General features: G+C 64.5%; 57 protein-coding genes and 2 pseudogenes (2 of these 59 cut by a window edge). 32 read left to right on the forward strand and 27 right to left on the reverse strand.

All coding sequences use genetic code 11. The features are described from left to right. On the reverse strand, positions 1 to 1,813 hold the 5' portion of the coding sequence (locus GGC64_RS30165; RefSeq protein WP_192726254.1) for an acryloyl-CoA reductase. It extends 83 nt beyond the left edge of the window; the window shows 1,813 of its 1,896 coding nt (coding positions 1-1,813); its start codon is at positions 1,811 to 1,813; the stop codon falls past the left edge of the window. 222 nt (positions 1,814 to 2,035) lie between these two features. On the opposite strand from GGC64_RS30165, the gene GGC64_RS30170 reads away from it, so the two are divergent. Genes GGC64_RS30170 through GGC64_RS30190 form a run of 5 tightly spaced genes read left to right on the forward strand, consistent with a single transcriptional unit; the run spans position 2,036 to position 5,935 of the window. Further along, positions 2,036 to 2,377, forward strand: a complete 342-nt coding sequence (locus GGC64_RS30170; RefSeq protein WP_192726255.1) for a hypothetical protein — start codon at positions 2,036 to 2,038, stop codon at positions 2,375 to 2,377. Positions 2,378 to 2,418: 41 nt separating this feature from the next. Continuing rightward, positions 2,419 to 3,450 carry an acyl-CoA dehydrogenase family protein gene (locus GGC64_RS30175; protein ID WP_192726256.1) on the forward strand — a complete coding sequence of 344 codons (1,032 nt, stop codon included), beginning with the start codon at positions 2,419 to 2,421 and terminating at the stop codon, positions 3,448 to 3,450. After that, positions 3,447 to 4,592, forward strand: a complete 1,146-nt coding sequence (locus tag GGC64_RS30180) for an acetyl-CoA acetyltransferase (RefSeq protein ID WP_192726257.1) — start codon at positions 3,447 to 3,449, stop codon at positions 4,590 to 4,592. Before GGC64_RS30175 ends, GGC64_RS30180 begins: the two co-directional genes overlap by 4 nt. Positions 4,593 to 4,631: 39 nt before the next feature. Then, on the forward strand, positions 4,632 to 5,411 hold the full coding sequence (locus GGC64_RS30185; protein WP_225952644.1) for an SDR family NAD(P)-dependent oxidoreductase: 780 nt from the start codon (positions 4,632 to 4,634) through the stop codon (positions 5,409 to 5,411). A gap of 59 nt (positions 5,412 to 5,470) precedes the next feature. Then, entirely contained in the window at positions 5,471 to 5,935 is a 465-nt protein-coding gene (locus GGC64_RS30190) for a MaoC family dehydratase (protein ID WP_192726259.1), read from the forward strand. Here the strand turns inward: GGC64_RS30190 and GGC64_RS30195 are convergent. The 4 genes from GGC64_RS30195 to GGC64_RS30210 are packed head-to-tail and all read right to left on the reverse strand — an operon-like array spanning position 5,926 to position 10,871. After that, on the reverse strand, positions 5,926 to 7,458 hold the full coding sequence (locus GGC64_RS30195; protein WP_370582415.1) for a class I adenylate-forming enzyme family protein: 1,533 nt from the start codon (positions 7,456 to 7,458) through the stop codon (positions 5,926 to 5,928). The genes GGC64_RS30190 and GGC64_RS30195 overlap by 10 nt on opposite strands. Then, complete coding sequence (locus GGC64_RS30200; RefSeq protein WP_192726260.1) at positions 7,455 to 9,092, reverse strand: FAD-dependent monooxygenase; 1,638 nt, start codon at positions 9,090 to 9,092, stop codon at positions 7,455 to 7,457. The genes GGC64_RS30195 and GGC64_RS30200 overlap by 4 nt, the downstream gene beginning before the upstream one ends. Beyond that, positions 9,089 to 10,012, reverse strand: coding sequence for an SDR family NAD(P)-dependent oxidoreductase (locus GGC64_RS30205; protein ID WP_192726261.1), 924 nt, complete (start codon positions 10,010 to 10,012; stop codon positions 9,089 to 9,091). The genes GGC64_RS30200 and GGC64_RS30205 overlap by 4 nt, the downstream gene beginning before the upstream one ends. Before the next feature lie 55 nt (positions 10,013 to 10,067). Beyond that, on the reverse strand, positions 10,068 to 10,871 hold the full coding sequence (locus GGC64_RS30210) for an enoyl-CoA hydratase-related protein (RefSeq protein WP_192726262.1): 804 nt from the start codon (positions 10,869 to 10,871) through the stop codon (positions 10,068 to 10,070). A 264-nt stretch (positions 10,872 to 11,135) separates the two neighbouring features. On the opposite strand from GGC64_RS30210, the gene GGC64_RS30215 reads away from it, so the two are divergent. The 5 genes from GGC64_RS30215 to GGC64_RS30235 all read left to right on the forward strand — a co-directional run bounded on the left by GGC64_RS30215 (position 11,136) and on the right by GGC64_RS30235 (position 15,401). Beyond that, positions 11,136 to 12,701 carry a class I adenylate-forming enzyme family protein gene (locus tag GGC64_RS30215; protein ID WP_370582417.1) on the forward strand — a complete coding sequence of 522 codons (1,566 nt, stop codon included), beginning with the start codon at positions 11,136 to 11,138 and terminating at the stop codon, positions 12,699 to 12,701. Next, positions 12,698 to 13,498, forward strand: a complete 801-nt coding sequence (locus tag GGC64_RS30220; RefSeq protein WP_192726263.1) for an enoyl-CoA hydratase/isomerase family protein — start codon at positions 12,698 to 12,700, stop codon at positions 13,496 to 13,498. Before GGC64_RS30215 ends, GGC64_RS30220 begins: the two co-directional genes overlap by 4 nt. 90 nt (positions 13,499 to 13,588) lie before the next feature. Further along, positions 13,589 to 14,011, forward strand: a complete 423-nt coding sequence (locus GGC64_RS30225) for a Zn-ribbon domain-containing OB-fold protein (RefSeq protein WP_192726264.1) — start codon at positions 13,589 to 13,591, stop codon at positions 14,009 to 14,011. A 13-nt stretch (positions 14,012 to 14,024) separates the two neighbouring features. Continuing rightward, a complete protein-coding gene (locus GGC64_RS30230; protein ID WP_192726265.1) occupies positions 14,025 to 14,900 on the forward strand; it encodes an oxidoreductase in 876 nt (291 codons plus the stop codon). A gap of 27 nt (positions 14,901 to 14,927) precedes the next feature. Then, positions 14,928 to 15,401 (forward strand): hypothetical protein, encoded by a 474-nt coding sequence (locus tag GGC64_RS30235; RefSeq protein WP_192726266.1) that lies wholly within the window; start codon positions 14,928 to 14,930, stop codon positions 15,399 to 15,401. A gap of 590 nt (positions 15,402 to 15,991) precedes the next feature. Here GGC64_RS30235 and GGC64_RS30245 read toward each other — a convergent pair. From GGC64_RS30245 to GGC64_RS30270, 6 genes are all read right to left on the reverse strand, one after another. Beyond that, positions 15,992 to 16,993 (reverse strand): LLM class flavin-dependent oxidoreductase, encoded by a 1,002-nt coding sequence (locus tag GGC64_RS30245; protein WP_225952645.1) that lies wholly within the window; start codon positions 16,991 to 16,993, stop codon positions 15,992 to 15,994. Between the two features lie 533 nt (positions 16,994 to 17,526). Next, on the reverse strand, positions 17,527 to 18,750 hold the full coding sequence (locus tag GGC64_RS35395; RefSeq protein WP_192726267.1) for a cytochrome P450: 1,224 nt from the start codon (positions 18,748 to 18,750) through the stop codon (positions 17,527 to 17,529). Continuing rightward, complete coding sequence (locus tag GGC64_RS30255) at positions 18,750 to 18,959, reverse strand: ferredoxin (RefSeq protein WP_192726268.1); 210 nt, start codon at positions 18,957 to 18,959, stop codon at positions 18,750 to 18,752. Before GGC64_RS30255 ends, GGC64_RS35395 begins: the two co-directional genes overlap by 1 nt. An 85-nt stretch (positions 18,960 to 19,044) precedes the next feature. Beyond that, positions 19,045 to 19,926, reverse strand: coding sequence for an LLM class F420-dependent oxidoreductase (locus GGC64_RS30260; protein WP_192726269.1), 882 nt, complete (start codon positions 19,924 to 19,926; stop codon positions 19,045 to 19,047). Then, positions 19,923 to 20,432 (reverse strand): nuclear transport factor 2 family protein, encoded by a 510-nt coding sequence (locus GGC64_RS30265; protein WP_192726270.1) that lies wholly within the window; start codon positions 20,430 to 20,432, stop codon positions 19,923 to 19,925. Before GGC64_RS30265 ends, GGC64_RS30260 begins: the two co-directional genes overlap by 4 nt. Before the next feature lie 53 nt (positions 20,433 to 20,485). Beyond that, positions 20,486 to 20,995, reverse strand: coding sequence for a carboxymuconolactone decarboxylase family protein (locus GGC64_RS30270; RefSeq protein WP_192726271.1), 510 nt, complete (start codon positions 20,993 to 20,995; stop codon positions 20,486 to 20,488). Between the two features lie 125 nt (positions 20,996 to 21,120). Between GGC64_RS30270 and GGC64_RS30275 the strand changes: the two genes are divergently transcribed. Further along, positions 21,121 to 21,543 carry a nuclear transport factor 2 family protein gene (locus GGC64_RS30275; RefSeq protein WP_192726272.1) on the forward strand — a complete coding sequence of 141 codons (423 nt, stop codon included), beginning with the start codon at positions 21,121 to 21,123 and terminating at the stop codon, positions 21,541 to 21,543. 60 nt (positions 21,544 to 21,603) lie between these two features. Here the strand turns inward: GGC64_RS30275 and GGC64_RS30280 are convergent, their stop codons facing one another. Further along, positions 21,604 to 22,239 carry a TetR/AcrR family transcriptional regulator gene (locus GGC64_RS30280; RefSeq protein ID WP_192726273.1) on the reverse strand — a complete coding sequence of 212 codons (636 nt, stop codon included), beginning with the start codon at positions 22,237 to 22,239 and terminating at the stop codon, positions 21,604 to 21,606. 245 nt (positions 22,240 to 22,484) lie between these two features. On the opposite strand from GGC64_RS30280, the gene GGC64_RS30285 reads away from it, so the two are divergent. The 3 genes and pseudogenes from GGC64_RS30285 (at position 22,485) to GGC64_RS30295 (ending at position 24,915) form a co-directional block, all read left to right on the forward strand. Beyond that, positions 22,485 to 23,237, forward strand: coding sequence for an SDR family NAD(P)-dependent oxidoreductase (locus GGC64_RS30285; RefSeq protein WP_192726274.1), 753 nt, complete (start codon positions 22,485 to 22,487; stop codon positions 23,235 to 23,237). Positions 23,238 to 23,292: 55 nt separating this feature from the next. After that, positions 23,293 to 23,724, forward strand: a complete 432-nt coding sequence (locus tag GGC64_RS30290) for an OB-fold domain-containing protein (RefSeq protein ID WP_192726481.1) — start codon at positions 23,293 to 23,295, stop codon at positions 23,722 to 23,724. Continuing rightward, a pseudogene (locus GGC64_RS30295) lies at positions 23,721 to 24,915 on the forward strand (thiolase family protein). Before GGC64_RS30290 ends, GGC64_RS30295 begins: the two are co-directional and overlap by 4 nt. Here GGC64_RS30295 and GGC64_RS30300 read toward each other — a convergent pair. The 4 genes from GGC64_RS30300 to GGC64_RS30315 form a co-directional block, all read right to left on the reverse strand. Further along, on the reverse strand, positions 24,902 to 25,846 hold the full coding sequence (locus GGC64_RS30300; RefSeq protein WP_192726275.1) for a TIGR03619 family F420-dependent LLM class oxidoreductase: 945 nt from the start codon (positions 25,844 to 25,846) through the stop codon (positions 24,902 to 24,904). The pseudogene GGC64_RS30295 and the gene GGC64_RS30300 sit on opposite strands and share 14 nt — an antisense overlap. Before the next feature lie 841 nt (positions 25,847 to 26,687). Then, a complete protein-coding gene (locus GGC64_RS30305; RefSeq protein WP_192726276.1) occupies positions 26,688 to 27,485 on the reverse strand; it encodes an SDR family oxidoreductase in 798 nt (265 codons plus the stop codon). Between the two features lies 1 nt (position 27,486). Further along, positions 27,487 to 28,359: an SDR family NAD(P)-dependent oxidoreductase gene (locus tag GGC64_RS30310; protein ID WP_192726277.1), complete on the reverse strand. Its 873-nt coding sequence runs from the start codon at positions 28,357 to 28,359 to the stop codon at positions 27,487 to 27,489. A 33-nt stretch (positions 28,360 to 28,392) separates the two neighbouring features. After that, positions 28,393 to 29,043 carry a TetR/AcrR family transcriptional regulator gene (locus GGC64_RS30315; RefSeq protein WP_192726278.1) on the reverse strand — a complete coding sequence of 217 codons (651 nt, stop codon included), beginning with the start codon at positions 29,041 to 29,043 and terminating at the stop codon, positions 28,393 to 28,395. Between the two features lie 82 nt (positions 29,044 to 29,125). Between GGC64_RS30315 and GGC64_RS30320 the strand changes: the two genes are divergently transcribed. From GGC64_RS30320 to GGC64_RS30330, 3 genes are read left to right on the forward strand one after another with little or no spacing between them, the layout of a single operon-like run. After that, positions 29,126 to 30,094, forward strand: coding sequence for a VOC family protein (locus tag GGC64_RS30320; RefSeq protein ID WP_192726279.1), 969 nt, complete (start codon positions 29,126 to 29,128; stop codon positions 30,092 to 30,094). 12 nt (positions 30,095 to 30,106) lie between these two features. Next, complete coding sequence (locus tag GGC64_RS30325; RefSeq protein ID WP_192726280.1) at positions 30,107 to 30,880, forward strand: SDR family NAD(P)-dependent oxidoreductase; 774 nt, start codon at positions 30,107 to 30,109, stop codon at positions 30,878 to 30,880. A gap of 7 nt (positions 30,881 to 30,887) precedes the next feature. After that, complete coding sequence (locus GGC64_RS30330; protein WP_192726281.1) at positions 30,888 to 31,535, forward strand: isochorismatase family cysteine hydrolase; 648 nt, start codon at positions 30,888 to 30,890, stop codon at positions 31,533 to 31,535. 303 nt (positions 31,536 to 31,838) lie between these two features. On the opposite strand, the gene GGC64_RS30335 is transcribed toward GGC64_RS30330, so the two are convergent. Continuing rightward, complete coding sequence (locus GGC64_RS30335) at positions 31,839 to 33,137, reverse strand: TetR/AcrR family transcriptional regulator (protein ID WP_192726282.1); 1,299 nt, start codon at positions 33,135 to 33,137, stop codon at positions 31,839 to 31,841. Beyond that, positions 33,134 to 33,430 (reverse strand): acyl-CoA synthetase, encoded by a 297-nt coding sequence (locus tag GGC64_RS30340; RefSeq protein WP_192726283.1) that lies wholly within the window; start codon positions 33,428 to 33,430, stop codon positions 33,134 to 33,136. Before GGC64_RS30340 ends, GGC64_RS30335 begins: the two co-directional genes overlap by 4 nt. 101 nt (positions 33,431 to 33,531) lie before the next feature. On the opposite strand from GGC64_RS30340, the gene GGC64_RS30345 reads away from it, so the two are divergent. Beyond that, entirely contained in the window at positions 33,532 to 34,731 is a 1,200-nt protein-coding gene (locus GGC64_RS30345; protein WP_192726284.1) for an amidohydrolase family protein, read from the forward strand. A gap of 401 nt (positions 34,732 to 35,132) precedes the next feature. On the opposite strand, the gene GGC64_RS30350 is transcribed toward GGC64_RS30345, so the two are convergent. Further along, positions 35,133 to 35,558 (reverse strand): Zn-ribbon domain-containing OB-fold protein, encoded by a 426-nt coding sequence (locus GGC64_RS30350; protein ID WP_192726285.1) that lies wholly within the window; start codon positions 35,556 to 35,558, stop codon positions 35,133 to 35,135. 1 nt (position 35,559) lies between these two features. Continuing rightward, positions 35,560 to 36,747, reverse strand: a complete 1,188-nt coding sequence (locus GGC64_RS30355; protein WP_192726286.1) for a thiolase family protein — start codon at positions 36,745 to 36,747, stop codon at positions 35,560 to 35,562. Between the two features lie 92 nt (positions 36,748 to 36,839). On the opposite strand from GGC64_RS30355, the gene GGC64_RS30360 reads away from it, so the two are divergent. From GGC64_RS30360 to GGC64_RS30370, 3 genes are read left to right on the forward strand one after another with little or no spacing between them, the layout of a single operon-like run. After that, positions 36,840 to 37,298, forward strand: a complete 459-nt coding sequence (locus tag GGC64_RS30360) for a MaoC family dehydratase (protein WP_192726287.1) — start codon at positions 36,840 to 36,842, stop codon at positions 37,296 to 37,298. Continuing rightward, complete coding sequence (locus GGC64_RS30365; RefSeq protein WP_192726288.1) at positions 37,298 to 38,509, forward strand: thiolase family protein; 1,212 nt, start codon at positions 37,298 to 37,300, stop codon at positions 38,507 to 38,509. The genes GGC64_RS30360 and GGC64_RS30365 overlap by 1 nt, the downstream gene beginning before the upstream one ends. A gap of 2 nt (positions 38,510 to 38,511) precedes the next feature. After that, entirely contained in the window at positions 38,512 to 40,032 is a 1,521-nt protein-coding gene (locus tag GGC64_RS30370; RefSeq protein ID WP_192726289.1) for a class I adenylate-forming enzyme family protein, read from the forward strand. On the opposite strand, the gene GGC64_RS30375 is transcribed toward GGC64_RS30370, so the two are convergent. Further along, entirely contained in the window at positions 40,029 to 40,517 is a 489-nt protein-coding gene (locus GGC64_RS30375) for a CAP domain-containing protein (protein WP_192726290.1), read from the reverse strand. The two genes, GGC64_RS30370 and GGC64_RS30375, sit on opposite strands and share 4 nt — an antisense overlap. Before the next feature lie 65 nt (positions 40,518 to 40,582). On the opposite strand from GGC64_RS30375, the gene GGC64_RS30380 reads away from it, so the two are divergent. Further along, positions 40,583 to 40,924 carry a DUF732 domain-containing protein gene (locus GGC64_RS30380; RefSeq protein WP_370582449.1) on the forward strand — a complete coding sequence of 114 codons (342 nt, stop codon included), beginning with the start codon at positions 40,583 to 40,585 and terminating at the stop codon, positions 40,922 to 40,924. On the opposite strand, the pseudogene GGC64_RS30385 reads toward GGC64_RS30380, so the two are convergent. Then, a pseudogene (locus GGC64_RS30385) lies at positions 40,921 to 41,034 on the reverse strand (CAP domain-containing protein); the annotation flags it as partial. The gene GGC64_RS30380 and the pseudogene GGC64_RS30385 sit on opposite strands and share 4 nt — an antisense overlap. A 79-nt stretch (positions 41,035 to 41,113) precedes the next feature. On the opposite strand from GGC64_RS30385, the gene GGC64_RS30390 reads away from it, so the two are divergent. The 4 genes from GGC64_RS30390 to GGC64_RS30405 all read left to right on the forward strand — a co-directional run bounded on the left by GGC64_RS30390 (position 41,114) and on the right by GGC64_RS30405 (position 45,318). Further along, the gene (locus GGC64_RS30390) at positions 41,114 to 41,548 is read left to right on the forward strand and encodes a lipoprotein LpqH (protein WP_192726482.1); all 435 of its coding nucleotides are present in this window, start codon (positions 41,114 to 41,116) and stop codon (positions 41,546 to 41,548) included. Positions 41,549 to 41,570: 22 nt separating this feature from the next. Continuing rightward, positions 41,571 to 41,765, forward strand: a complete 195-nt coding sequence (locus tag GGC64_RS30395; protein ID WP_192726292.1) for a ferredoxin — start codon at positions 41,571 to 41,573, stop codon at positions 41,763 to 41,765. A gap of 79 nt (positions 41,766 to 41,844) precedes the next feature. Then, the gene (locus GGC64_RS30400) at positions 41,845 to 44,112 is read left to right on the forward strand and encodes an acyl-CoA dehydrogenase family protein (RefSeq protein ID WP_192726293.1); all 2,268 of its coding nucleotides are present in this window, start codon (positions 41,845 to 41,847) and stop codon (positions 44,110 to 44,112) included. Positions 44,113 to 44,136: 24 nt separating this feature from the next. Beyond that, entirely contained in the window at positions 44,137 to 45,318 is a 1,182-nt protein-coding gene (locus tag GGC64_RS30405; protein WP_192726483.1) for an acyl-CoA dehydrogenase family protein, read from the forward strand. Here GGC64_RS30405 and GGC64_RS30410 read toward each other — a convergent pair. After that, a complete protein-coding gene (locus GGC64_RS30410; RefSeq protein WP_192726294.1) occupies positions 45,315 to 46,292 on the reverse strand; it encodes an acyl-CoA dehydrogenase in 978 nt (325 codons plus the stop codon). The two genes, GGC64_RS30405 and GGC64_RS30410, sit on opposite strands and share 4 nt — an antisense overlap. A 93-nt stretch (positions 46,293 to 46,385) precedes the next feature. Between GGC64_RS30410 and GGC64_RS30415 the strand changes: the two genes are divergently transcribed. From GGC64_RS30415 to GGC64_RS30440, 6 genes are all read left to right on the forward strand, one after another. Continuing rightward, a complete protein-coding gene (locus GGC64_RS30415) occupies positions 46,386 to 47,894 on the forward strand; it encodes a class I adenylate-forming enzyme family protein (RefSeq protein ID WP_192726295.1) in 1,509 nt (502 codons plus the stop codon). 11 nt (positions 47,895 to 47,905) lie between these two features. Continuing rightward, on the forward strand, positions 47,906 to 48,763 hold the full coding sequence (locus GGC64_RS30420; RefSeq protein ID WP_192726296.1) for a mycofactocin-coupled SDR family oxidoreductase: 858 nt from the start codon (positions 47,906 to 47,908) through the stop codon (positions 48,761 to 48,763). Between the two features lie 9 nt (positions 48,764 to 48,772). Beyond that, positions 48,773 to 50,065, forward strand: a complete 1,293-nt coding sequence (locus GGC64_RS30425) for a MaoC family dehydratase N-terminal domain-containing protein (protein WP_192726297.1) — start codon at positions 48,773 to 48,775, stop codon at positions 50,063 to 50,065. Positions 50,066 to 50,069: 4 nt separating this feature from the next. Further along, positions 50,070 to 51,212, forward strand: a complete 1,143-nt coding sequence (locus GGC64_RS30430) for an acyl-CoA dehydrogenase family protein (protein ID WP_192726298.1) — start codon at positions 50,070 to 50,072, stop codon at positions 51,210 to 51,212. 10 nt (positions 51,213 to 51,222) lie between these two features. Then, positions 51,223 to 51,978, forward strand: a complete 756-nt coding sequence (locus tag GGC64_RS30435) for an enoyl-CoA hydratase-related protein (RefSeq protein WP_192726299.1) — start codon at positions 51,223 to 51,225, stop codon at positions 51,976 to 51,978. Positions 51,979 to 52,097: 119 nt separating this feature from the next. After that, the gene (locus GGC64_RS30440; protein ID WP_192726300.1) at positions 52,098 to 53,327 is read left to right on the forward strand and encodes a CaiB/BaiF CoA-transferase family protein; all 1,230 of its coding nucleotides are present in this window, start codon (positions 52,098 to 52,100) and stop codon (positions 53,325 to 53,327) included. A gap of 6 nt (positions 53,328 to 53,333) precedes the next feature. Here the strand turns inward: GGC64_RS30440 and GGC64_RS30445 are convergent, their stop codons facing one another. The 4 genes from GGC64_RS30445 to GGC64_RS30460 all read right to left on the reverse strand — a co-directional run. Next, the gene (locus GGC64_RS30445) at positions 53,334 to 54,071 is read right to left on the reverse strand and encodes an alpha/beta fold hydrolase (protein WP_192726301.1); all 738 of its coding nucleotides are present in this window, start codon (positions 54,069 to 54,071) and stop codon (positions 53,334 to 53,336) included. Between the two features lie 22 nt (positions 54,072 to 54,093). Then, positions 54,094 to 54,876 (reverse strand): enoyl-CoA hydratase/isomerase family protein, encoded by a 783-nt coding sequence (locus tag GGC64_RS30450; protein ID WP_192726302.1) that lies wholly within the window; start codon positions 54,874 to 54,876, stop codon positions 54,094 to 54,096. Between the two features lie 135 nt (positions 54,877 to 55,011). After that, positions 55,012 to 55,827 (reverse strand): mycofactocin-coupled SDR family oxidoreductase, encoded by an 816-nt coding sequence (locus GGC64_RS30455; RefSeq protein WP_192726303.1) that lies wholly within the window; start codon positions 55,825 to 55,827, stop codon positions 55,012 to 55,014. Positions 55,828 to 55,842: 15 nt separating this feature from the next. Beyond that, on the reverse strand, positions 55,843 to 56,042 hold the 3' portion of the coding sequence (locus tag GGC64_RS30460; protein ID WP_192726304.1) for a hypothetical protein. Its footprint extends 13 nt past the window's final position; 200 of the gene's 213 nt are visible here — the last part of the coding sequence; its start codon lies off the right edge, out of view; its stop codon occupies positions 55,843 to 55,845.

A 56,042-nucleotide genomic window follows, 5' to 3' on the forward strand; every position in this document is an offset into this window, starting at 1 on the left:
GCTCGACGGTGGTGATGGTGGCCAGAACGTCAGGACGTAGGTCCTTGGCCAAGCGATCCCATGCTGCCTCGCGCAGAGCTACGGGGGCCATCACTGAATCGACACCGACCAGGGACACGCCACGCAGAATGTAGGGCAGCACGGTGGCTCCGGGCATGTCGTTTCCGCCGGCCAGGCCGCACGCCGCCACTGCTCCGCCGTAGTGGATCTGCGATAGGACGTTGACCAGCGTTTGGCCGCCCACGGTGTCGATCGCGGAAGCCCACCGCTCTTTCTGCAGCGGCCGCCCGGGGGAGAGCAACTCGTCGCGGCTGATGATCTCGGATGCGCCCAACCCGGCGAGGTAGTCGTGCGTCGAGGCGCGACCTGTGGAGGCTGCGACGGTCACGCCTGCAGCCGCCAACAGTGCCACGGCCACCGAGCCGACGCCACCGGCCGCGCCGGTGACCAACACGGGCCCATCACCCACGGAGCCCCTGCCGGCGAGGGCATCCACGCAGAGCGCGGACGTATAGCCGGCCGTGCCGATCGCCATCGCCTGTTCCGTGCTGAAAGTATCGGGTATCCGTACCAGCCATTCGCTGCGGACCCGCTGATAACGGGTGTAGCCACCGGCTTCGGTCTCCGACATCCCCCAGCCGTTGACGACCACCCGCGTGCCGGGCGCCCAGCGCGGGTTTCGGCTCTCGACGACGGTGCCGGCCAGGTCGGCGCCGCCGATCAGCGGTGGCCGGCGCGCGATCTTTTGACGCCCGGACACGGCCAGGCCGTCCTTGTAGTTCAGCGATGAGAACTCGACCTGCACCAGAGTGTCGTAATCGGGTAGATCGGCCTGCGTCAGTCCCCGAAAGCCTGCGACGGGTTTGCCGTCGACGTCATCGATGACCAGTGCAGTGAACGTTTCATTCATGTCGGTTCCATTCGGTAGCGCAGTGGTTGCGGTGATAGACGTTTGTCGGGGATCGTCGAAAGTGTTCAGCTGCCGGGAGAGCCACGTGTCACTGAACTGTGCGTTGCGGGCCCGTTTCAGGCCGGCCATGCCCTCCTGCCGGATGATGTCGGCAAATCGACGACCGTCGGGCGCTGTCGCCCATTTCGCGTGTGCCTTGGTGGTGACGTCGTATGCGCGGCCGGCCAGGCGGCCGGCCTGGCGCCCCATCGCGTCGTCGACGGCGTCCACCGCGGCCTTGTTCATGATGGCCGCCTCACGGGGTACCGCAGCGATCCGGTGCGCCAGTTCTGTTGTGCGCTCCTGCAATTCGTCGTTTGCCACAACTGTTAAGACGAGGCCGATACGTTCAGCCCGCCTGGCATCGATGAGTTCGCCGGTGAGGATGAGGAACTTCGCCCAGGCGCCACCGATGATCGGCACCAGTTCGGTGGCTCCTGGCTGACCGATCCGCCCTTCGATGAGCCCAAAACGGGCATCGTCGGCGGCGACGACGAGATCGCATTGCGCGATCAACCCCATGCCGGCGCCTAGACACAACCCGTTGACGGCGGCGACGATCGGTTTTCTGACCTGGCGTACCGAGGTGTAGAAATCGTCGAGCTGGCGGACGAAGCTGAAGTCGTCGTAAGGGGTTACCGATTCGGGCGCGCCGGACAGGTCGCCGCCGGCACAGAAGTTGGGCCCGACGGCGCTGAGCAGAATGCAGCCACTGGTGGAGTCCTTGTCGGCGGTGTGCATGGCGTCGGCGATCTCGTCACGGCTGGATCCGCGGCCCAGCCCTAGGGCGTTCATCCGCTCGGGTCGGTTGAGCCGGATGTGAGCGACTCCGTCGTTGAAGCCCAGGGTGATGTGCGAATACACGTTGCCTCCCGGGATTGGACTCGCCGATGTCGGCTTGGACGGTTAGCTCACGTCGGCCCTCGGCAGTCGGATGTCGGCCGATCATGGCATGAAAGGGCCACTGGCGACAATGGATTCGGCCTGTGCGGCCGAACCGACATGCTGGCGACAGTTTCCGCGATCGAGATGAGTCCAATCCTGTTCGACATCATGGTGAAACGTTGCGACGGCTACCGTCCGCTTATGGCTGTCTCGAGTTCTGAGCGCGCGAGCACCCTGCGCGCCGGTGTGCGGCTGAAGAGCCGTGTCGACACGACCGAGGTGCTGGTGGTGCGTGCACCGGCAGTGCCGTCGATCGTGTGCTGCGGTGGCGAGCCGATGTATGCCGTTGCCGACTCATCGCCAAGCGAGCCCACCGATAGCGCTACCGGCGTGCGACCCGGCCAGTGGCTGCGTCCAGAAGGATCCGTCGAGTTTGAAGTTCTTGTGCTGCGGGGCGGATCGCATTCGCTCTCGATCGACGATCATCAACTCAGGGTGCGCGACGAGCGCTACGGATCCAACACGTCGGAGTCGAGCCAGTGACACCGTGGGGCGACGTCGTCAAACAAGGCGGGGATTTCTGAGTGGACCTTTTGCCTTCGCCGGATCAACTCGAACTGACCGGCGCCGCAGCGGCTTTCTGCGCACAGGTCGACACGACACGGCTGATCCGGCGGTGTCGCTATGAGCCGACTGCCTTGCCTGCCGAAAACTGGTTGGCAGCAGCTGAACTCGGATTGCTCGGTGTATCTGTGCCGGCGTCCGTGGGCGGTCTGGATATGCGCCTGGCTGATGAGGCGTTGGTGTTTCGTGAACTTGGGCGTGCGCTGATGCCGGGCCCGTTCTTGCCGACCGTGTTGGCGGCTCGCGTCGCAACGCTCTGTGGTGACTCAGAACTGGCCGCGCAGTTCGTTTCCGGCGAGGTTCTTTGTGGTCTTGCCATCGTGAGCGGGGCGCGCCTGTCACCCGATCGGATATCTGGGCGGGTGCACTTGGTAGATGCGGCCGGCGCCGACTATGCCGTCGTCGCCGACCCGGCCGGTGCCGGTCTGCTGTCAACGGCACCCTCCGATAGCTTCGATTGCATACCCGTGAACTGCTTGGATCCCGGATCACGGTTGGCGGTCGGTGACGTCAACGGGGCCGAGTTGTGCTGCTTTGTGCCGGCCGAGCGGGATCCGATGTGGCTGCGAGGCCTTGTGCTGGCCGCCGCCATGCAGGTCGGCGTCGCTGAAGCGTGCCGCGATATGTCAGTCGAACATGCCAAGAACCGCATCCAATTCGGGCGCCCTATCGGTGTGAACCAGGCTGTCAAGCATCGCTGTGCCGATATGGCGGTTGCCGCAGAGGCCGCACTGCAGCAGATGGTGTACGCGGCGTTGTCGCTGCAGGAGGGCAACGGCGACGCGGAATTACACGCGCTGGCGGCCAGAATTGTGGCCGCCAAGGCGGCGTTGTCCAACGCCTCGGAGGCCCTTCAAGTCCACGGCGGCATGGGCTTCACCTTCGAGCACGATGTGCACCTGTACCTCAAGCGGGCCCATGTCTTGGATCAGCTCTTCGGGTCGCGCGCAACGCATCTCGATGAGTTGCTGGGACTGGGAGCGGCGAGTTGACGCGGCGGACAGCGATCGTCGGGGTTGGCCTGGCCGACATCGCTCAAGGGCCGACCAGCCCGTACGACCTCATCGCGAGCGCGGCACAGCGTGCGCTCAACGAAGCGGGGCTTTCGCCACACCAGGTTGACGGTCTGGCCTCAACAGGCCTCGGGATGATGCCCCCGGTGGAGGTGGCCGAGTACCTCGGCCTGCGCCCGCGGTGGATCGACTCGACGTCGTTCGGCGGTGCCTCGTGGGAGGCGATGGTGGCACACGCCGCAGATGCCATCGCCGCCGGACACGCCGACGTGGTCTTGGTGACCTACGGCTCCACCGCGAAATCGGATCTGCGCCAAGGCCTGCGGACGGCCAATCTCGACTGGGGGTCGCGCGGAGCGCTGCAATGGGAGGTGCCATACGGGCACACGCTGATCGGCAAATACGCGATGGCGGCGCGTCGTCATATGCACGAATACGGCACGACGATCGAACAATTGGCCGAAGTGGCGGTGTCTGCCCGCGCAAACGCAAAAGACAATCCGCAGGCCGCCTATCGCGACCCGATCAGCGTCAGCGACGTGGTTTCCGGCCGAATGATCGCCGATCCCTTCACCAAACTGCATTGCTGCATCCGCTCCGACGGCGCAGCGGCGGTGGTGCTCGTCGCCGAGGATCGCATCCCGGACATCCCCGGCCGGCCGGTCTGGGTGCTGGGCAGCGGCGAGGCACTGTCGCACATGTCGACGAGTCAGTGGCCGGACCTGACCATCGGACCGTCGGCGGTGTCGGGGCCGTTGGCCTTTCAACGAGCCGGAGTCACGCCCGCCGACATCGACGTGTGCCAGATCTATGACGCCTTTACCTACATGATCGTGGTCGCGATGGAGGATTTGGGTTTCTGCGCCAAGGGCGAGGGCGGTGCGTTCGTCAGCGGCGGCCGCCTGGACATCGGCGGAGCATTGCCGACCAACACCGACGGCGGCGGGCTGTCGGCCTGTCACCCGGGACAACGCGGACTGTTCCTGATCGTGGAGGCCGTCCGGCAGCTGCGCGGTGAGTGCGGGACCCGGCAGGTCACCGACGCCGAACTGGCGTGTGTGTCCGGTACCGGCGGATGGTTTTGTTCCAGCGCAACGCTGATTCTCGGGGCCGGCGACTGACGCTGTCCGCGCACGCCTACGAAAGGGAATGACATGAGAATGCAAGGCAAAGTTGCCTACGTGTCCGGGTCGACGAGGGGAATCGGGCGCACAATCGCTGAGCTGTTCGCCCGCGAGGGGGCCAAAGTCGCCGTAACCGGGCGTACGGTCGCCAAGGGCGAAAAGGTGGTCAAGGGCATCCGTGAGGCGGGCGGCGAGGCCGAATTCTTCCGCCTCGACGTCACCGACGAAGACAGCGTGCGCAGCGTCATAGACGGGGTCGTCGAGCGCTTCGGCAAGCTCGACACTCTGGTCAACAACGCGGCGCCCACCGACGCCATCAGCACGACCGTAAAGCCCCTCACGCAATACACCAACGCAGAGTGGGACCACATCCTGCGTGGCACCTTGACCGGCAACGTTTTTTGGCCGTGGAAGTACGGAGTGCCCCACCTCAAGGAGGCGGGGGGAGGCAACGTCATAAACATCTCGTCGGGGCACGCGGTCGTCGGTATCGGTGGCTTCGCCGCCTACGCCGCGGCCAAGGGAGGCATGAACGCCATCACCCGCGTGCTCGCCGTCGAAGGGTCGCCCTACAACATCAAGGTCAACACCATCAGCGTCGGGCGCGTCATCTCCCACTCCGCGGACACGGGCGTCGCTGCCGTCGGAGGAAACCTCACAGCGCGGCTCGGCGTTCCACATGACATCGCCTACAGCGCGCTGTGGCTGGCCTCGGACGAAAACGGTTACGCCACAGGATCTCTCGTCACAGTAGATGGCGGCTTGAGCATCAACGGGAGCGCGATACTCGGACTCCCACCCGAGGGTCCCTCCTAGCTCACCAAGCCCGCAGTCTGCCGAGTCCGGTTGACGACTACGTTCGCAAGGAGTGAGAAGTGCAGGAGATTCGGTTCGACGACATCGAGTCGTTGACGGCGGCAGTTTCCGATGAATACGGCGACTTCGGTGCCGAAGTCGAGGTGACGCAGGAGGACATCGACGCTTTCGCCGAGCTCACCGGCGATCACCAGTGGATCCACGTCGATGTCAAGCGGGCTATACGGGAGAGCCCGTTCGGTGGCCCAATCGCCCACGGCTTCCTGACCCTCTCACTACTGCCGAAAGTCGCGACGCGGCCGCCGGTCAAAGTCATCGGTCACACCGCCGGGGTCAACTACGGCGCCGACAAGCTGCGCTTTCTGTCCCCCGTACCTGCCGGGTCGCGCCTGCACGGCCGCGCGCGCCTCGCGAACGTCGTCGCCAAGAGCGGAGGCACGTTGGTGACCAACGAGTGGGACATCCGGGTCGTCGGGGCCGAGAAGCCCTCTGTGCTCTACGGGATGCAAATCCTCTACCGCTGAGCAACATCGGGCGTGAATCGGGCGCGTAAATCACTCTTGATCACCTTGCCCATGCTGTTGCGGGGTAACGCGTTGAGCACTTCGAGCTGCTCGGGAAGCTTGCGCGTCGACAGGCCGAGGCCACGCAGATGCGCGCCGAGGTCTGCGAGGTTCGGTGGGTTTCGGTGATCGGCCGCGACGATCACCGCGCACACCCGCTCACCGCAGCTTTGGTCAGGAATGCCCACCACTGCGACGTCGGCGACCGCGGGATGGGTGGACAACAGCTCTTCGACCTCCTGGGCGGAGACGTTCTCCATCTTGCGGATGATGATGTCCTTGAGGCGCCCGGTGATTCGGACTACCCCGCTCGGCTCGACCACTCCGAGGTCACCGGTGCGGAAGCGGCCGCGGTCGTCGAACGCGTCGCCGCCCAACGCCGGATCGGTATAGCCCAACATCATCTGCGGGCTCTTGACCCTCAGCTCACCTTCCTGGCCAGGCGATGCAGGCGTTCCGTCCGGCCGCACTGCCTCCACGGTGGACCCCGCCGCGGGCCTGCCCTCTGCTGCTCCGTCGTCTTCGGCCCGCCCGATGGTCAAGAACGGGCACTCCGTCAGCCCCCAGCCCGACACCACCCCCGCACCGCCCAACTCACGTTTGACCGTGTGCCGCAGTGATGGCGGGCAGGGCGCGCCGCCCGACAACGCGGCGCGCAGGTGCGGAAACAGCGGACCCTGAAGATGGGCACGTTGTCGCTTCAGATAAGCGTGGAAGAACGGCACTCCTGAACCGAGGAGCGTCACGCGTTGAGCAGCGAAGAAGTCGATTGCCGCGTCGTCGAAGGCTGCACAGGTCAATATGCTGGCGCCGGCCATCAGGACCGACAGCACATGAAGTATGCCTCCGACGTGGGCCAGCGGAACCGGCGCCGCCAGTTGGTCATTGGGCCCCAGACCAATGGTGTCGCACAGGTGGGCGGCTGCAGCGATCAAGCTTTGGTCGCAGTGCCGAACACCTTTCGGCGTTGACGTGGTGCCGGAGGTGTAGAAGAGCCAACGACACTCGGCGTCCATCGAGATTTGACTTCGGGGTTGGTCGGCGACACCTGAGGGCAGCTCACCGTCGAGGGCATGAACCCGAAGGCCGCTCGCCCGACCTCCTATGGACTGCGCAGCCGCCGTGTCGTCCGTCATATCGGATCGGCTCCGAACCACCAGGTGGTTGGTGCGGGCCTGCTCGCATATGAAGGTGACCTCGCGACGACCAAGCGTGGTGATCAGCGGATTCTGAACCGCGGATAACCGGCGCAGCGCCAGCATCAGCACCACCGTCGAGCAGCCGTTGGGCAGCTGCCAGGAGACCACGTCGCCGGGGTTCACACCCCAATGCGCCATGCCCGCTGCTGTGCGCTCGACCGCCTCGGCAAGTTCACCGAATGTCATTGTGGCGCCGCTGGAATCGGCCATGAACAGCGCATCGGGGGTGCGCTCGGCGCGCTGCGCCACCACCTCGGGGATGGTGACCGGCAGCCGCTGGATCACGACTGCCGACCGGCGCCGCGCACCCTATCCACTAAGCCATCGATGTCTTCGGGTAATTGGTCGCCACGCCACGCGACCATCCCATCGGGACGCACCAGTACCAGGCGGCGCTCGTAGAGTTCGACGATTCGTGGATCATCGATCGCCTCAACCTTCAGAGGCATACCGACACTGTCCGCCGCCTTGGCCAGGGTGCTGACATCGGTGGGCTCCGTTCCGAACACCAGCAGCGTGAATCCTTCACCGAATAGATCGATTACCGATAGGCCCGGCGCCAACCAAGCGTGCGGCGCGCGGTGACCGGGACGGGCCGTTTGGACATAGATGCCTGGCTCGTCGGGAGGGGCCGGCGTGCCGTCGGAGACGATGATGGGCGAATCCGAGTAGCTGTAGCCCATGGTGACTCCGAAGGACTGCCATTCCTGTTTGAGTAGGGCGCTCATACGCGCGCCCAACGCCTCGCGCTGTTGTCGGCCCACGTCGGTGTCCTCGAGGATGTGTTCGCGCCCTTCGTTTTCCACCCACACCTTGTAGTTCCGGGTGGACAGGGAGCTGTTACGGATGGCCACGGGGCGACGTTCGGCGGTGTACGCGGCCAGCAGGCCCTCCCCGCCCCACCCCTGCAACAGCGCGGGCAGCATCCATCCCAGATCGCTGCAGTCGCCCAAACTGGTATTGAGGCCGTGCCCGCCGGTAGGTGACGTCGTATGTGCGGCGTCGCCCGCCAAAACGACACGCCCGCTGTGGAACACGCTTGCTGCGCACTGGCTGCGCCGCCATGGCATCACATTGACGACATGCCATGGTATGTCGATCGTGTCGTCGCCGATGGCGCGTCGAAGTAGGGCACCGACATCAAGCTTGTCGGGGGCGATGCGGTCGGGGGATCCGATGATGGTGAACCGGTACAGGCCGCGGCCATCAACGGTGGTGATGTTCCCCCAGGTGCCCTCTGGAGCCATGAACATCCACCGTTCGCATCGGCCGTACGGCTGATAGCGCTCAAAGTCGGCGCAATAAATCATCAGGCTGACCGAATAGTCGAGTTGTTGTCCGTCGAACGGGATAGCGAGGGCCTGTCGCACCGTGCTACCCGCGCCGTCGCAGCCGACAACGTAGTCGGCGTGCACGGTTACCTCGTCGCCGTCGCCTGTCTCGAGGGTCGCCATGACGCCGTCCTCGTGCTCGGTCAGACCGCTGAGGCGGTGGTTGTAGCGCACATCGGTGAGCCCGCGCTCCAGCACCGCGTCGGCCAGGAGCGGGTCGAAGACGTACTGCGGACACCGGCGCAACATCTCGGGCGTCTCAGGCGCCAGAGGCCGCTCGGCGGTGGAAGGCAGCGGATCGCGCCCGATCGGAAACCCGTGCAGCGCAGTGCAGTACACCGTGTCGCGTGGATAGTCTTCGGGAAACCCGACCGCAGCGACTTTCTCTGCGATGCCGAGCCGGCGGCAGTACTCCATGCTGCGCTCATAAAGCGTGCCCGCCTTGGCCAGCAGACGCAGAGCCGTCCCGGCGTCGCGTTCCACCAGCGTGCTTGCTGTACCACGGTGGGCAAGGTCGAGTGCCAGCGCAAAACCGACCGGTCCACCCCCGACGATCAGCACGGGGGTGCGCACTGTGGCCTGCGTCATGAGCCCAGCCTCAACCCGGGCGCGCGGACCTTGAACACCTCGGTGGCGAGTCGTTGGCCCAGGGTGTTGGCATCCCAGCGAGTCGCCCCATTGGAGATGGTCACGGCCTTCGACCAGCCCGACATGAGATCGATCGTTTCACCGATTGCACGGACGACTTGCCCGCTCACGTATCCGGCCTCTGAGCTGGCCAACCAGGCCACGACGGGGCTGCACAACGAGGGGTCCATCGGATCGAACGAATCGGGGTCACGGTGATCCGGTTCAGGTGTGTCCGCCACCGCACTGACGCCAGCAGACAACCGCGTGTGGCCACCGGGGCTGATCACATTGGCGGTCACGCCGATCCCCGCCAACTCCAGGCTCAATGTCTGGGTCAGGCCGACGATCGCCGCCTTTGCGGCGCTGTAGTTCGTCTGGCCGAAGTTTCCAAGCAGACCCGCACCTGAGGTGGTGTTGATGATGCGGCCAAAGACCTTGCCGTCGCCGGCCTTGGCCGCGGCACGCCAGCGTACGGCCGCGGCGCGGCTGGTGAGCCAACTGCCGCGGACGTGCACCCGCATCACCAGGTCGAAATCTGCGGCAGACATGTTCCAGATCGCTCGGTCACGCACGATGCCTGCGTTGTTGACGACGACGTCGAGCTTGCCGAACTCGTCGTGGGCACGCTGCACCATCGCCTCGGCGTGCTGTTCGTCGCCGACGTCCCCGTAGTCGGCTAGCGCCGACCCACCGGCAGCGCGAATGATGTCGACGACGTCGTCGGCGTCTCGGCCTTGGCCTTCACCGGCCACCGACGACCCCAGGTCGTTGACCACCACCGTGGCGCCTTGTCGTGCGAGTTCCAGCGCGTGACCACGGCCGATGCCATGTCCAGCGCCGGTCACGAGTGCGACCTTGCCGGTCAGCAGGGCGCTCATTCGGCACCGCCCGTCGGTGCCGGTTGAATAGGGGTACTCACTGAATCTCCTTGTGTCATCGGCCGAGAAAATTGGTTGGGCGGCGTTCGACGAACGCGCGTACGCCCTCGCCGGAATCGTGGGCGTGCGACTGAAGTTCCTGCGCCATCGCCTCCGCGAGAAAGGCTGCCGTGCGATCGGTGTCCAGTGCGGAGTTGAACAATCGCTTGGTCAGGGCAATGGCGCTGGTCGGCGAAGCGGCCAGCCGCTCAGCGAGGTTCTCCGCGCATGCAGCCAAGTCCTCCAGGGCGACAACCTCGTTGACCAGACCAAGGCCAAGCGCCTGCTCGGCAGAAATCGCATCGCCGAAGAACGCCATGTGCTTGGCCCTCTGCAATCCGATTCGGCGGCTGAGCAGGTAGGCGCCTCCGCCGTCGACCACGATTCCCCGTTTGACGAACGATTCGGCGAAGCTCGCGTTCTCGCTGGCCACCACGAGGTCGGCCGCGAACGCTAGGTGGGCGCCGACGCCGGCGGCAGCGCCCTGCACCACGGCGATCACCGGTTTGCCGCAGTCCAGCACGCTGCTGATGAGCCGCTGGGCCCCCGTCATGATCGTGCGCATGGCATCGCCGACATGCATCTGTGTCTGGATTTTGTGGGCGAGCGCTTTGACGTCCGCACCGGCGCAAAAGTGTCTGCCGGAAGCCGAGATCACCACGACACGAACCTCGGGGTCATTGTCTGCTGCCGCTAACGCCTCGATGACGGCGTCGCGATCCTGCGGGCGCAGAGCGTTCGCCGCGTCCGGCCGGCTCAGCACGATCCGTTTGATTGCCCCGTCATCGACGACGATGACGCCGCCGCCTTCCTCGCTCACCGCTGGCCACCAATCACGGCGGTGCTGAAGGGGCTGTGTCGTATCACGGTGGGTCCCTCTCGCGTTGACACGTCCGCGCCGAGATTGAGCGCAGCGTACCGTCGATGTCTGCCAATTTCTGACACGACGTGTACTATTGATGGGTACAGTAAACTAGCTGTCAGGTCAACATTCGGCGAATATTTACGACGGATAGATGGAATTTCTGACTATGCGGATCTATCGCCGCAAGTCGGGCATACCGCCGAGGGAAGGTGCGCCGGAGTGAAGGGCCCTGCGTCAGACCCTGCAATGACCGAGTGCCCCACGTTGGGCGGTGTGATGGATCGAGCAGCGCTGGCCTTCCGGGATCGGGAGGCATATGTCGACGGAGTTGCGCGAATGACTTTCGCGCAATGGGCTTCGAGGTCCCACGAGCTTGCCGCCGAATTGTCGTCGCACGGCATCGGTCCCGGCGACGTCGTCGCGCTGATGCTTGGTTCGGGGATCGACTACGCGGTGGCCTACGTCGCGACGTTGCGGCTGGGCGCCGTGGTTACTGGCCTGAATACCCGCCTCGGCCGTCTCGAGGTCGACCGCATCCTTGCGCAATGCGCGCCGGCGTTGGTGATCTATGACCCATCAACTGGCCTGCCAGCGCCCGTGGATTTTCCTGTGGTCTACCCCAATGAGCTGACGGACGCCTGCGCTGGCGCGCAGCCGCCCGCGCACTGGTCGGGAACCGCAGATGCTCCGGCCGTCATCATTTGGACGAGCGGGACGACGGGCCGTCCGAAGGGCGCATGGTTCGACCATGCCGGGCTTGCAGCGGCGGTCGCCTCCGCCGGCGCGGTGGGCGGACACGAGCAACGACGGCTGGTAGCAACGCCGTTCGCCCATGCCGGCTACATGGCCAAGGTCTGGGAGCAATTGGCCACGGGCACCACATTGGTACTCGCACCGCAGCCGTGGACCGCAGAGTCGATGGCGCGGGTGTTGGTCGAGGAGCAGATCACCGTCGCGGGTGCCGTTCCGACCCAGTGGGAAAAGCTGCTCGAGCGCTCGAGCCTGACACCTTCGCAGGTGCCGCATCTGCGCATCGGTGTAGCGGCGACGGCAGCGGCGTCGCCCGCGCTCATCAACGCCGTCCGGCGCAAGCTCGGATGCCCGTTGGTGGTTCGTTATGCGATGACCGAATCGCCCAGTATCACCGGGACCGAGCCAGATGATCCCATCGATTTGCAAGGCGGCACCGTGGGTCGCCCGCAGCGCGGCATGTCGGTCCGCATCGTCGACGCCGACGGCCGGCCGGTTGCCGCAGGAGGTACTGGTGAGGTGCAGGTCCGCGGAACTTGCGTGATGCGCGGCTACTGGAACGATCCGGACGCGACCGCGTCGGCATTCGATGGGGGATGGTTGCGTACAGGCGATGTGGGTCGGCTCGACGAACACGAGAACCTCGTGCTGGCCGGCCGCTCACGAGACATGTACATCCGGGGCGGCTACAACGTCTACCCGCTAGAGGTCGAGAACGTGCTGGCCACACATCCCGCGGTGGCCCAGATCAGCGTCGTCGGCATGCCGGCCACGGTGATCGGCGAAATCGGCGCTGCCTTCGTCGTTCCGACCGATCCGGCGGCGCCCCCAACTCTGAGTGATCTGCGCGGTTTCGTCCGCCAGCACCTGGCCGACTACAAGTGCCCCGACGAACTCGTCCTGGTCGATGAACTTCCACTCACCCCGATGATGAAGGTCAACAAGGATGATCTGCGGCGCCGGTTCGGCGATGTCGTCACTGATCGATCAGGCGCCCGCGGCGGGCGGCGGAACGCGGCGGGCAAGCTCTCATGAGCGACGACATCAAGCGAGTTGAACAGGACAACGTCCTGACCGTCGTGTTCAACCGAGATTCAAAGCTGAATGCACTTACCGACAACATGATTGACGAGCTGCGCCGGGCAGCGGCCGACCTCGGCGATCGGCGCGACTTGTCGATCATGGTGATCCGCGGCACCGGCCGGTACTTCACGGCCGGGATGGACATCGGCAGCCTCGCCGCCAGCGTTGGTGAGGCGGACGGGTCAGGCAGTGCGATGCGACGGTCCTACCGCCGACTGCATCTGTTGTTCGACGAGCTCGAATCAATCGAAAAGCCAATCGTTCTCGCGGCACACGGGCCCTGTTTCGGCGTCGGCGTCGAACTCGGCGCCTCCTGCGACTTCAGAATCGCCTCTGATACAGCCACATTCGCCCTACCCGAAGTGCCCAACTTGGCTGTCATACCGGGCTCAGGCGGCATCAGCCGTGTGACCCGGCTCATCGGACCTCACTGGGCCAAGTGGCTCGTCATGGCAGGCCACACTGTCGACGCGGCGTCGGCGCTGCAGATCGGCCTTGTACACGCGGTTCACTCCCAAGATTCATTCGACGAGGAGGTCGACAAATTCGTCCAGCACCTCGCTCGGCTGCCGCACGAGGCGGTCGGCATCGCCAAACTGGCAATCGATGCGACGGCATCGATGGACCGCGGCACGGCCCGCGACTTTGAGCGGCTTGCCAATTCGACCCTGGTGCTGTCAGACGAGCACCGCGCGCTGGTACGTCAGTTCGGAGAACGAGGCCAGTCGCGTCGGCAGACCGGGCGGTAACGAGCCCGGCAGAAGGAAGGGACACCATGGCAGGACTGAAGATGAGGCAATCCGCGTCCGATGAGGGCCCGACGGAACGGGGCGGTGCACATGCCTGGCGCTGACCGTCCGACCATCGACGCGACCAGCGCCCCGTACTGGGAGGCCGCGCGCGAGGGACGACTGCTGATCGCCGCCTGCGGAGCCTGCGGCAGAAACCATCATTACCCCAGGCCGATGTGTCCGTTCTGCTGGAGTGACCAAGTCCAGCCCGTCGAAGCCAGCGGCCAGGGGACGCTGCACACGTACTCGGTCATCCATGCCAACGACTTGCCGCCCTTCCGGGACCGCCTGCCCTACATCGCGGCGTTGGTTGAGCTGGCCGAAGGCCCACGACTCGTGACGACGATCGAAGGAGCCACAGCTGACGAGCTGGCGCTGGACATGGCCGTCACCGCCGTGTTTCGGCCCCTTGATCCTGACGAACCGGACGGCGTTCACCTAACGGTGTTCACTCCGACCCGGACTCTGTGAAGGCGGCATTCAAATGCAAACGTTCCCGCTCGGCTCATTCCACGTCGGCCGCGTCGGCTTCGGCGCCATGCAGCTCCCCGGGCCGGGAGTGTTCGGGCCGCCGCGCGATCACGACCAGGCGATCGCGGTGTTGCGCCGTGCAATTGAGTTGGGTGTCAACCACATCGACACCTCTCAGTATTACGGTCCGAACGTCTCCAACGAACTCATCCGCGAGGCGCTTCATCCCTACGCCGCCGATCTCGCTCTGGTCAGCAAGGTGGGGGCGCGCCGTGACGACGCTGGAGGGTGGCTGCCCGCGCAGGAGCCCGACGAGTTGCGGGCCGGCATCGAAGAGAACCTGCGCACGCTGGATATCGACCGCCTCGCCGCGGTCAATCTGCGCAGCATCGACACCGATGATCCGACTTCAGTCGGCCCGGTCGACCGTGACCGTTTCGACCGGCAGCTGTCCGCGATGATCAAAGCGCGCGACGAAGGACTGATCGCCGGAATCGGGCTGAGCAGCATCAGCCTCGACCATCTGCAGATCGCGCTCGACCGCACCGAGATCGCCTGCGTGCAGAACGCCTACAACTTGGTCGACCGCACATCGCAGCCGGTGCTCGACGCCTGCATGGAACACGGCATCGCTTTCGTGCCGTTCTTCCCGCTCGGCTCAGGCTTCACTGCGGACAATCCGGTCCTCGGCCACCCAGCCATACAGCGCGAAGCGTCGAAGCTCGGACGCACGCCGGCGCAGATTGTGCTCGCATGGACGCTGTCCGTCGCGCCGAACGTCTTGCTGATTCCTGGCACCTCGTCGGTGGCACACCTCGAGGAGAACTCCGCTGTCGCCGACATCGAACTGGATGACGAGACGCTTCAGCAACTCAACGCCGCGGCCTGACTACACGAGAGATCGGGTACCACACTGATGCCTGACGACCCGCAACGCCTCGTAAAGTTCTTCGCACGAGCCAACACGGTTATGCGGCCGCTGTTGAAGTCGCCGCTGCACGCCCTACTGAGCAGACGTCTGATGCTGTTGAGCTACGTCGGTGGCAAGACCGGCCGCAAATATGTCTTCGCCGTTGGCTATTTCCCCTGGGACGACGGAGATGTGCTCATGTTGAGTTCGGCTGACTGGCCCAAGACGATCAACCACGCCAACGACATCCAAGTGCTCATTAAGCGCCGCTGGTTGCATGCCAAACCAACCGTCATAAGGCAAGACGACCAGAAAGCCGACATCCTTGGTGAGTTCGCCCAACGCAACGGGCCAAAAGCCGCGAAAGGGCTGATGCTCGGATTGCCGGGAGATCGCCACCCGAACCGACAAGAGTTGCTCGCCGCCGCCGCAAAGACGACGCTCGTCCGCTTTGCCCTGGGACAGTCATCGGCCCTGTAACAAGCAGAGGCCGTCGAGACTGCAACGTCACAGAAATAGTTCGAGCGAGCACCTGCCGGAATACCGTTTCGGCGCAGATCATTTCGGCGCTTCGCCGGACATCGCTGTCAGTCTTCGAAGAACACCTCGACCGGCAGGCCGACGCGGATGTCGTCAATCGACACATCGACGACATTCGTGATGAGCCTGACATCTGGCTCATCGGCGCGCCGCACCATCGCCACGATCTACGGAGGGTCGAGCCCGGGGATCCATGGCTGGCGATTGACGGTGTAGGCGGCGACGATCCCTTGCCGGAGACTGGCTCCGGTGCGGCGTCAATATCTCGCTGGCTCTGCGTAATTCGGCGCCTCCTTGCGCAATTGCCGCCAACGCCGAGGCCGAGCCGACACCGTCCCTCGCCGCGGCGGTTGTTTCGCTCATGACCAACTCGTCATTTCTCGTAGTGATACCGAAACAGTGGGGTTGCCGACACCCCGAACTCACTGGCAAGCCTGCGCATCGAGAGCGGCGCGTGGCCGGAACGGAGCAACGCCGCAGTGATCGTCGCTCCCAAGCAGTCGACACCGACCCTAATGATCTGACTGTATTCACTCGGTGTCGGCGAGCAAGGGCGCCAGGCGCGTGCAGATGGTCTGCACGTTGCGAGCCACGTCCGCTTCGGCCATGCCCCCGATCGAGGCCCATAGGAACACGGTCTGCACCGGGGCCCCTGCGGTGTAGTCACGGATCTGGTCGGCCACCACCTCCGGTGTCCCGTACATGAACGAGCCAAGCGGCCCCTCGCGCCCAGACTTCACCAGCCGCTCCACGTCGACGGGTTTGGGCGGCCGTGCGTCGGTGCCCTCCACCATGTGTCGCCGGTATGAATCGAGTTGGTGCGCAAGGTGTTCGCTGACCATGGGCCAGTCCCGTTCGGGATCGTCGGATGCCCAGGCCTGGATTCCGCCTGCCATGACGCCGGCCGACGGGGGGTGCCCGGCTTCCGCCAATCCCGCGGCATACGGCTCCCACTGTCCACCATGTGCCGAAAGCAGGGGTGCTCCCAACAAACCCGCCCGCCGCGCGCCCTGCGGCCCCTGGTAGCCCAACCACACTGGGACGGGGTCCTGCACCGGGCGGGGCCGCACTCCGTCCGGGCCCCACAGCTCACGCAATCGACGCACCGTGTCGTCTGTCTGCTTGTACCGCGCTATGGGTGAGGCGTCGAAGAGTTCGAATTCGGGGACCCGGTAGCCGGTGCCAAGGCCGAGGTCCAGCCGTCCGTCGGAGAGGATGTCCACCACGACGCTCTGCTCGGCGATTTCGGCTGGATGGTGAAGTGGGGCGATCAGGATCGCGGTGCCGAGCCGGATCCGGCGCGTGCGTGCCGCGGCCGCAGCGGCCATGGTAAGGGTACTGGTGAGATAACCGTCCTCGAACAGGTGATGCTCGGAGAACCACGCGGATGATGCGCCGAGGCGTTCGGCCTCTTCGCACATCTCGAGGGTGAATCCGTACAACCTCGACGGGTTTTGCGCCCACCGCGCTGGATTGCGCAGGTCGAAGTGGAGGCCGACGTCGATCGGGTGACGGTCCGTCAGTGGTGTCATGCGGTCTCACTACGTCTGGGCACGGTCGCCTCTCGTCGCGGGCAGCCATTGATTGTTGACTGAGTTTACACCGTAAAAGTTAGAGCTATGGATGCAATTCGCCAACTGGCTCCGCGGAGCGGGCAGCCGCGATCTGGACGGGGAAGCGAGCACCACCAAGCGAGCCGTCGTCATCGTGATCGCAACCGCCGCAGTGCGTTCCGGCTGCGCCGCGCCACTTCGAGCCCAGCGGTGACGACTCTTGCCCGCTCGCGATGGCGTTTGGGTCCAACAATCGCCGAAGTGCCATCTCGTGGAGACCACACGATCCAGCGGCGGGCGACTGAGGGTGTCGCGACGGCCGCGTCGAACGCTTCCTCCGCTGTGGCGAATATGGTCCACCGCGCTCTGGACGTCGGCCCGCGTGCGGGCTACCACTGCAACCGGGCAACTTTCGGCCGCAAGCATTTTCGCAACCTCAAGGTCCATGCCTTTGCTGCCGCCGACTACCATGGCCACGCGGCCCTTGATTCCGTAATCCATTGTATTTTCGCCTAGGTGGTGGTTGTGGTGGTGCGACGGCCAGGAGTGAAGCTGATGCGTAGATGGCGTGGCGCATAGACGTCGCCAGCGTCGCGGTAGCGCTCAATTTCTCCGCTGATGGAGTAGTCGGGCAGACGGCTGAGCACTTCGGAGACCATCACCGAGAACATCACCCGAGCGTGGTTGGAACCCAGGCAGCGATGTGGCCCGGCTCCGAATGCCAAGTGCCGGTTAGGTGTTCGTGAGAAGTCGATGTGGTCGGGATTGTTGAACACCTTGGGGTCGCGGTTGGCCGACGCATAGGCGAGCAAGACGCGGTCGCCGGCATGCAACTGCTGGCCCTTGATGACGCAGTCCCGGGTTACAAGTCGTGTCAGCGCGTGAACGGGGGTGTCGTGGCGGAGGAACTCCTCGGTGGCCTTGGGCATCAGCGAGGGGTCATCGATCAACTGTGCGCGCAGGTCGCGATGGTCGTGCAGCGCGATCAGAGCGTTGCCGGTCAGCCCGCTGGTGGTGTCCATGCCCCCCAGCAGCATGAGAAACGCATAGCCGATGATCAATTCGTCGCGCATCGGTTGGCCGTCGACGCAGCCTTGCATGATCATGCTGAGCAAGTCGTCGCCGAAACCGCCGTCGCGGCGCCTCGCCATCTCGGTCGTGATTCCGCCGTAGATATTGAGCACCGCTTCCATGGCCTTCTCGGGGTGTGACGCCCGGTCGTGCACCACCGAGTGCATCCACTCGACCCAGTCCGGCCAGCGGCTGTCGTCGAACCCGAGCGAGCGAAGGATCCAGCGGGCGGGAAGGGGCGTGGTGAGCTGCTGGATGATGTCTGCCTCGCCGGACTCGATGAAGTCGTCGATCAACTCGGTGGCCATCAGCCGAAAGGTGGGTTCGAGATTCTTTGCGGCCGACGGCGAGAAGAAGGGCAGCGTGATCTTGCGGTACTGCTGTAGTTGGGGCGGATCGGTGTCGATGGGCGGAAACGGGTCGGGCGCTTCGGTTTTGGGAACCTGCTTGTCCTTGAGGGAGCTGAACAGCTCTGTGTTCTGCTCGGCCTCATAGACGTCGTCGTAGTCGACGAATATCCAAAATCCATCCCAGGCGGTGGAGTGGGTGACCGGGCATCGTTTCCGCAACGATTCATAGATTTCCCAGCAGTGTTCCCGGAAATAGTCGCCGTGGTGGTCGAGGGCGTCAAAGATGTGGGCGGCGGCTTCGTCAGGAGCGCTCACTAGTTACCTCCCGCGTGTTCGTGAAGTGTGATGGCTTGCTCTGGACACTCGGCGACGGCCTCTTCGAGGGCGGTGTGGCCAACGAGTCCAGCGGCGCCAGGCACTGCGACGGCTCGGTCCTCGGTGTCGACAAATTCGAACGCTTCCGGGGCGATCGTGAGGCACCGAGCGTGGCCCCTGCATCGATCCGGGTCTACCCGTACTTGCATGTGACCCTCCTCATTCGGCTGCGGGGTGCTCGGCAGCGGATCTGGCAGGGAACGACGCCGACCCCACAGAACATCAAGTCGCTGATCACAAGTGACCGGTTCTGCCGACCAGCTCGTCACCGAGGCGAGCCACCTCTTCGCGCATCTCGGGGATGGTCGACGCCCGGACGGCCACCGTAAGGCGGTGAATCCCAAAGTCGGCGTAGCGCTTCGCCTCTTCGACGGTCCGCGCCCCACCGCCGGTGAATTCGATCGCGTCTGGGTCACGGCCAGTCGCCGCGGCTTCAGCGCGAACCATTCCCAGCAGGCGCGGAAGCTCGACTTCGGGATCTTGGTCAGGGAAGACGAAGGGGAAATAGCCGTCACCGCGTTGACCAGCTCGGCGGATGGCCGCTCGTGACGAACCTCCTATCAGGAGAGGGATCCTTCGGCGTACGGGCCACGGTCGGCACTCGACGCGGTCGAAGGCGACATGGGCGCCGGCGAATGTCGCGATGTCGTCACGCCACAGCACTCGCATCGCATCGATGTACTCATCCATGCGGCGACCACGATCACCGAAATTCATTCCGACAGCGGCGTATTCCTCCGGCAGTTCACCTACCCCGACGCCGAGCATCAGCCGGCCGCCGCAGAGATGGTCGAGGGTGGCCGCCGACTTCGCCATGACGACGGGTTGATGTTCGGGCAGGATCAAGACGCTGGTGCCGAACCGGATTCGGCTGGTTGCTGATGCCACGAAGGCGAACCAGATCAGTGGATCGGGGATGCCGCCGCGTCGACTCAATCGACCCATGGTGCCGTCCGGTGACGCGCGATACGGTGTGGCGTCCGGGGCTCTCGACATTACGACGTGCTCGGGTGCCCACAGCGATTCGAAACCGGCCTCCTCGGCGGCCACTGCAAGTGCGACCGCCGCCTCAGGATCGGGAAAGCCGGTGCTGGAGAATACAATTCCCCATTTCATTGGCTGCCCTGGTAAGCCGGGTCGGTGGCGTCGCGCCGTGGCAACGGCGCTCCGAGCGCGGTGAGTCGTTGTCGGTCGGCCTCCCAAGGGGTGACCCATTCAATGGCGGTGATGCGCTTGGCTATACGCCAACGACCCTCGCGGCGTTCAAAGCGATCCACGTAGCGAAAGCCGGCAATGTAATTCCAGCGGATGTCGCCTGGTGGTTCGCCTGAGTGGTAACCGACGGCGTAAGTCTCTGCGTAAGCGGTGTTTTCGCTTGTCGCGTCGAAGTCGATGAGTATGTTGCCGACGTGGTGCATCGTCATGGTGTGCCTCGGCAGCAGCGTAGTCAGATAGGCGACGTACTCATCGCGCGTTCCGGCGAAAGGTCCGTGATGATCGACGGCGTCAGGCCAGTAGCAGTCGCGGATGAGCTCCAGATCGACGCGGTCGACGCCGCGGCAGTACCGTAGCAATACGCGGCGGATTGCCCGCTCATCATCCTGGTCGGGGTTTCCCTTCATTGTGTTCTGTCCTTCATCGAAAAGCGCTCGGCTATCCGGCCATCTGCATGCTGCTATCGGGTGACGTTGAGGACGTGCATGAAACGGTGACCGCCGACGTATTGCCAGCTCACGTACCCTAGTTCGACGATCTGTTCGTTGGTGAAGTGTTGCCGCAGCTCATCAAAGGTCGCGTCGTCGATGGCGTGGTGGTCGGTGGCGAACTGGTCGAGGAAGTGCAGCGCCGCGATTTCTCGTTTGGTGTACTGCGTCTCGGTAGGGGCCACGAGGCACGCCACATCGTCCGCGGTGACGTTGTCGTCCTTGAGTGACTGGCCGCACGGTGCACAGTCATTGAGCTGCGCGCTGCGTAGACGCAACAACTCGAGCAGCCGGGAGCCTAATGCCCCGCGCTGGAAAAAGACCGCGTAGGAGTCCAAAGTGCCCTGCAGCGCTACCGGGCTGTGGGCAACGACCTGCAGGGGCCGCGTCGTGGTGACCATTCCCGCCGCGATGGCCTTTTCGATGTGGGCTCGTCCCACGGCGGGAATGTCTCCGAGCGGAATCTCGGGCAATCGCGGCATCATTGACCCTTCGGATGTCGATGTGCTCTACCCCCGCAGCCTGGCACATAGTTGACATTTTCGTCAACTATGTTCCAAGATGCTGTCAGTCCGATCCGGGCTGTGGCGGTGTACGAAGGAGTGACATGGCGCAGGACAACATGCGAGACGCGGTGGTAGCACTAGCGTTTGCGCCTTGGAAGTTGATCACAGCAGGCCGTTTGGAAGCGGGCCTGGCCATGTTCGATGACGCCGGTACATGGTGGAGCAACTCGAGCCGCGAAACAACCTCCATCGCTGAGATCAAGCCAGTGCTCAGCGCGGTTTTCGGACTGATCAACCCGTCATTCACCCTCATCGACGCGATCGTCGAAGCCGACCGCGTCGCACTGGTCGCCGACGGCCGCGCTGAGCTGTCTGGCGGCGTGAAGTTCCACAACGCATGCACATTCATCACCCACGTCGACCTTGCGCGCAATCTTGTTGTCGAGATTCGCGAGTACGTCGATACGCTTCACTCTGCGCAGACATTGAAGCCGGCCATGGCGGCGGCTGGACTGTTCGGGTGAGCCTTTCGGTCTGTAGCGCGATCGACGTCGGGCACCTGTCGCACATGGGTGCGCGGCAGTTCAGCGTTCCAGGATGGCCATGATGTAGTCGGCGATCGCGCCCACTATTTCTTCATCGCCGATTGCCAGCTGCCGGTGGTGGCAGTGATACCAGCTGCGGTCCAGCATGGCCGTGGCGGCCAGGCCCAGGGCGGCCGGATTGCCAGTAGAAGTTTTCTTGCGGCTGGCCAGCACGGCTCCCAGGAGACGGGCGACCCGCAGCTGCATCTTGTTACTCGCGAGCCGGACGGCCTCGTCAGCGGGGCCTGACTGGGCAGAGACGGTCAAAGCGCCATGCCGGTCCATGAAACTGAAGTATGACTGGACCCAGCGCACCACGTCGGAGCGATTGCACGGAGAGGGTATGTCGGCCCATTCGCCGACGACGTCGAGCAGATCGTGGTACGTGTCCTGGCCGAGGCCGTTAAAGACATCTCGTTTGTCGCGGAAGTATGTGTAAAAGCTTGCGCGCGAAACTCCGCACGCCTCGGTGATGTCGTTGATGCGGGTGCCGCCGTATCCGCGGTCGAGGAACAGCTGTTGGGCCGCGGCCAAGATCGCCTGACGTGTCCGCTCAGCCCGCCAACCGGGCTGACGTCCGTACTCGAGGTCGTCGTCGGCGACGCCCCCATTTGTCGCTGAGTCGGAAGCCGGCATCGGTCCACCATACGTGGCGTTGCCTCGACAAGAGTAGGGTTGCTGCGCCATAGTTGACATTTCTGTCAACTATGGAGTAGCGTCGCGCCCAGCAGGCATCCCGGGCATGGCCATTGAGGCATTCACGATGCGAAGGGGGCCTTCGTGGTTCAGCATTTCGCAATCCGCACGAAGAACCGGCGCCGGTGTCGGCTTGACAGGCGGTCACGGCGAGGACGGCCACACTCGTAGACAAGGACCGCGCAATGTCATTCGGGGGCAAAGTCGCCATCGTCACCGGAGGGGCATCGGGTATCGGTGAAGCCACCGCCAAGAGACTGGCGGCTGACGGAGCCAGCGTCGTGATCGCCGACATCGACGAGAGCGGCGGTAAACGTGTAGTCAACGAGATCGCCGAGGAGGGCGGGCACGCCGCCTTCATACCTACCGACGTCTCCCGCGAAGACGACGTCAACAATCTCGTGGACTTCGCTGTGAATACGTATGGCGGACTACATGTCGCACACAACAACGCCGCGATCGGGCACATGCCCGGGCCGCTTCATGAACTCGATACGGCTACGTTCGACACCGTCACCGGGATCGGTCTACGCGGAACGTTCTTCTGCCTGCGCGCCGAGATTGCTCACATGGTGGACCATGGCGGCGGCGCGATCGTCAATACCGCATCCGGGGCCGGCCTCAAGGCCGCGACAGGTCTGCACGCCTACGTGGCCACCAAACACGCGGTCGTCGGTCTAACCCGAAACGCCGCGCTCGACTACGCCCGGACCGGAGTCAGGATCAACGCAGTGGCGCCCGCGATCATTTCCACCCCACAGTTCGCCAGCTACCCGGAGGAGCTGAAAAACCGATGGGCGCAGATGATTCCGATGGGGCGCGTAGGCACTCCTGAAGAGGTCGCCGCCATCGTTGCCTTCTTGCTCTCCGATCAGGCCGGCTTCATCACCGGTACCGTCGTTCCGATCGACGGCGCCTATTTGCAGTCCAGCAGTTGAGGCTGCGACGCAAGGATCCTCTCGCAACCGACCGTGGAGTAACCGTAAGGCGGACATCGTGACCGATTATCAACGTCCCGAGCAGCGGCTATTGCCCAGTCCGACCACTGTTTCCCAGCCATTCTGGACTGGCGGGCATGATGGGCAACTGCTGATATACCAATGCGCCAGTTGCCGGCGCTACTTCCACCCGCCTGCCCCGGCCTGCTGGCGGTGCCGAAGTCGCGACGTCGCACCGCAGCCGGTCACCGGGCGGGGAAAGGTCGCTGCGTTCACCATCAACCAACAGCTTTGGATTCCCGGGTTGCCCCCGCCCTACGTCGTGGCGATCATCGAACTCGACGACGAGCCAGACGTGCGTCTGACGAGCAACGTCGTGGACATCGCTGCGACAGATGTCGAAGTGGGGCTGCCCGTTACGGTCTTCTTCGAAAACTGGGATGACGTGTGGATTCCGCTGTTTCGTCGAGCAGAAGCAAGTCGATGACGGCGCGGGGAACCTTTGGCGGCGCGGCTGTTCTCACCGGAGTTGGCAAGTCCAAAGTGGGGCGTCGGCTCGGGGTTAGTGGACTGAGCCTGACGGTGGACGCGGTGCTCGACGCCATCGAAGATGCCGGGCTGACGCCCGACGACATCGACGGCGTAGCGAGCTATCCCGGTCCGGGCACTCCCGACCCGGGATTCTCCGGCGCCTCCACCCACGAACTGAGAAACGCTTTGGGGCTGCGCACCCGATGGTTCGTATCCAGCATGGAAACCGGCGGTCAGCTCGGGCCCGTCATCGAGGCGTGCATGGCAGTCACGCTGGGTTTGGCCAATCACGTGGTGGTGTTCCGCTCGGTGTGGGAGTCGACGGCCCAAGCCGGAAAGGGCCGTGCCTCAGTGCTTTTCGGTGGCGGAAACAGGGTCAATGAGTGGCTGGAGTATCAGGCGCCATTCGGGGGCGCTGTCAGCAGCGAACTGGGTGGCGATGCCCACGCAGCGGTATATGGCGCAGTTCGGTCTGACCCGTGAGCAACTCGGCTGGATCGCGCTCAACGCGCGCGCGAACGCGGCTCGTAACCCGGACGCCATCTACACCGATCCCATGTCGATGGAGGACTACCTGCAGTCCCGCATCATTTCCTGGCCGCTCTGCCTCTTCGACTGCGACGTGCCGTGCGACGGTGCCACGGCGGTTATCGTCTCCCGACGCGACTGTTCCGCCGGTCTGCGGCGCCACCCGCTGACCGTGGAGTCGGTCGGGTCGGCGATGTATGAGCGAGCGACGTGGGATCAGCGCGCCGACTTAACCACCATGGCGGCGCACGACGTAGGCGCTGCGTTGTGGGACAACACCATACTGACACCCGCGGACGTCGACGTGGCGCAACTATACGACGGATTCTCCTTCCTAACCGTCATGTGGCTTGAGGCACTGGGCTTTTGCGAGCACGGTCAGGTCGGCCCCTTCATCGATGGTGGTGCCGGCATTGCCCTCGACGGTGCACTGCCCCTCAACACCAACGGCGGTCAACTGTCGGGCGGGCGCCTGCACGGCATGGGATTCCTGCACGAGGCATGCCTTCAGTTATGGGGTGATGCGGGCGAGCGCCAAGTATCCGATGGCCCCGAGGTCGCGGCGGTCGGCGCAGGAGGGGGCCCGGTAGCCGGAGCCGTGTTACTCAGCAATCGATAGTTGCGGGCACCGTCACTGCTGCGGGTTGGATGAATGTCTCGCCAAGGGCCGCAATGTAATCCATCGACGCTTCGGGAGTGGTCGCGTCCACATGGGCGATAGCCCAGGTCGCTCCGTACTCGGCCATCTCCGCGAGGTCCTCCTCGGCGCGCCGCACGGCTGATGGATCGTCGAAGTCCACCAGGTGGAACTCCACCTGGATCGCGACTGTAGCCGGATCGCGTCCTGCGGCCTGCAATCGCTCCTTCAGCTCGTTGACTGCGACACCGAATTGACGCGCGTCCTCGATCGCCGGAGTGCGCAGAGACGACGCAACGGCACGCGGAGCGATCAGCGGTGACCAGCCTTGGCCGTGTTCCACGACACGCCTACGCGCCGCCGAGCTGTTGCCGCCGATCCAAATCGGGGGATGCGGCTGCTGCACGGGAAGGTGCAACCACATTGTTCCGTGCGCGACGAACCCGTCGCCGCCCACGGGTTCGTCGGGACGGGTCCAGATCTTGCGGACCAAGGTCAGGGCCTCGTCGAACAACGGCGCCCGCTTGGCGAAATCGGCGCCCACCGCGGAAAACTCCGACCTCAGATAACCCGGTCCGACACCGGCGATGACGCGTCCACTGGATAAGATGTCCAGGCTGGCCAGCGCCTTCGCGGCGAGATAGGGATTCCGATAGGTCAGGATGTAGAGGTTGGACATCAGTTTGATGTCTGAAGTCACGCCGGCAATGAAAGCCAGCGCTGCGATGAGGTCAAGCGTGTCGTGGCCTCCGCCCTGCCGCCATTTCAGCGATGGCGCCGGGTGCTCACTGAGGGCCACCGCGGCGAATCCGGCGTCCTCAGCGCACCGCACGATGTCGCTCAGCACGGCGGGCTGCAGGAACTCTGGGCCCGCGGTCGGCATGTCGCTGGGATACTCCAACGTGAACTTCAACTAGCGACCCCTTCCGCTCGGTGTGCCGGCCGCATTTGCGCGACACGTCGGGCCGCACTGGCCGCAGGCCGCGACAGCTTTCCCTGACAGCTATTGCCGAACCGGTGGATGCGGGGCCACACCCGTCACCGGCGGGTAGACCCTGTACTGCAGGCGGCTGCGTGACCCAGCCTCCCAATTAGTTGACGGTTTTGTCAAGTATTGACTTGACTTCGTTGCGATCAGCGGTGAAGAGGGGAAGGCATGGGTTGCCGATGAAATTCGAGCGTGAAAACGCGAGCGTGACCCGGGCTCGGTAGGTCGCGAACGACACTCTGTCAGAGGCGAATGAGGCCGCAATGATGCGCGTTCGCGGGTTGGGGGAGATGGTGACGCAAGTTGACCTGTCTCGACGAGGCGCCGCGTCTATGACGTCAGGTGGTTATTGTCAAGGGTGCCGGCAACGCGTCTGCGCTGGCCATGTCATGGCGGTCGACCCCGAACTGGTTGATTCCCAGCGTATTTGGGCAGCAGCTACCTCGGGGGAAAGGACTATTCCCGTGGCCCGCGCTGCGCTTCGGGGAGTTCCCGAAGCCGACGATCACGCAAGTTCACGGGTATGCGATCGGAGGCGGAACATTTGGGAGCTGCCGCCGGAGATCGCGATGAAACCATGATGGAGCCTTGGTTTTTCATGAATTACCAGCGGACGGCCGAGTACCTGTATACGCCGCACACTGTCGGCGCATGAAGCATCGTCCATGGGGCTGGTGAATCGGGTGGTTGATGAGTTGGGATCTGAGACCGAGGCAATGGCTGCCCGCTTCGCTAAGCGCCGGGCACGAGACAGACGCCGCGATCCTCAGAAGGCGGCGCGGTGCAGTCCGCCGTCAACGGTGATGTAGTGCCCGGTGATGTAGCCGGCCGACTCCGAGCACAGGTATGCGATCGTCGAGGCGATTTCGTCAGGCTTGCCGAGGCGGCCGGATGGAACTCCGGCGCGCTCGATCAAAAAGGCGCGACGTTGCTCGTCGGTACTCAGGCCCTCGTGCTTTTTCAGGTACCACTCGGTGGTGTCGGTAGCGATCCAGCCGGGCGCCACCGTATTGATCGTGATGCCGAACCGGGCGTATTCGTCGGCCACGCTCTTGAGGAGCCCGATTGTCGACGGCCGCGTGGCATTGGCCACGGTGTGCGGTGGCGTCGACTGTGGTTCCTTGGCCGTACCCGACCCGATGTGCACGAAGCGGCCCCACGCGGCGTCCTTCATCGCGGGCAGTACTGCGCGCAGGAGGAACACCTGGCTCAATGTGAAGGTGCGGTAGGCGTCAACGTAATCCTCGGCGCGGGTGACCTCTTCGAAGGTTCCGCGGACGTGGGAGTCGGCCTGTGTAACCGCAATCAATGGAGGGCCGAACTGCTCACCGATGGCCGTGATCGCCGCGGCGATGCCGGCTTCGGTGCTCATGTCTGCCGCAACCCCGATGGCTGTCCCGCCGGAGTCGGCGATGGCGCTGACCGCCCTGTCGATGGGCTCTTGAGTGCGCGCGACGACCGCGACCTTGGCGCCCTCGATGGCCAGCATCTTCGCGACCTCCAGGCCCATGCCTCGGCTACCGCCGACGACCAATGCGGTCTTTCCGCTAATCCGCAGATCCATGTCAGATCCGTAAATCGGAGGGGGCGACGCGCGGACGGATCTGCCCACTGGCCCTGAGCTCGGGCAACAGGTCGAACTGGCTGAGTATGTGGCCGGTGTAGTCGGTCGACTGCGCGGCGATCCACGCGACGGCCTGAGCGGGCCCCTCGGGGAGCTCATTGGCCGAATGGTCGGAATCGGGCGTGTTCTTCAGCACCGCCTGCGTCACTGCACTCACCTCCAATGCGTTGACAGCGATCCCGGCGTCGGCGAACTCTGCGGCCAGCCCAACAGTGAGGCGGTTGAGCGCTGCCTTGGAGGTTCCATACGCGGTGCGGCTCAACTCGAACGGTCGCGCGGAAGCACCGAATGTGGCCGTGGTCGAGTCGTAGCCGATCATCGAGGCGATCTCGACGGCTGAATCCAGGTCTAGGCGACCGTCGGCAGAGGAGATGTTGATGATGTGTCCACTGCCCCGTTCGATCATGTTGGGCAGGAACGCCCGGCTCATCAGCATGGGACCTCGCACGTTGACGGCCATGACCACATCCCAGCGTTTCACCGACAGGTCCAGGAACGGCGCGAGATAGGACGTCGCAGCGTTGTTGACCACGATGTCGCAGCGGCCGAATCGCGTGAGTGTGGCGTCGCGGGCGGCGGCTACGTCGTCTTCCCGGGAAACGTCCCCCTGGACCGTGAGCACTTTTCTGCCCTGCCGTTCGATGGCGGCGGCAACGTCGTCGAGGGTGCCTTCGAAGTTCTTGCTCGGCGCGTCGGCGGTGCTCCGCGCCATCAGCGCGACATCGGCGCCGGCGCCGGCGAGTTCGATGGCGATGGCCTCGCCAATGCCTCTGCTTGCACCCGTGACGATGGCGACTTTGCCGGACAGATCCATTGTTTGCCTCCTGGTATTAGGTGGTCCGGTGATTCACAAAACGGTGTCGGTGCTCAAAGCCCGCAAGGCGAAGTCGGCGATGGCGCGGCGCTCCTGTGCCGAACATGTTGTGCCCTCCAACACATGCGACTGCATGAGCGACAGGGTTAAGAAGAAGATCGCCCGCGCATCGGAGGGGTTGTCGGCGCTGTGTAACGTCCCGTCGGCCGCGCCCGCCGAGATGGATGCAGTCAGCGGCGCGAGCATCGCGTGGCCGACTGCGCGATAGGCCTCGGGGAAAAGCTTATTGAGGCGTGCGGCGTGCACGAGCAAAGGTCGGCCCAGCTCAGCAACGGCCGGTTCGGCCTGATCGAGAACACCATTGATCCAGGCGATAACCCTGTCGCGCGGAGTACCGGCTGAATCCGTTGCCTCCCTGAGGTACTCGGCCAGATCACTGAAAAGGTCTTCGAGCATGACTAGCAGGAAGGCTTCTTTGCTCTCGAAGTGCCGATAGAACCACCGAGTGCCTACGCCGGCTTCGTCGAGCAATTCGCGCAGGCTCAGGTCAATCGTTCCGGCACGTCGAATCTGGCGGCGAGCGACCTGAACGAGCTGGCCGAGCATGGCATCGGCGGCGGCGGTCCGGTCGGCTAGGCCTCGTGTGACGGCCTCGCGGCGAAGCGAGGTCGGTTCTGTCGTCATCCGGCTCTCTCACCTCTCATCTATTGACAACGATGTCGCCCCGTGCGAAAACGGTGTTGTCGCTAATGTAGCGTGTGTTTGCATGGGGGGGAAGCGGATGTCGTCAGGGCTCGAGAAACCAGAGGCCGGGGGTGCGAGCGAGCATGGCGCGGCAACGCATGTTCTGCACGTCAACCTCAACACCGGCGACCCTCAGGCCGCGCTTGCTTATTACGTCGGAAAGTGGGGCCTGCACCAAGGCATGCACGCCCATGACACTCATGGAGATTGGTCTTTCGCAGGGTACGCCGAGCCCGTGGACAGTGAGGCGTGGTTCCTGTACGACGACCGTGGTCCGCGAGTAGCTCCTGCGCTGGAACTGGTTGCCTGGCACCGGCCTTCAGTCGTCGGGCAACCACACTCGGTCGTCAACCGGGTGGGCATCGCGACCATCGGACTTGGCATTTCCGCCGGTGCCGCCGGACCGGACGCCAAGGCAGGTGTCATCGACGTCGACGGAGTCAGCCGAGACGTCGTCACCGATGCCGACGGGGTGATGGTGGAACTCGTGCGCCACGATGAGCCCGCCACCCGTTTACGGCACATCAGAATTGGGTGCTCGGACATGGCTACGTCGCTGCGGTTCTACACCGCTCTTGGGTTCCAACAGGTCGCCGAGCCAGCGCCGACCAGGCTTCGCGTCGGAAACGACGACATCACCGGCTCCACCCTCGCGCTGTCGTTGGTCAGCCGATCCATTCTGGTTGAACTGACGACCTGGGACCGACTCGTCGAACCTGATCACTCGCCGTTGCCGTTCTGGCACCGCGGGCCGGTTCGGTTCGCTATGGCTGTCCCCGGCCCCGACGCCGCCACCGGTGCCCTTCGCCGCGCTGGGATCGACCCTGGTCACCAGCTGAGCTTCGCCCTGCCAGGCACCGCCATCGGCCGGCTCACGGTCAACTTCCTCTCCGACCCCGACGGTCTGCACGTCGAACTGGTCGACCGCATCATCCCGCCACTGACAAGTCGTGTGGCGAGCAACAGCGTCTCCGCGCTTTCCGGCAACTGAAGGGCCACTCACATGAATAACGACAGCGGAACATCTCTGCAGGGGCGCACCGCGCTGATCACCGGCGGCAGCGGCGGCGTGGGTCGTGGCATCGCGTTGGCGATGGCCGACAAGGGCGCGGCCATCGCGGTGGCCGGCCGCACGATGGAGCGCTGCGAGCGCGTCGTCGCCGAAATCGAGGGCCGTGGCGCCAAGGGCATCGCGATCCGGTGTGACGTCAACGACCCCGCCGACGTTATCCGCACCGTCGATACCGCCACTACGGCATTGGGACGGCTCGATTGTCTGGTGCACTCCGCGCAGAGCTTCAACTACGGCCCGATCCGCAGGCTGGCACCCGAGGATTTCGACGAGTCGTGGCGGACCGGCCCGCTGGCCGCCGTACGTCTCATGCAGGCTGCGTTCCCGGCGCTCCGCGAATCGAAGGGTCTCATCGTCAACGTCGCGTCGGGCGCCGGCATGACCGCTCCGCCGGCGATGGCCGCCTACGCGATGGCCAAGGAGGCAATGCGCGCGCTGACCCGCGTAGCCGCCGTCGAGTGGGGTCGCCACGGCATTCGCGCCCTCGCGTTGTGTCCGTTCACCGAAACCGACGGCATGAATAATTTCGAAGCCGAGATGGGACTCTCACGTAACGCGGATCTGCTGCCCGATGTGCCGCTCGGGCGCATCGGTGACGCTGAGACCGATGTGGGACGCGTGGTGGCGTTCCTGGCATCCGATGACGCCAATTACCTGACTGGGTCGACCTTGATGGTCGACGGTGGCTACACCTACATGCGGTGACTCCCCGATGAGCGACGACCCGAACCCGTTTGCCCTGCCGAATCTGATCAGTCCGCACCACACTGCTGTGCTGGTTTCGGAAATGCAGCGTGGGATCGTCGGAGACCTCGCGCCAAGCGTCCTCAGACCGCTCACCGACGCGGTTCGCGAAACCGGGCTGATCGAATCGGTGGGACAGGTCGTCGACGGCGCGCGCAATGCGGGTGCCCAAGTCATCCACACCACATTGCAGTACCGCCCGCGTCGGGCCGGCGTCAAATTGGTGACGCCGTGGATGGCGGTCGTGATGCGTTCCCCCGATTACATGCTGGCCGACTCCGCGCAGGCCGACGTGGTGCCGGAATTGGCGCCGCGCGATCCCGATATCGTCGCAAAGCGGTACCACGGAATGTCTGCATTCGCCGGCACTGACCTCGATATGTTATTGCGAGGCTTGGATGTTCGTACGCTGGTGTTCGCCGGCGTATCGCTGAACGAGGCGATCATTGGCGCCGCGATCGAAGCTGTCAACTTGGGCTACCGGATCGCCGTGGTCCGCGACGCGGCGCTAGGCGTACCAGCCTCGTTCGGTGCGGACATGCTGCGGCATGCCTTCGCCATGCTTGGGCCCGTGGTCTCCGTCGAAGAAGTACTGGAGGTCTGGTCCAACTCGTGACGGCCCAAGGGTTCCCGCGTACTTCGTCGCGCACGCGAGAACGGTACCGACGCGAGGAACCGCTCCGGAGGTTCCCACTCGTGGCAACGACCGACGGCCAAACGTCAAACGCAAAGATCGAAACAAGCGGGGATTCGGATGGCCCGTATCGCACCGGAACTCCGCCGACGCTCGAGGCGCTCCAGGAGGGCGTTCGCCTGACGCTGGCCCCCCATAAGGTGCCACGTCGCCAGGTGTTCTTGGACGAACTTCCGCTACTGGCGGAGCGGCAACGTGGACAAGAAGCGGCTGCGCCCGGAGTTGTCAGGTCGTTCGTAGAAGCGATCGCCGCAACAGGCTCGTCATAAGCGCGGCTGCGCGTTCGTCGCCGACGGGTTGACCGGGGGCGGTCGGCTCGCTCATCCTGCCCAACACGGCCAGGAACACGGCGGCCGCCACCTGCGGATGGAGGCCGGGCGGCAACCGCACCGTGTCGATCAGTGCGCCGATCGCGTGGTGGATTGCACCGATGCCGTCATCGACCTTTGCGTCGGACAGCTGTTCGGCGACGGTGCCGTCAAACCATGCCCGGATGACGCCACGGTAAGCGCGGTGGAATCGGACATAGGCAATCATCCACGCGTCCAACGAATCTGCGGCCATTCGCTGCAGGGCAGCGGCGTGCTGCTCGATCTCGACCACGGCAAGCCGGGTGAGCTCGGCGAGAATCTTGTCCTTCGTGCTGAAATACCGGTAGAGGGTGGCGCGGCTGAGATCGGTTGCGGCAGCGATCTCTTCCATGCCGACGGTGTAATAGCCCCGCTCGGCGAACAGCGTCGAACTCACCGACAGGATGTCCTGTGCAGTCGGCGAGAGCGGGGGTGTCGCGACGGTGGGTGCCGCATCGACTGACACGGGCGCGGACGTGCGGGCGTCCGATTCGGCGATGTCGTCTGGGGCGGCGGCGGCCAGCACGTCCGCGGGAGTGTCGGGAAACAACATGAGTTGCATTGCAACCGCCAGCGACCAGGACACGACGGCGCGATCCGGCAACGGGAACATGGCCCGGCGCCGATAGAGGTTGACCATGTGCGGAATTCGGCCGAGGGCCGCAGCGGCGTCATCGTGCTCCAACCCCCGAATGTTGGCCAACCGCAGGCGGTCGATGACCTGGAGGCGGTAGGCCTCAGCGACGTCACCCGTGTCGATGACCGACAGGCCCCTCGCCGTACCGATGCCGGGAAACTCCGCGAACACCGCGGCGTGGGCGTCGTAGATGTCGGCCCACTCGGCGAGCCAGCTGTGCAGTGCGGCCAGCCCGTCGGCCGTCGGGCCGAGCCCGCCCAATCGTTCGGTGTGCGCAAGCACGTCGCGCTCGGCGGTGGCGCTCAGCTCGCGGAAGATGTCCTCCTTGCCCGCGAAGTACTGATAGACGGTGGCGCGGGAGGCGTTGGCCGCCTTGGCAATCGTGTCCAACGACGTGCTGTGGAATCCGTTGACAAGGAATGCCTCAGCGGCGCACGCGAGTATCCGGTCTCGGGTGTGCAGGCCGCGGCGTCCCACGCCGACGTTCGTCGTCGGGGCGTACCCGGGGCGGCGTGTCTTGTCCGGAGCAGACGTCACGGCAGGTTGCGCTTGGCCTTGCCGGGATAGCCGAAGAACTTCTCGAAGTTGGCGTCGTTGATGGGCTGCGCGCGGTTGCGGGCCGCGGCGGACCGCAGCGCCTGTAGCCGGGCGCGGGCCTTGTCGAGATCGTCGGCGGACCCCGACTGCTGCAGCCGCTCGACCTCGTTCGCCGCCGCGGCGACCTCCAGGCGTAGCCGTTCGCCGGCTTCCCCGAAGGTCAACAGGTCGTGGTCGTCTTCGTCGATCTTCTCCCGTGCAGGGCCGTCGTCGGGCCGGTCCGTCGGGTCCATCTCGTTCCTCTCAGCTGCTAGACGAGTTGGCCTGCATCATATAGCATCTGAGACGAACCGTCAGAAATCGAGACGAAACGTCAGAAGAAAGGGCAGGCATCGTGCCGCTTCGGGATGAACATCAGATCGTGTCGGTCGATGATCATTTGGTTGAGCATCCGCGGGTGTGGCAGGAGCGTCTGCCGCAGAAGTATCTCGAGCGGGGTCCTCGGATTGTCGAGGAGAACGGGATGCACTTGTGGCACTACGACGGTCAGGTGTTTCCGACCATTGGTCTCAATGCGGTCGCGGGTAAGCCGCCCGAGCAGTGGGGTATGGATCCGGTGCGTTATGAGGACATGATCCCTGGTTGTTATGACCCGGTGGCGCGGGTGGCCGACATGGACCTCGACGGTGTGCAGTCGGCGTTGTGTTTTCCGTCGTTCCCGGGTTTTGGTGGGGGGACGTTTCAGCGCGCCGAGGATAAGGATCTGGCGCTGTTGTGTGTCAAGGCCTGGAATGACTTCTATATCGAGGAGTGGTGCGCGGTTGCACCTGAACGCTATGTGCCGTTGGCGATCTTGCCGACGTGGGATATCGATGCGTGTGTGGCCGAGGCCGAACGGGTGGCGGCTATGGGTGCGCGCACGATCTCTTTCCCGGACAGTCCGGTGCCGCTGGGTCTGCCGTCGTTTCACTCTGATTACTGGGACCGGTTGTGGGCGGTCTGCTCGCAGGCCAAGATGCCGGTGTCGTTGCACTTTGGGTCGGGTTCTTTTGTGCCGGGGTTCTCGTTTTCCACGGTCAAGCCCGTCCCTGGTCAGATGGCCGCCCCGGATGCGCCGTTCGCTGTTGCCACGGCGTTGTTCTCGACCAACCTGATGTGGTCGACGGTGGATCTGTTGTTCTCGGGCAAGTTGCAGCAGTTCCCTGATCTGCAGTTCTCGCTGGCCGAGGGCGGCATCGGTTGGGTGCCCTACATCCTGGAGCGCACCGATTACGTGTGGGAGCGGCACCGTTACTACCAGAAGATCGACTTTGACACCCGTCCCTCGGATCTGTTCCGCAAGCACTTCTGGGGTTGTTTCATCGATGACGAGCACGGGCTGACAAACCGCCACGCGATCGGTATCGACCGGATCATGTTGGAGATCGACTTCCCCCACAGCGATTCCAATTGGCCCAACTCGCGCAAGCGTGCCGCCGAGGTGCTGGCCGACGTGCCCGACGACGAGTGCTCGCTCATCGTCGAGCACAACGCCCGCCGCATGCTCAACTTCCCCCGGGTCGGTGCGGACAAGCCCGTGCTGGCTTCGGTCTAGCGCGTCCCATCACTGCGAGCGAGGGAATAAGTTGCCTGCGGAATGTGCTCAGCCTTACCGCGGCCCGCTCGGTATTCATCGGCTTCGATCTGGTCACGGAGTAAGTGTCGGCACGATGCCGCTGCTGTATCCGAACATCCCGTTTGGACCCTTCGGCGCGGTGACCGCTTTTCTCATCGGCTGGACCAACCAAGGCCGACACGTTTCGAAGCGTTGATCGCCAAGCGCATCTCCCACGAGCGATCAAACGCGACGCCCTGCGCGCGCTGGCGTGGATCCTCACGTCCACGTGAGCTACTGGCTGCTCCTGATCACGCCGACGCTCATCGCACGGGAAGTGGGGGGCGATCCCTCACGCCTGGTGCCCGGACGCCGCCCGGGCACTCGCGCCAAGGCCGGCGCTAGGCCGGGCGAAACGCGAAGGTGACAAACGTTTCGCCGGCCTCGGTCTCCACCGTTGAGGTGGCAGACACCATCGACTGGCCGATCTGAAGATCACCTGGGGCCGCATCGATGATCAGCGACTCCACCAGCAGCCCCTCCTGGAGTTCGATGAACCCGACGATGTACGGCCGGAACTTTTTGGGATCGCGAATTCCCTTGTACGGTAGGGGCGGGACGAATTCCTGCGTCGTGAACGTGTAAAGCGTTCCCTCCGTGGACAGTTCGACCGTTTCGATGTCGGCCTGGATGTCCGGGTTGGCGTCGAACAACTCGGGGCGTTCGGCCGGGAACTTCACGACACCCGTCGAGATGCGTCGTGAACCGAACAGCACCGCTCGATCCCCGTCGACCCGGAACAAGCCCTCGGTGATCAGATTCGTCATCTCAAGCCACCTCGATAACCATTGCCGCACCCATGCCGCCGCCTGCGCACATCGACAGCACTCCTATACCGCCGCCGCGGCGGCGCAGTTCGTAGATCGCCGACGTCACCATGCGCGCGCCGGTCGCGGCGATCGGATGACCCAGGCTGATGCCCGAGCCATAGACATTCACGATCTCCTCATCGAGTCCGAGTTCGCGGGCGCACGCGACGGCCTGGGCGGCGAACGCCTCGTTGATTTCGAACAAGACGACGTCGTCGAGCTTGCGGCCCGCCAGTTCCAGCGCCTTGGGGATGGCCTTGATGGGTCCGCTTCCGGTGCGGGTCGGGTCCAGTCCCACCTGCGTCCACGACAGCACGCTCGCCAAGACATTCTGTTGAGTGTCCGGGCTCGCCAGAGCCACCACGGCCGCGGCGTCGTTGATGCCTGAAGAATTGCCCGCCGTCACGCTGAACCCGTCGATCTCAGGATGTAGCACCTTCAGTTCGGCAAGCGATTCCATCGAACTGCCGCGCCGCGGATGCTCGTCTTCGGCGAACGTGATCGTGCTCCCATCAGATTGGGGCACCTGGATGGGGATGATCTCGTCGACGAACGACCCGGCGTCGATGGCCTTGATCGCGCGCTGATGGCTACGCAGCGCCCATTTGTCTTGATCCTCGCGGGTGATCCCGTACTGCACGTTGCAGTTGTGCGCGACCGTGATGGACATGTCCATTGCAGGCGCATCATCGGTCGGGGGATGCGACTCGGGGAACCACTGGGCGTAGTCCTGCGGCGACTTCCCTGCGGTGAAGAGCTTGCGCTTCTGCATGATCGGTGCGGTGGACGGGGACTCCATTCCGCCGGCCAGAATCGCGCGGCTCATCCCCGCCGCGATCTGCCCCGCCCCGACCGCGATGGCGGACAGGCTCGAGGCGCACTGACGGTTGACGGCCAGACCCGGAATGTCAAGCAGGCCGAGATCGACGGCGATGTAGCGAGCGCTGTCGCCGCCACCCTGCATCACTTCGGCCAGCACGAAGTCGTCGAAATCGGCCGCGTCCAGTCCGGAGCGTTCGATGACGGCCGACACCACGGGTTTGGCCAGTTCGACCGCGGGCATGTTGGCCAGCGTGCCTTTACGCGCTGTTCCGATCGGTGTGCGGGCAGCGGCGACGATGGCTGCGCGGGACGTCGTTGGCGGCATAGCTCTCCCAGTGGTTGTTGGACAGGCCTCCGGCAGTCTATACCGTTAAATAGATAAATGTATCTTGGGATAGTCTGCGATGGGAGCTGCTGGTGAACACGATTGGATCTATTGACGAGGCGATTGCCTTGGTCGGCGAGGAACTCGGCGTCAGCCGCTGGCTTGAGATCGACCAGGGTCGCATCGACGCGTTCGCCGACGTGACGATGGATCATCAGTGGATCCACGTCGATGTCGAGAAGGCCAAGGCTGCGAGCCCGTACGGCGCGACGATCGCGCACGGCTTCCTCACGCTGTCGTTGATCCCTGGCGTCAGCAAGGACAACTACCGCGTCGAGAACGCGAAGATGGGCATCAACTACGGACTCAACAAGGTTCGATTCCTCAGCGCGGTCACTGCCGGCAGTCGCGTGCGGGTGCGCTCCAAACTTCTCGATGCGGTCAAGGTCTCCGATGACACGGTGAACCTGACCGTGCAGCACACCGTGGAGATCGATGGGGGTGACAAACCTGCCGCCGTCGCCGAACTCATCGCCCGGTTCGTCTTCTGATGGCCAAGGTCGCCAAGACGATCGGTGGTCTGTTCGACGGCAAGGCGGTGCTGACCGGCGCCGGCAAGTCGCAAGTCGGGCGTCGGCTTGGCCGCACGGGTCTGGATCTGACTCTGGAGGCCGTACTTCGCGCCATCGCAGACGCGGGCCTGGACGTCGACGACATCGACGGCATCGCGAGTTATCCCGGACCCGGCGTACTCGACCCGGGCTTCTCCGGTGCCGGTGTGCAGGACGTGCGCAACGCGCTGGGGCTGAGCTGTCGGTGGTACATCTCGAGCCTGGAGACCGCAGGCCAAATCGGCCCCGCGATCGAAGCGTGCATGGCCGTGGCTCTCGGGCTGGCTAACCACGTCGTGGTGTTCCGGTCGGTGTGGGAATCCACGGCGGCGGCGCAGGCGGGCGGCGGCCGGGCCTCCGTCCTGTTCTCCGGCGGAAAGTTGCCGCCGAAACTGGAATACGTCGCACCGTTCGGCGCACTGTCGGCGGCCAACTGGCTGGCTATGCCCACCCAGCGATACATGCACGATCACGGATTGACTCGCGAGCAACTCGGCGCGATCCCCATCAACGCCCGCCGCAACGCCGGATTGAATCCCGATGCCGTCTACCGCGAGCCGATGTCAATGGACGACTATCTCGGTGCGCGGATGATCTCAGAACCGCTGTGCCTGTACGACTGCGACGCCCCCTGCGATGGGGCGACCGCGGTGATCGTGTCGCGCAGAGACGCGGCCAATGGTCTACCCCGGCATCCGCTGACCGTGGAGTCCGTCGGCCCCGGCATGTTCGAACGCGCCACCTGGGACCAACGTTCGGACCTCACGACGATGGCCGCGCACGACTCCGCGGAAACACTATGGCAGAACACGCTATTGACTCCTGCCGATGTCGACATGGCCCAGATCTACGACGGATTCTCCTTTCTCACGGTGATCTGGCTGGAGGCACTCGGCTTCTGCGATCACGGCAAGGTGGGGGAGTTCATCGAAGGCGGCGAACGCATCGCCTTGGACGGAGATCTTCCAATCAACACCAGCGGCGGCCAGCTGTCAGGTGGCAGGCTGCACGGCATGGGGTTCCTCCACGAAGCGTGCGTGCAGATGTGGGGTGAAGGCGGCGACCGGCAAACGCCAAAGACCCCCGAGGTGGTCGCGGTGGGTGTGGGCGGGGGTCCGGTCGCGGGGTCGATGTTGCTCAGTAACCGATAGCCATGGCATCCGACGCGGGTGATCCGGTAATGACGTTGGGCGACATCGTCATCGACAACGCCCGGCGATTCCCGGATGTGATCGCCTACCGGCTCGGCGATCGAACTGTCACGCACGGGGTGCTGCGCGACCGCGCGGTGCGTTTGGTTTCGGCGATGGCGGCCGCGGGTGTGCGTAGGCAAGACCGTATCGCAATACTGTCCCGAAACAGCGTCGAATTCGGCGAGGTGATGGCGGCCTGTCAGCTGAGCGGAATCATCATGGCCACCATCAACTTTCGGCTCTCAGCGAACGAAGTCCGCGACGTGCTGGACCGGGTCCGTCCGTCGATCATGTTCTGTGCCGACGAGTTCACGCCGATGATCGACGAACTTGCGCCGGCGTCGCCGGTCGTGTGCATGGCCGAGATCGATGACTTCACCACCGCGGCCACCGACGAATTACCGTACGAAGCACGTCCCGAAGACATCGCTTGCCTGATCTTCACCAGCGGTACCACCGGCGCCTCGAAATGTTGCATCCTCGGGCAACGCGAGCAACGTCGCGTCGCGTTTGCGATGAATGCCGAGATGCGTTCGGGCTCTGAGGATCGCGGGCTGATCAACCTGCCGATGTTCCATGTCGGCGCACAAGCCATTATCGGCGGCATCCATGCCCGCGGCGGAACTGTGGTGTTGCAGCAGCAGTTCGATGCGGACGAGGCCGTACGGTTGATCGCACAGGAGCACATCACGCTCGTGCACCTCGCTCCGGTGATGCTGCGGGCGGTGCTCGACGCGGTCACCGACGTACGGTCCGTCGAAAGCCTGCGCACCGTCATCTATGCGGCGGCGCCCATGTCCGTCGCCACGCTCGAACGGGCGCTGTCCATGCTGCCGTCTGTCGGCTTTCTGAACCTGTATGGACAGACCGAGGCGATCGTGTCCGGCCTGCCGCGTGAGCTGCACGCCGTCGACGGGCCCGACTCGGACAATGCGCTCCGATCGGTGGGATTTCCGTTTCCTGGCATCCGGGTGCGGATCATCTCCAATGACGGCACCGACGTGCCGGTAGGAGAACCGGGGGAGATTGTCGTGCAATCGGATTCGCTGTTTCGCGGGTACTGGGACGACCATGCCGCGACGATGGCGACATTGCGCGACGGATGGTGTCACACCGGCGATATCGGGAGATTCGACGAGCGCGGCCTGCTTCACTTGGTCGACCGCAAGAAGGACATCATTATCACCGGCGGGGAGAATGTTTACTCGCCGGAGGTCGAGGATGCCGTGAGCCGGTTCGAAGGTGTCGCGGCCTGCGCTGTCGTCGGCGCACCCGACGATCGATGGGGTGAGACCGTGTGCGCCGTCGTCACACTGACACCGGGTGCATCCGTCACGCTCGAAGCGATCCAGGAATTCGTCCGCTCCCGGCTGGCGGGCTACAAGGTCCCGCGCCGGCTGGTCATCGCCGGCGAGTTGCCGGTACTGCCAAGCGGCAAGATCGACAAGAAGCGGCTGCGCGCCGATGTCGCGGGCGGTTAGCCCGGTTGGCCATAGGTCGCCACGACCACGGAGCGGGCAAGACTGTTTTCCGACCAGACGCCGATGGCGGTGTTCGCGCAGTCCTTCATGATGGCCTGGTAGGTCGGGTTGTACCAGAACTGGCTGAGGATTTCGATGCCGCTGATCGCGATCGCCGGATTGATCGCAATGGTTTCGGAGGTCTTGCCGACGAAGCCCGCGGCATTTGCCCGGTCTTGCGTGGTGGAGCCGTCCGAGCCGATGTCACCATCGATTTCCGGATGGTTGAGTACGTCAAGTGTGTGTCTGCGTGCGGCGTCGACGAGCCTGCCGTCGAGCCGGGGCTCCGTCGGGCAGCCGTTCTGCTTCTGCGCGGTGTAGATGTTGACGAACACGCTTTCGTTGAGGCGCCTGTTGTCGGCGCTTGCGGGCGGTACTGCTACTCCCGCTGTCAGCGCGACCATCAGGAACAGCATCGCCACACCGCGACGGCGGATCAACGTCATGACCGAATAGACTACCCGCAAATAGCTAAATGAATTACGCTTTCATGTCTATGACGCTAAGACGGATGGTCACGCTGGTCGCCGCGACGCTGCTCGCACTGGGCGGATACATCCTGCCTACGCCTGCCGCGTCCGCGGATGCAGTCGCGTATCTGGTCAACGTCACGGTCCGCCCCGGCTATAACTTCGCCAATGCCGACCAGGCCCTGGCCTACGGGCACGGTGTCTGCGACAAGATCGCTGGGGGCAGGGCCTATGCGCAACTCGTCGGCGACGTCAAGAACGACTTCAATACGGCCGACGAGTTCCAGGCCTCGTACCTGATCACACAATCCGCCAACGAACTGTGTCCCGCGCAGATCTGGCAGCTCAGGAAGTCGACCGCCGGCTACACCGGGTTGCCCTAAGCCGGTGGATAAGCGGGTGGCGGATAGACGCCGCGCAGTATCCAGGCGAACCAGTTCATCCCGTACTCGATCTCGTCGCTGGCGTCGTAGTCGGGATTGGGGTCCATCGGCTGTCCTTTCACCCTGGTTCACACAGTCAACTACGCGGCGGTTGAATTGGGAAGATATTTAGCGGATTATGTTCCCGTGATGCTCCCCCATAGTCGACTCTTGGCCGGTGTCGCAACGGCAGCGGCACTTGCCGGCTGCTCGGGCCCGGCACCCGCGCCGCCGACCGGGGGCCTGTCAGCGGGGACGGCCGAGGTCACCGTCAACGGCACCAAAGTGAACGCCACCCACGACGTCCACTGTTCGTCGCAGGGCGCGGTCACGACGATCAACACCGGTGACGACAAATCGGGTACAACGTCGGCTGTCGATACCTCTGAGGGCGCTTCCGTGCAGTTCGCGCAGATCCGTGACCTCGGCGGGTTCACCGGTAGTTACTGGGCACAACTCGACTCTCCTGCCAAGGTCGAGCAAGCGGGACGCACGTTCCTCGTGAACGGCACCGCGAACGGATTCAACGACAGCAACCCCAGTGCGCGCATCTCGCAGACCTTCTCGATACGGGTGGCCTGCTGATTACTACGACGGAGGATCGACCATGAGAGTTCGTCTCGAACAGTCGAGGTGTGTCGGCCATGCCCAGTGCTACGCCGTCGACCCCGACCTGTTTCCTATTGACGACTCCGGCTACAGCATCCTCGAGGCCCACGAAGTCAAGCCCGGCGACGAAGAGAAGACCCGCGACGGCGTGGCCGCCTGTCCCGAGCTTGCTCTGGTGCTCGAGGAGGACTGACCCCGGGGCACTTGCCAAGAACGGCGTCGACAGGCGACACTGACCACATAACTAACCAAGTTAACTTTGTGGGGTGCGCATGTCGTCAGACGACTGGCGAGACCGGCTTGAGCGATTGCTTGTCGACTCCGCGCCTGACCGGACCGCCGGGGCTGATCGCATCGTGGCGGCTCGTGCCTGGCACGCCCGGCTCGCCGACGAGAAGCTGGCCGCGCCGGGCTGGCCGAAATCGGTTGGCGGCCTTGAACTATCGCTGGAAGATCAGCTTGAGTATTACCGAATCACCACCGCGGCCGGGGTGCCCCCTCACCCGTGCCCACTGTCCTTCATCGTCGCCCCCACGCTGATCGCGCACGGCACTCCGGAGCAAAAGGACCGGTTCCTCGAGCCGCTGCTGCGCGCCGACGAGTTCTGGTGTCAGGGTTTCTCCGAACCTGGGGCGGGAAGCGACCTGGCTTCGCTGTCCACCCGTGCGGTCCGTGACAGCGACGTATACCGGGTGACCGGTCAGAAGGTGTGGACGTCGATGGCCGAGCGGGCCGACTGGATGTTCACGTTGGTCAGAACGGGTTCGCCGGGGCGCAGCACCGACGGCATCACGTACTTGCTGATCCCCATGAACAGTCCCGGCATCACTGTTCGGCCGCTACGCGACATCAGCGGCGCTGCGCACTTCGCCGAGGTCTTCTTGGACGACGTCGAGGTGGACGTCGCGAACCGCGTCGGTGCCGAGGGGGATGGGTGGTCGATCATGCGAACCTCCCTCGGCCATGAGCGGGCCACCGCGTTTCTTGCCGACGAGTTCAAGTACCGCAAAACGACCGACAAGGTCGTCGACCTTCTGTTGTCGCAAGGACTGGGCGACGACCCGCTGGTGCGCCAGGACGTCGCCCGGCTCGAATCGGGGGTGCGGACCATCGCGGCCAACAGCGCCCGCGCGCTGGCCGCCGTGCTGCGCGGCGAGGACCCCGGCGCTGTGGCGTCGGTCAATCGATTGGTCAAGTCGGAGTTCGAGCAGCACATGCATGCGCTCGCAATGCGCTCGACCGGACCCCACGCCGCGCTTGGCAGTCGGGCGTCCGGCGCGGTCGACAAGGGCCGATGGACGTTCGGGTACCTGATGAGCCGTGCCACCACGATCGGTGCGGGCACCGCAGAGATTCAGCGCAACACCATCGCCGAATCGGTGCTCGGCCTGCCGTCGCATCGCGGCGAGGGGACCCGTGCCGCCGCGGTGGTGCCCGGCGCTCCGCTTGCAGTCACGGGGGAGGATGAGCACCAGCTGCGCGAGGTGCTCGCGAAAGCGCTGCGGATGACTGTGGATATCGACGAAATCCTGGACCCCAAGCGGGCTTTCGATGCCACCGACTCCGCCGCATGGTCGGTACTCCTCGACTTCGGACTGCCAGGTCTTGCGGTCGACGAGGCACTCGGCGGCGCGGGCGCGCCGCGCCGGATGCTGTACGCCGCCATCGAAGAGTCCGCCAAGGCTATCGCGCCGGTGCCGCTTGTTTCGACGGTGACCGCACTTGACGTCGCCGTCGCGATCGGCGCGAAGTCGGTCGCCGAGCGCATCACGTCCGGCGCGACCGCGGCGTTCGCGGTACCGCTGCGCGATACTGGCTGGCGAACCGAGGGGCTCGAACTGCCTCAGTGGGACGGTGAAAGGCTCACGGGCGCAGTGCCGATCGTTGCAGGCGCACCGGTCGCCGATGTGTTACTCGTTCTTGCACGCACCGCCGACATGGGCGAGGTGCTGGTCGCCGTCGATCGCGGTGACGAAGGGGTCGACGTGGCGGCCCAGCAGCCGCTGGATCTCAGCGCGACGGTCGGTGCGGTCACGCTGCGCGCGGCCACCGGTGAGGTGCTCGCCCAAGGGGGCGCGCTCCGTCTCGGACTGCAGCATGCTCGACGGCACGGGCTGCTCGCCGTGGCGTCGGACTCGCTCGGAGTGGGTGCGCGCGCGTTGGCGATGGCAGTCGAATGGGCATGCGAGCGCGAGCAATTCGGCCGCCCGATCGGCAGCTTTCAGGCGATCTCGCACCGCTGCGCCGACATGCTGGTGGTGCTGGAGGGAGCGCGCAGCCAGGTGCATGCGGCCGCAGAGGCCGACGCCGACAGCGAGGATGCGGACTGTGCGGTTGAGCTTGCCGCGGCCGCCGCCTTCGACGCCGCTGTGACTGCAACCGAAGGCGCTCTGCAGATCCACGGTGGGATCGGATTCACCTGGGAGCACCCCGTCCATCTGCTGATGCGCCGCGCAAGGGCGAACGCTGTGCTGGTGGGTCGCGCCGACGCTCTGCGCGACCGCGCTGCGCGCCGCAGGCTGGACCGAGCCGTCGCCTAGCGGCAACGAATGAAGGATCGAATCGTGGAGTACGGCACAAGTCAGGAATTGGCGCAGTTCCGCGCTGAGGTACGGGCATTCATCGTCAAGCACGCACCGGCAATCCCGCCAAGAGCCGGGGTACGCAGCGCCCAAAATGACACCGAATTCAAGGCGTTGCAGCAGTGGACCCGCCGCCTGTACGACGCGGGATACATCGGCGCGGATTGGCCGGCGGAATATGGCGGTCGCGATGACCGCTCGCCCGAACATTCCATCATCGTGGGAGAGGAACTCGCCCGGGCGCAGGCGCCAGGCGCGCAGAGCGGCAGCATTCTTGCGTCGCACGCGCTGATCCGTTACGGCACAGACGGGCAGCGGCGCAAGCATCTTCCCGAGATTCGGGCGGGCCGCGAAATGTGGTGCCAGCTGTTCAGTGAACCGGGTGCGGGCAGCGACCTTGCGTCGTTGCGTACCAAGGCCGTCCGGCATCAGGACACCTACATCGTCGACGGCCAGAAGGTGTGGACCACCGATGGGCATTGGGCGCGATACGGGTATCTTCTGGCGCGCACCGATGCCGAGGCGCCCAAGCACAAAGGCATCAGCGCGTTCATCCTTGACATGTCGGCACCTGGGGTGAGCGTGCGACCGCTGCGCGAGCTGACCGGCACCTCAGATTTCAACGAGGTGTTCTTCGACGGAGTCGAGGTAAGTGCAGACGCCATGATCGGTGCGCCCGGCCAGGGTTGGGCGATTGCGAACGCGACGCTGGCGCATGAGCGCACCAATGTTGGTGGCATCGTTGTGAAGCTGAAGTTGGCCATCGATGGACTTGTAGGACTGGCCTCCAGGGTCACGATCGACGGTCGCCCGGCCATCGAGAGCGATCGGGTTCGCGACCGGATTGGTGAGTTCAGCGCCGACGTGGAGGCGCTGTCGGCGTTGACATACGCCAATTTAACGCGTTGGCTCCGCGGCAACGAGCGCATACACGACGCGGCGATGGGCAAGCTGATGTTCAGCGAAATCAACCTCGAGATGGCTCGATTCGCGGTCGAGTTGAGTGGCGAGGGGGGTGTCCTCGTCGCGGGTGACGACAACGTTGTCGATCATGGCCGCTGGCAGGACGAGTGGCTGTATGCCCGCGCCTACACCATCGCGGGCGGGAGTTCGGAGATCATGCGAAACCTCGTCGCCGAACGCGGATTGGGCCTGCCGCGCTAGGCGGTGACCAGGGCTGCGCGGTGTTCGGCGACGCTTCCGTCGAAGGCCTCGTCAACCTTGATCCGGCGCAGGAACAGATGCACGTCGTGCTCCCAGGTGAATCCGATGCCACCGTGAACCTGAAGTGCGGTGCCCGCAACGTCGCTGGCGGCGGACTTCGCGTAGGCGACCGCCGCCGACGAGGCGCGCGACCGGACGTCATCCGGCGCGTCATCCAACGACAGCGCGGCAGCCCACAGCGTCGCGCGGCCGGCTTCCACGCCGACGGCCATGTCCGCGCAGTGGTGCTTGACGGCCTGAAACGAACCGATCAGCACGCCGAATTGTTCGCGCTGCAGCGCATACGCGACGGTCATCTCGAGCAGACGCGCCGCAGCGCCGAGCGCATCGAACGCGCGGTGCACCGCGAGCGCGTCGCGGACGTGCTGCAGGGTTCCGGCGGGCAGCGCGACCCAATCGAATTCTGCTTCTTCGAGGTCCAGCCGAGCCCAGGACCGGCTGAGATCCAGGGTCGTCATTCTCAGAATCTTCGGTTCGCGGACCAGTGCTACGAATTCCCCGTCATCCGTCCGTCGCACGACGGCAAAGCCGTCCATGTCGGTGGCCATCGGGACGGGGCTCGTGGTCTGCTCGACTGCGCGGGCCACACCGATGAGATGTCCGTGCTCAGCCTCTGGGGCTCCCGCGAGCTCGAGCAACCAGCAACCGATCGCCAGGTCCGCGATGGGCAACGAGCTGGCCGCATAGCCGTTCGCCTCGCTGCACACCGCCAGGTCGACGTGAGTGCCGCCGACGTCCGGGGTCAGCAGTGCCAAAAGTCCGGACTCCGCCGCATGGGTCACCGCAGCCTGATGGATGGTGACCGGGGCCGCGTCGAGGGCTTGTCGCAGGCGCGCGATGGGGTCGTTTCGATGCAGCCATGACCGCTCTGACGCGGCCAGTTGTTCCTGCTCGTCGGTCAGCCCGAAGTTCACCTGGGGCCCCTTCCAGTAAGTTGACCTAGTAAACCATGTCTGTATACATTTAACTACTTGGCGCCGATGGCGCCCGGACTCCAGAAAGTGGCGATGACGAGCATTCAGGACGCCTTGGGACGACTGTGGGGTGCCGCCGATGACGCCCAGATGCTGCAGGTTGACGGGCACTGGGTGAGCTGGGGTCAGATCCGGGATCTGACTGATCGCATCGACCGAAAACTGACAGTCGCCGGTTGCAGACCCGGTGGCCGCGTTGCGGTGGTCCTCGGCAACCGCATGGAATCGGTGGCAGCGGTCATCGCGATATTCCGCGCCGCCCGCACGCTCGTCACAATAAGCCCCCTGCAGCCCGTCGAGCGGCTCAGCGCAGACCTCGTCGCGTCCGGCGCCGACTACCTGCTGGCACCGGGCAACCTTTGGCGCGCACCGGTATTCGTAGCTGCCGTTGCCGAACTGGGCGTCAACGCGTTCAGTGTCGACGGAGCTGATGTGGCATCGCGCACCGCTGCGAACGACAGTCCACGGGATGGCGATCCGGCGGTTGCCATCGAGATGCTGACATCGGGCACAACTGGCCCGGCAAAGCGTATCCCTTTGGGCCGCAAGCAAATGGAAGTATCACTGTCGTCTGCGCTTCAGCACAACAACCGTTCGGAGATCCGCGACAAACCGCCACTGACCGGGGCGGTCGGCATGGTAACGCTTCCGATCGTGCACATCGGGGGACTGTTTGCGCTGATGCAGTCGCTGGTGGCCGCTCGCCCGATCGTGATGCTGGAACGGTTCACGTTGTCCGGCTGGCACAATGCCATCAAAGAACACAGGCCGACCCTTGTCGGCCTGCCACCGCCTGCGATCCGCGCCGTACTGGATTCCGATATCCCGCGCGAGGATCTGGCCAGCGTCCGGGCCATCAACTCCGGAACCGCACCCGTCGACCCCGCGATGGTGGACGCTTTCGTCGAGCGTTACGGCATCCCGATCCTCGTCACCTACGGAGCTACAGAGTTCGCGGGCGCCGTCGCCGGATGGACGGTCAAGGATTTCCGCGCGTCATGGGCGGACAAGAAGGGCAGCGTCGGTCGCCCGTTTCCCGGCGTGCGCCTGCAGGTCGTCGGCGAGGACGGCACGGTGCTGCCGGTCGGACAGACCGGGCGGTTGCAGGTGGCCTCCGCCCAGGTAGGTGACGACGCCGACAACTGGGTCATGACGAGCGATCTCGCGCACACCGATGACGACGGGTACCTCTACGTCGATGGCCGCGCCGACGATGTCATCGTGCGGGGCGGATTCAAGATCGCACCGGATACGGTGGTGCGCGCGCTACGCACACACGACGCGGTCGCCGACGCCGCGGTGGCAGGTCTACCCGATCCCCGGCTGGGGCAGATTCCCTTCGCCGCAGTCGAGCTCAGATCTGCGATGACCGCATCGGGTGAAGAGTTACGTGCCCACTGCCGGGCCTCGCTGACTCCATACGAGGTGCCCGCTCAGGTGTTCGTCGTGGACGCGCTGCCCCGGGGCGCAGCGCTGAAGGTCGACCGGCGTCGACTCATCTCCGCGCTCGAGAAGCTCACTGCCCTATCTCAATCCGATTGAAAGGTGACGTCATGGGACGCGTGCAAGACAAGGTCGTTCTGGTGACCGGCGGTGCCCGGGGCCAGGGCCGCAGCCATGCGGTGAAACTGGCGGAAGAGGGTGCCGACATCATCCTCTTCGACATCTGCCACGACATCGAGAACAACAAGTATCCGTTGGCCACAACGCACGACCTCGACGAAGCGGGGCTAGAGGTCGAGAAGACGGGCAGGCGGGCCTACACCGCGCAGGTCGATGTTCGGGACAAGGAGACATTGAGACGCGAACTGGCCAATGCGATAGCAGAATTCGGCGGCCATCTAGATGTCGTCGTTGCCAACGCCGGCATCTGCCCGCTGGGCGGCGATCTGCCGATCACCGCGTTCGCCGACGCGTTCGACGTCGACTTCGTCGGCGTGGTCAACACCGTGCACGCATCGTTGCCGTACCTCGAGAGTGGCGCCTCCGTCATCACGGCGGGCTCCATCGCAGGCATGATCGCCGCCACGCAGGCTGCGAGCGCCGGGGTCGGCCCGACGGGTCCCGGTGGAATGGGATACAACCTCGCCAAGACCTTTGTCAATCAGTACACCAAAGCGCTGGCCCTGCAGTTGGCGCCACTATCCATCCGCGCCAACGCGATTCATCCGACCAACGTCAACACCCCGATGTTGCAGAGCGAGCCGATGTATCGGGTTTTCCGCCCGGATCTGGAGAACCCGACCGCAGAGGACGCGCTGCTGGCCTTTCCCGCGATGCAGCCTATGCCGATTCCATACATCGAACCGCAGGACGTGTCGAACGTCGTTTGCTTCCTCGCGTCAGACGAGTCCCGATACGTCACAGGCGTGCAGTTCAAGGTGGACGCCGGCGCAATGTTGCAATTCTAGGAGGATGCGATGACAACAACCGAGTCCAGCGCCGACACCGCAGCAGTCGAGGGTCGCATCACCGACGAGGACATCGAACGTGCCAAGGCGCAGATCGGCATCGCGGTCAATCAGCGCGACGAGGCGTGGAACAAACTGCCGAGCGCGGATGCCATCACCCACTTCGCGTTCGGCTGCGGTGATGACAACCCGCTGTTTCACGACGCGGAGTACGGCCGCAGCACGCGCTGGCACGGCCAGATCGCCTCGCCGACATTTCCGATCAGCACCGGGCTGGATCAGACACCGAAGTTCACCGACCCCGAACGCAAGAAGCTTTTCCGCGGCCTGTTCCGCGGCACCGGCAAGTATTACTCGGGCGTCAAATGGACGTGGTATCAACCGATCTACGCGGGCCGACCCGTGTTCATGGAGGCTTACACCCTCGATGTCGTGGTGAAGGAGAGCGAGTTCTCGGGCGGGCGATCCGTCAAGGAGACCTACCGCTTCCTCTACGTCGATGGCGACGGCAACCCGATCGCCACCCGCGACGAGTCATACATCAACGCCGAGCGGCACGGGTCGAAGAAATCGGGCAAGTACTCCCATATCGGGCGGCAGCATTGGGCCGAAGAGGAGTTCGCCGAAATTGAAGCGGCCTATGAAGCCGAACAGCGCCGCGGCGCGGAACCGCAGTGGTGGGAAGACGTCAAGATTGGCGATGCTCTGCCTCCGGTGATGAAGGGCCCGCTGACGGTCGTAGACGTCATCAGCATGCACATGGGTTGGGGCTGGGGCGGTTACGGGGTCGGCCCGCTGAAGTTCGCCCATCAGCATCGCAAGCGGATGCCTGCGTTCTACCAGCCCGACGAGTACGGCGTGCCGGATGTGGTGCAGCGGCTGCACTGGGATCCCAATCGTGCCCAGGCCCTGGGGATCCCGGCACCCTACGACTACGGACAGATGCGCACCGCCTGGGTCAGCCACCTGCTGACCAACTGGATCGGTGACGACGGCTGGCTGGCCGAGATGGATCTGCAGTTGCGCGGATTCAACTATCACGGCGACATCCACCGGTGTACCGGTGCGGTGACGGGCAAGGGTGACGACCCCACGGAAGCGATTTCGCTGGAGGTGTTCGCTACCAACCAGCGCGACGAGGCCACCACCAAGGGCAGCGCCAGGGTTCTGTTGCCATCGAAGGACACCGGGGCGGTTGCATTGCCGGTGCCCGACGAGGCATTGAGAAGGCGTGGGGCACAGGTCGTCTCACGAATATCAGGAAGAGTCGGCGCGGAGATGCGTCGGCTTCACGGAGAGTGAAGGCATGAAGAGAAGAATCTACGAAGCCGAGCACGAGGCGCTGCGCGAGAGCACCAAGCAGTTTCTCGAGCGGGAAGTGGCACCACACGCCGACAGGTGGGAGCGGGAGCGGATCGTCGACCGGTCTGCCTACATCGCAGCCGGCAAATACGGTCTGATTGGGTTCAACATGCCCGAGGAGTTCGGCGGCGGGGGATCCGACGACTTCCGGTTCAACGCCGTCATCACAGAGGAATTTGCCAAGTGGGGCAACGCGGTTCCTGCGCTGTCCCTGCAGAACGACGTCGTCGGCCCGTACTTCAAGAACCTTGCGAACGACGAGCAGAAGGCGCGCTGGCTTCCCGGCATCATCAGCGGCGAGACCATCGTGGCGATCGCCATGACAGAGCCGGGGGCGGGCAGCGATCTCGCGGGCATCCGCACGGCCGCGGTGCGCGACGGTGACTATTGGATCGTCAACGGCTCCAAGACCTTCATCTCCTCGGGGATCAATTGCGATCTGGTCGTGGTCGTCACTCGAACCGATCCGGACGCCGGACACAAGGGCTTCAGCCTGCTCGTCGTCGAGGAGGGAATGGACGGCTTCACCAGGGGCCGGAAACTCGACAAGATGGGGCTGCATGTCCAGGACACTGCCGAGCTGCACTTCGAGAACGTGCGTGTGCCCGCCGCCAACGTCTTGGGTAAGGAGGGTGGCGGCTTCTACCACCTGATGCAGAACCTGCCCTCAGAGCGGCTCTCCATTGCGATCGCGGCGATCTACGGCGCACGGGAAAGCTGGCGGCAGACGCTGCAGTATGCCAAGGACCGCAAGGCGTTCGGGCAGTCGATAGGCAGCTTTCAGCACAACCGTTTTCTGCTCGCGGAGATGGACACCGAACTTGAAATCGGCGAGCAGTACATCGACCGCTGTCTGCAGGCCGTGGTCGACGGCGACCTGACTGCTGTTGAGGCGGCCAAGGCCAAGTGGTGGTGCACCGAAACGGCGAAGAAGACCATCGACGGGTGTGTGCAGTTGCACGGCGGCTACGGCTATATGAACGAATATCGTGTCGCGCGTGATTATGTCGACGTGAGAATCCAGACGATCCTCGGCGGTAGCACGGAGATCATGAAGGAAATCATCGGCCGCGACCTGGGTTTGTGACGGTCATACGGTGAACGGCATCGCAGCCACTCGCGACGGCGTGATCCTGCGATTGATGCTGGACCGCCCCGACAAGCTGAACGCTGTCGACACCCCGCTGCTGGCCGAGCTGTTGAGCCAGCTTCACCATGCGGCAGTGGATGATTCGGTGCGCGCCGTGTTGCTGACCGGTGCTGGACGCGCCTTCTGTTCGGGCGGCGACCTGACAGGTGAGAACACCGAGGGAGCCGTTCTGGCAGCCAATGACGTGGTCCGGGCTATTACAGGGCTGGCCAAGCCGGTGGTCTCGGCCGTGCACGGACCGGCGGTAGGTTTCGGATGCTCGCTCGCGCTGGCCTGTGACCTGGTGGTTGCGGCGCGATCGGCGTTCTTTCAACTCGCGTTCAGCAAGGTCGGCCTCATGCCCGATGGCGGTGCGTCGGCATTACTCCCGGCAGCGATCGGGCGTCCGCGTGCGGCGCGGATGGCGTTGACCGCCGAAAAAGTCTCGGCGACAGTGGCATTCGAGTGGGGGATGATCTCGCATCTCGTCGATGACGATGCCTACGAGGCCGAACTGGAGAAGGTGGTTCAGGCCCTGGCCGTCGGCCCGACGCAGTCCTATCGGTGGGCCAAGCGGGCGTTGGCGGCTGCGACGTTGTCCGAACTCGATCCGGTGCAGGCCATCGAGGCCGACGGTCAACAGCGCTTGGTGAAGACGTCGGACTTCTCGGAAGGCGTGCGCGCCTTCCGGGACGGGAGCAAGGCTGAGTTCCGAGGTCAGTGAAGATGCGGCCGAGCGTCTGCGGGACATTGCTAACCTAGTGAACTAGGTTTACAGTGGGTCCGGCAGTACCCGGAGCTCGCACGAGGTTCGACCGTGCCGCGCAAGGACGGATGTGGACGATGAAGAAACCGATGACCGGCGTCCGCGTTCTGGAGGTCGCGCAATTCACCTTTGTGCCGTCTGCCGGTGCCGTGCTTGCGGACTGGGGTGCAGACGTGATCAAGATCGAGAACCCGGTTACCGGTGATGCGCAGCGTGGTCTGGTGATGGTTCTCGGACGTTCGGCGGCCAAGCCAGGCGTACCATTCGCGCCCATCATCGAGGCGCCCAATCGCGGTAAACGCAGTGTGGGTTTGTCGTTGGCACTTGACCAATCGCGTCCGGCATTCGAACAACTCGTTCGACGCAGTGATGTGTTTCTGACCAATTATCTGCCGCAGACCCGGGCGAAACTTCGCATCGATGTCGACGACGTCCGCCGCATCAATCCCGACATCATCTACGCGATCGGCAGTGGATTCGGTACCCGCGGATCCGACCGCGACTCGGGAGCGTACGACGCGACGGCATTCTGGGCGCGTGGCGGCAGCGCCCACGGCGTCACGGCAGACGATGCCGAGACACCGGCGTTCATGCCGGCGGGTGCGTACGGCGACAACATCGGTGGCATCACGATCGCGGGTGCAGTAGCGGCTGCGTTGTTCGGCAGGCAGGCGACGGGGGAGTCGTCGATCATTGATGTGTCACTGCTTTCCGTCGGGGCATGGACCATGCAGTTCGACGTAAACCTCGCGATGCTCTACGGCTGTGGGCTGCCGAAGGTGAACACCCGCACCCAGGCCGGATGCAATCCGCTGACGGGGGCATATCGCTGTGCCGACGGCCGGTTCATTCAATTGTCGATGTTGCAGCCAACCCGCTACTGGCCGGTGTTCTGCCGCCTCTTCGACCTCGACGAGGCCGCGGCGGATGTACGGTTCACGTCCCTCGAGTCGTTGGCGACCCACGCCGAGGAAGCGATAGCACTGGTTTCCCGTGCGATCGGCTCCCGAACCCTCGATGAATGCAGGAGGCTACTCAACCGCTCAGGTGGTCCGTGGGCGCAGGTGCAAGATGCCTGGGAGGTCGCCAACGACGAATCGCTGATCGCCAACGGCCGTATCGCTGAAGTCGTTGATGCGCAAGGCAACACACAGAAGTTGGTAGCGAGCCCTGCGCAGTTCGATGAAGCTTCGAGCGACCTCCGCCGGGCACCTATGTTCGCTGAGCACACCGACGAGGTACTGCGCGAACTGGGCATCGGCGAGGAAGAACTGCTAGACCTCAAGTTCGACGGCGCCATCGCCTGACGCTAGTCACCCCCGCAGGCGACACCGCTCGATCAGGATCTGCGCCAGGCGTTGCGGGTGGCTGATCATCAGGTCGTGGCAGGCGTCAATGGGAATCACCGTTTGGACGCCGCCAAGCGCAGCGATGCTGGCCTGCTGAGACTTGCGCGACAGCGCCCGGTCGCGGGTTGTCAGTATCCAGGTGCGCGGCACGTCGTCGGGAAGGGCGCTGCGCTCCACGGGTTCGCCTGGAATGCGGGCAGATTCGGGGTACAACCGCGACAACGCGAACGCGCGCTGCTGTGACGACATGCCGTTGCAGAACGCATACCGCGCCGCCAGCCGTGGAATTTTGGTTGGCTTTCCGCGGCGCGCGCCGCGCCGCGCGAACCAGGCCAGCGGACCGTCGAGCGTGTCCACGATCGCCTGTCCCTGCGGCGGGACGAACGCGGCGGCGAAGATCATCTCCCGCACCCGCGGAAAACTGAGCCGGACGACGACGCCGGGTACCGTCACTCCGGCCATGGAGTGGCCGACAATCACGATGTCACCGAGACCCTCGCGCTCGATGTCGGTAACTACGGAGTGCGCCCACTCGTCGATCGTGGCGGTCCCAAGGTCGCCGGGCGTGCGTCCGCGCCCCGGAAGGTCCACGGCGAGGACCCGCAGTTCGGGTGCCTGGCAGCGTAACTCGGCGATGACGAGGTCCCAGCAGTCGCCGGCATGTGCGCCACCGTGGACGAGAACAAGGCCGGGCAGGGCCATCAGCGGTCTCCAGGGGTGTCGCTCAACGCGTTCGCGGTTTCTTCTTGTTGCCCAGCGAGTCGGGGGCGGCACCGGCATTGCCCAAATCTGTGTAGAACTTGCCGTGTCGTGCCGCGATCGTCGGCGGCAAATCGCGTGCCTCCCACATCGCGCGCACCGTGCCTTGAATGCCTTCAGGTCGGCGGGCCGCGATCTCGCCGGCCAACTCGGCGGCACGGGCGCGCAGCTGATCGTCAGGGACGACCTCGGTGACTAGACCGACACGGAGCGCGGTCTGTGCCGTCAGCCGTTCCTCGCTGCCGAGCAGCGCCCACCGCATCACCTCGCCATAGGGCATGCCGAGTGCCAGCATGCCCATCGGTTCCAGTGCCGAGACGATGCCTGCGTTGGGATGGGGGTCGAAAAAGGTTGCGGTCTCGGTGCAAATCGAGAAGTCGCATTCGTTGACGAAGTACATCGCGCCGCCGGCCACAATGCCGTGCAGCGCCGCGATCACCGGTTTCCACACCTTGTGTGCCTTCGGTCCCAGAATCCCGCCTGGGTCCTCCTGGTCGAAGATCGGCTTGTGGGTCCACCAGGTGCCCTCCGACACGTCTATGCCGGTGCAGAAGGCTCGATCTCCGTTGGCCTGCAGGATCGCAACCCGGATGTCGTCGTCGTCGCGGACCTGCGCCCACACCGCTGAAAGCTCGGCGGCCATCTCCTTGGTGAAGCTGTTCATCTTGCCGGGCCTGTTCAGCGTCACCGTTGCAACGTGGTTGGACACGGCGAACTGGATGGTGTTCCACGCGGTCACATCGGCCATCGGCGCTCCTTTGTCGATCCCGGCATCACCGGATCTTCCGACCCGCGTTCTCAACCTAGTTTACCTGGTTAGCGATCTTGGGGAGGGGTCCTTTACCGGCATAGCGAGACCTCGGGGCGAGCGATATCAGTGTCGCTATCGAACCGCGAAGCCGGCGTCGAGCGGCCAGGCGGTGCCCGTGATGAACTTCGCCTCATCAGAGACCAGCCAGGCGACCGCGCCTGCGATGTCCTCGGGTTGCAGAATCGGAATGGGCAGGACATTCTGCATGGCTGACAGCGCCGGGTCGTTGTCCTCGAACAACTTGGCCATCGTCTCGTTCATCACCATGCCGGTAGCCACACCTGTGGGGTGGATCGTGTTGACCCGGATGGAATGCGGCCCGAGCTGATTGGCCCACACCTGCATCAACCCGACCAGTCCACGCTTGGCGGCGGCATAGGCCTGACCACCCGCACGGTCGGTGCCGGTGGCCTTTAACCCTGCGCTTGAACTTGTGATCACGATGGACCCGCCGCGTCCACCTTCGATGAGGTGAGGAATCGTCGACTCCACGGTGTTCCACACGCCGACCAGGTTCACGTCGATGATGTCGCCAAAGATCTGGCGTCGGTCCGAGCCCTCGGTGAGCCGCACGATGCCGGCGTTGGCCACGACGATGTCGAGGCGACCGTACTCTTCGACGCCCTCGCGGAGGACGCCGTGGACCGCGTCAGCATCGCGGACGTCGGCCTGGCGGGCCACGATTCGACGGCCTCGGTCCTCTACGAGCTTGACGGTCTCCTCGAGTTCGGCAGGAGTCGCGTTGGGGTAGTCCATCGAATCGATGTCGGCGCAGATGTCCAGAGCGATGATGTCGGCGCCTTCACCGGCGAGTCGGACGGCGTGGGCGCGGCCCTGCCCGCGCGCAGCACCGGTGATGAAAGCGACCTTGCCATTCAGATTTCCCACGAATGCTCCTCGTTGTCAGGCCGGTACGTTGCTGGTGTGTGCGCGCGCCAGTCTCAGACCTTCTTCGGAGTCATCGACCTCGATGCTCCAGTTCCCGCACGAGCAGGACGCGCGAAAATGCCCGTCCTCGGGCAGGATTGATTGGCCGTCACAGTCGCCGCCGGTATTGGCGATGCCGGCAAGGAATTCCAGCGGCTTTTCATGGAGTGCACTGT

The sequence above is a fragment of the Mycobacterium sp. OAS707 genome (assembly GCF_014873705.1).
GTDB lineage: Bacteria > Actinomycetota > Actinomycetes > Mycobacteriales > Mycobacteriaceae > Mycobacterium.

Excerpts from the sequence above, each read along its gene's own strand:
- GGC64_RS30320 (WP_192726279.1), top strand. The coding sequence starts at position 29,126 with ATGGGGGGGAAGCGGATGTCGTCAGGGCTCGAGAAACCAGAGGCCGGG.
- GGC64_RS30340 (WP_192726283.1), bottom strand. The coding sequence starts at position 33,430 with ATGGACCCGACGGACCGGCCCGACGACGGCCCTGCACGGGAGAAGATC.
- GGC64_RS30265 (WP_192726270.1), bottom strand. The coding sequence starts at position 20,432 with ATGAAGGGAAACCCCGACCAGGATGATGAGCGGGCAATCCGCCGCGTA.
- GGC64_RS30285 (WP_192726274.1), top strand. The coding sequence starts at position 22,485 with ATGTCATTCGGGGGCAAAGTCGCCATCGTCACCGGAGGGGCATCGGGT.
- GGC64_RS30305 (WP_192726276.1), bottom strand. The coding sequence starts at position 27,485 with ATGGATCTGCGGATTAGCGGAAAGACCGCATTGGTCGTCGGCGGTAGC.
- GGC64_RS30355 (WP_192726286.1), bottom strand. The coding sequence starts at position 36,747 with ATGCCGCCAACGACGTCCCGCGCAGCCATCGTCGCCGCTGCCCGCACA.
- GGC64_RS30185 (WP_225952644.1), top strand. The coding sequence starts at position 4,632 with ATGCAAGGCAAAGTTGCCTACGTGTCCGGGTCGACGAGGGGAATCGGG.
- GGC64_RS30225 (WP_192726264.1), top strand. The coding sequence starts at position 13,589 with ATGCCTGGCGCTGACCGTCCGACCATCGACGCGACCAGCGCCCCGTAC.
- GGC64_RS30375 (WP_192726290.1), bottom strand. The coding sequence starts at position 40,517 with ATGACGTTGATCCGCCGTCGCGGTGTGGCGATGCTGTTCCTGATGGTC.
- GGC64_RS30400 (WP_192726293.1), top strand. The coding sequence starts at position 41,845 with ATGTCGTCAGACGACTGGCGAGACCGGCTTGAGCGATTGCTTGTCGAC.
- GGC64_RS30230 (WP_192726265.1), top strand. The coding sequence starts at position 14,025 with ATGCAAACGTTCCCGCTCGGCTCATTCCACGTCGGCCGCGTCGGCTTC.
- GGC64_RS30440 (WP_192726300.1), top strand. The coding sequence starts at position 52,098 with ATGAAGAAACCGATGACCGGCGTCCGCGTTCTGGAGGTCGCGCAATTC.
- GGC64_RS30270 (WP_192726271.1), bottom strand. The coding sequence starts at position 20,995 with ATGCCGCGATTGCCCGAGATTCCGCTCGGAGACATTCCCGCCGTGGGA.
- GGC64_RS30245 (WP_225952645.1), bottom strand. The coding sequence starts at position 16,993 with ATGACACCACTGACGGACCGTCACCCGATCGACGTCGGCCTCCACTTC.
- GGC64_RS30205 (WP_192726261.1), bottom strand. The coding sequence starts at position 10,012 with ATGAGCGCCCTGCTGACCGGCAAGGTCGCACTCGTGACCGGCGCTGGA.
- GGC64_RS30365 (WP_192726288.1), top strand. The coding sequence starts at position 37,298 with ATGGCCAAGGTCGCCAAGACGATCGGTGGTCTGTTCGACGGCAAGGCG.
- GGC64_RS30200 (WP_192726260.1), bottom strand. The coding sequence starts at position 9,092 with ATGACGCAGGCCACAGTGCGCACCCCCGTGCTGATCGTCGGGGGTGGA.
- GGC64_RS30325 (WP_192726280.1), top strand. The coding sequence starts at position 30,107 with ATGAATAACGACAGCGGAACATCTCTGCAGGGGCGCACCGCGCTGATC.
- GGC64_RS30415 (WP_192726295.1), top strand. The coding sequence starts at position 46,386 with ATGACGAGCATTCAGGACGCCTTGGGACGACTGTGGGGTGCCGCCGAT.
- GGC64_RS30420 (WP_192726296.1), top strand. The coding sequence starts at position 47,906 with ATGGGACGCGTGCAAGACAAGGTCGTTCTGGTGACCGGCGGTGCCCGG.
- GGC64_RS30315 (WP_192726278.1), bottom strand. The coding sequence starts at position 29,043 with ATGACGACAGAACCGACCTCGCTTCGCCGCGAGGCCGTCACACGAGGC.
- GGC64_RS30390 (WP_192726482.1), top strand. The coding sequence starts at position 41,114 with ATGCTCCCCCATAGTCGACTCTTGGCCGGTGTCGCAACGGCAGCGGCA.
- GGC64_RS30280 (WP_192726273.1), bottom strand. The coding sequence starts at position 22,239 with ATGCCGGCTTCCGACTCAGCGACAAATGGGGGCGTCGCCGACGACGAC.
- GGC64_RS30380 (WP_370582449.1), top strand. The coding sequence starts at position 40,583 with ATGGTCACGCTGGTCGCCGCGACGCTGCTCGCACTGGGCGGATACATC.
- GGC64_RS30310 (WP_192726277.1), bottom strand. The coding sequence starts at position 28,359 with ATGGATCTGTCCGGCAAAGTCGCCATCGTCACGGGTGCAAGCAGAGGC.
- GGC64_RS30395 (WP_192726292.1), top strand. The coding sequence starts at position 41,571 with ATGAGAGTTCGTCTCGAACAGTCGAGGTGTGTCGGCCATGCCCAGTGC.
- GGC64_RS30370 (WP_192726289.1), top strand. The coding sequence starts at position 38,512 with ATGGCATCCGACGCGGGTGATCCGGTAATGACGTTGGGCGACATCGTC.
- GGC64_RS30260 (WP_192726269.1), bottom strand. The coding sequence starts at position 19,926 with ATGAAATGGGGAATTGTATTCTCCAGCACCGGCTTTCCCGATCCTGAG.
- GGC64_RS30255 (WP_192726268.1), bottom strand. The coding sequence starts at position 18,959 with ATGCAAGTACGGGTAGACCCGGATCGATGCAGGGGCCACGCTCGGTGC.
- GGC64_RS30450 (WP_192726302.1), bottom strand. The coding sequence starts at position 54,876 with ATGGCCGATGTGACCGCGTGGAACACCATCCAGTTCGCCGTGTCCAAC.
- GGC64_RS30445 (WP_192726301.1), bottom strand. The coding sequence starts at position 54,071 with ATGGCCCTGCCCGGCCTTGTTCTCGTCCACGGTGGCGCACATGCCGGC.
- GGC64_RS30235 (WP_192726266.1), top strand. The coding sequence starts at position 14,928 with ATGCCTGACGACCCGCAACGCCTCGTAAAGTTCTTCGCACGAGCCAAC.
- GGC64_RS30220 (WP_192726263.1), top strand. The coding sequence starts at position 12,698 with ATGAGCGACGACATCAAGCGAGTTGAACAGGACAACGTCCTGACCGTC.
- GGC64_RS30170 (WP_192726255.1), top strand. The coding sequence starts at position 2,036 with ATGGCTGTCTCGAGTTCTGAGCGCGCGAGCACCCTGCGCGCCGGTGTG.
- GGC64_RS30350 (WP_192726285.1), bottom strand. The coding sequence starts at position 35,558 with ATGACGAATCTGATCACCGAGGGCTTGTTCCGGGTCGACGGGGATCGA.
- GGC64_RS30330 (WP_192726281.1), top strand. The coding sequence starts at position 30,888 with ATGAGCGACGACCCGAACCCGTTTGCCCTGCCGAATCTGATCAGTCCG.
- GGC64_RS30430 (WP_192726298.1), top strand. The coding sequence starts at position 50,070 with ATGAAGAGAAGAATCTACGAAGCCGAGCACGAGGCGCTGCGCGAGAGC.
- GGC64_RS30275 (WP_192726272.1), top strand. The coding sequence starts at position 21,121 with ATGGCGCAGGACAACATGCGAGACGCGGTGGTAGCACTAGCGTTTGCG.
- GGC64_RS30425 (WP_192726297.1), top strand. The coding sequence starts at position 48,773 with ATGACAACAACCGAGTCCAGCGCCGACACCGCAGCAGTCGAGGGTCGC.